The sequence below is a fragment of the Mycobacterium sp. GA-0227b genome, assembly GCF_001499855.1.
Lineage (GTDB): Bacteria > Actinomycetota > Actinomycetes > Mycobacteriales > Mycobacteriaceae > Mycobacterium.
Genome location: NZ_LQIK01000033.1, coordinates 172,086 through 227,528, shown reverse-complemented (window position 1 = coordinate 227,528; position 55,443 = coordinate 172,086). Strand labels below are relative to the sequence as shown.

Below are 55,443 nucleotides of genomic sequence, written 5' to 3'. Positions count from 1 at the left end.
CCGCGTCAGTCGAATCGCTTGAAGCAGCGCTCGGTGTCGCCGAGCACCCCGACCCGGAACGCGTCGATGCGGGAGAAGCCCGACGGCACCGACTCGCCGTTGACGTCGCTGGCCACCAGGCCGTTGACGAGGATGCCCGACACCGCTTCGTCGACGTCGCCCGCGGTCAGCGCCACGGTGTTGCCGTCGGGGGTCTGCACACTCTTCGACAACTTGGTGGTGGCGACGCCGGTCAGGCACGCCGTGCGCAGCGCTGCCTCGGCGTCGTCCAGTCCGACGCCGCCGTGCTCGTTCTGGATCGCCTGCATGTAGCGCGACACCAGCACCGAGTAGGCGGTGTTGTCGCCGGTGGCCAGGCCGATCGGATCCTCAACGTCGGGCGGTGCGCCGATCCGCGCCAGCTCATCGAGATCGACGGCGATGGTGTTCGTGGCGGGACAGTAGGACACCGGCGGGCTGGGTCGCGCGTCCGGGCACTCGGCGGGGCCGAAGGTCAGCTCGGGTGGTGCGGCGGGTTCGAACAGGATGTCCATCGCGTCGACGACCGCGCGCACCGATTCCTCGGAGACGGCCCACTCGCCGGTTTCGTTCTCGTCCAAAAGAACCGGCAGATCGCCTCGGCGCTGGCCGATTTCGCGCATATCGATCGCTGCGCAGGCCGCCGCGCCGTCGGTGAATCCGAACTGGAAGGCCGAAACACGTTCGAACGCCGAGCCGTGTTCGTCGACGCCCGCTTCGGGGTCGTTCTCGCTCAACAGCGGATCGCGGAACGCGACGACGGCCGCCAGCACGTTGTTGAGCCCGTCACCGGTCGACAGTGTGAAGCGCGTCGACTCGTCCTCGGCGACCCAGCGCATGTACGCCCCGGCAAGGCAGTCGGCTTGTTGTTCGGAGACCAGCGTCGGGGTGTCCTCGCCGACCAGGCCCGCCTGCTTCTGCACTGAGTGGCCGTACTCGTGGGCGAGCACCATCGTGACGCCCATGTCGCCGTACGCCTGTCGCAGGCCCGGCAGAAGCTCACCGCGATCCCAGCCGATCGTGTTGTCGGTCTGGCAGAAGCCGGCATTGACCAATCCGTAGGTGTCGGTGTCGCAGAACCCAGTCTCGTCGAATCCGTTGGCGTCCCAGGAGTACACCTGGTCGACCGGCTTGAACCTGCCGTCGAAGGCGTCGCCGTAGGCACCTTCCCAGAACTCTTCGATGTCGCTGATCGCTTGGCGGGCGAGTTCGTCGATATCGCTTCCGTCGGTGCCGCGCACCTCACGCACGGGGTCCTGCGCGTCGGGCCGCAGACCGGTGGGGCCGTCCGTCGCCGGCATCCCGGCGACGCGGAACGGATCGGCGAACACCGAGACCGGTTGGCCTTGCAGCATGCTGGTGCACGCGGTCGCCAGCGAAGCCGCGCCCACCGCGATCGCGACGGCGATCCGGTGTCGTCGACTCATGGACGCCGCCTTTCGGATCGACTGGCGGCCACGCGGCGCGCACTGAACCGTTGCCAGGATAGAAAACAATCAAACGGTGCGGAGACGTTCGAGCGCCTCGCGCACGCGGGTGGAGTCGGTGGTGGCCCAGAACGGCGGCAGCGACGCCCGCAGGTAGCCGCCGTAGCGGGCGGTGGCCATCCGGGAGTCCAGCACGGCGACAACGCCGCGGTCGTCGACGGTGCGCAGCAATCTGCCCGCGCCCTGCGCCAGCAGCAACGCCGCGTGGCTGGCGGCCACGGCCATGAAGCCGTTGCCGCCGCGTGCGGCCACCGCCCGCTGCCGGGCGGTGAGCAGTGGGTCGTCGGGGCGCGGGAACGGAATCCGGTCGATCAGCACCAGCGACAGGGATGGGCCGGGCACGTCGACGCCCTGCCACAGCGAAAGCGTGCCGAACAACGAACTCTCGGGATCGTCGGCGAACCGTTTGACCAGTGCCGACGTGGTGTCCTCGCCCTGGCACAGCACCGGGGTGTCCAGGCGTTCGCGCATGATCTCGGCCGCGGCTTTGGCCGCCCGCATCGAGGAGAACAAGCCCAGCGTGCGGCCGCCCGCGGCGGTGATCAGCGCCGCGATCTCGTCGAGTTGTTCAGCCGACCCGGTGCCGTCGCGCCCGGGCGGGGGCAGATGCGCAGCGACGTAGAGGATGCCCGACTTCGCATGCTCGAACGGGGACCCGACGTCGATACCCTGCCATCTAGTGTCTTCGGCCGTCAGTCCCCATGCGGCCGCCATCGCGTCGAATGTGCCGCCGATGCTCAGCGTCGCCGACGTCAGCACCGTCGTCGAATGCTCAAAGAGCCTGGTGCGCAACAACCCTGACACCGCCAGGGGCGCCACCCGCAGGATCGTGCGCACCGTTCCGCGCGTCTCTTCGCGTTCGATCCACACCACGTCCGTGCGGTCTGCGATGGCGGGCCCGAACGAATCGAGGATGCGCGAGGCGGTGTCGCCGATATCCGTCAACGCGGTGACGGCCTCGGCGCGCGCGGACGCCGCCTTGGGGTCACTCGGCGCGGTGTCGATCGCCGACCGGACCCGATGCGCGGCGTCGCGCACCGCGGTCAGATAGGTCGCCAGTTCGTCGTCGAGCACATCGATGCGGCCCGGTTCGGTGTCGTGGATCGCCGACGACAGCGTCGCGGTCGCGGCCTCCAGCCGGTGTGCCAGTTCCTCGTCGACCAGGCGCGCGGCGCGGCGGTGGGCGGCGCCGAGCGACGTGGCCGACAACTCGCCGGTGGCCACCGAGGTCACCCGGTCGACCAACTCGTGCGCCTCGTCGACGACCAGCAGGTGGTGTTCGGGCAGCACCGCGGCATCGGAGATCGCGTCGATCGCCAGCAGTGCGTGGTTGGTGACGACGACATCCGCTCGGCCGGCTTTCTCCCGCGCCTTCTCCGCGAAGCAGTCGGTTCCGAACGGGCACCGTGCCACGCCGATGCACTCGCGCGCCGACACGCTGACCTGCGACCAGGACCGGTCCGGCACTCCGGGGGTCAACTCATCGCGATCACCGGTGTCGGTGTCCGACGACCAGGCGATGAGCCGCTGCACGTCGCGACCCAGCGCGCTGGCCGCGACCGGTTCGAACAACTCCTCCTGTGGGCGCTCCTCCGATTCCGCAGCCCCGTTGTGAATCTTGTTCAGGCACAGGTAGTTTCCGCGGCCTTTCAACAGCGCGAACTCGGGCGTGCGGGGCAGCACGCCGCTCAGCGACTCGGCCAGTCGGGGCAGGTCACGGTCGACGAGTTGGCGTTGCAGCGCGATGGTGGCCGTGGACACCACGACGGGTTCGTCGGTCTCGACGGCGCGCGAGATCGCAGGAACCAGGTAGGCCAGCGACTTACCGGTGCCCGTTCCGGCCTGCACCGCGAGATGCTCACCGGTGTCGAACGCGCGCGCAACGGCCCGGGTCATCTCGATCTGGCCGGCGCGCTCGCGACCGCCCAGCGCGGTGACCGCCGTGGCCAGGAGTTCGGTGATGTCCGACGTGGCTGCTCCTTACGCCCCGGGAGGGATCAACCGGGTCGGGATCGCCGGCTCGCCGCGGGAGAGCTTCAGCCCGTCCCACGGCAGGCTCGTCAAACCGTCGGCGACCCGCTGACGGGCCGCGTCGAAGGGCAGCTCGTCGACCGGTTCACCGCGCTGGATCAGCGGAACCGTCAACGCTCGCGCGGTGAGGCGGTCGTGGTCCGAGGGCGCGCGGCCGTCGGGGTACACGACTTCCTCGACGATCGTGCCGGTCGGCTTGGCAAGCCGCAGCGCCTGCTTGCGACCTCCGTGAGACTGCTTGTGGCTGCTGCGCTTTTCCACCGGGATGCCATCCACCTCGGCCAGCTTGTAGACCATGCCGGCGGTCGGGGCGCCGGAACCGGTGACGAGAGAAGTGCCCACGCCGTAGGTGTCGACCGGTTCGGCGCGCAACGAGGCGATCGAGAACTCGTCGAGGTCGCCGGACACCACGATCTGGGTTCCGGTGGCGCCGAGGCTGTCGAGTTGAGCGCGGACCTGGCGTGCGAGCACCCCGAGGTCGCCGGAGTCGATGCGCACCGCCCCGAGCCCGGGACCGGCGACCTCGACGGCCGTCGCCACCCCCGCGGTGATGTCGTAGGTGTCGACGAGCAGCGTGGTGCCTACGCCCAGCGCGTCGACCTGCGCCCGGAACGCCGCCCGCTCGTCGGGACCGTCGTGGGTGGTGTGCAGCAGCGTGAAGGCGTGCGCACTGGTGCCCAGCGCCGGGACCCCATAATCGAGTTGCGCCTGCAGGTTCGACGACCCGGCAAAGCCGGCCAGGTACGCGGCGCGGGCGGCGGCGACGGCGGCCCGTTCGTGTGTGCGCCGCGAACCCATCTCGATCAGCGGTCGGCCCTGGGCGGCACTGACCATCCGGGCGGCGGCCGACGCGATCGCGGTGTCGTGGTTGAAGATCGACAACGCCAGCGTCTCCAGTACGACACATTCGCCGAAGGTGCCGTGCACCGAGAGCACAGGCGAACCGGGGAAGTACAGCTCACCTTCGGCGTATCCGTCGACATCGCCGCGGAATCGATAGTCGGCGAGATAGGCAAGCGTCTGCGAGTCGAGGAAGTCGAGGGCAGACAGCGTCGCATCGTCGAATCTGAAGTGCGCCAAAGCATCCACGAATCGCGCGGTGCCGGCGACCACGCCGTAGCGGCGCCCTTCGGGGAGGCGGCGCGCGAAGAGTTCGAAGCTGGTTCGCCGGTGTGCGGTGCCGTCACGCAGCGCGGCCGCGAGCATCGTCAGCTCGTATTTGTCGGTGAGCAGGGCCGGGGATGCGGCGGTCACACCGCCACCGTAGTAGCTCGAAGCGACGGTTCTGCGTTGGCTATCCTGAACCACATGGTTACGCCGGCGAAGGCTCGACCGAAAACTCGCAAGGAGCGGGACGTCAAGTCCGTCGCGGAGGAAGACGCGGCCACCGACACCCCGTGGGTGACCATCGTGTGGGACGACCCGGTGAACCTGATGACGTACGTGACTTATGTCTTCCAGAAGCTGTTCGGCTACCCCGAGCCGCACGCGACCAAGCTGATGCTGCAGGTGCACAACGAGGGCAAGGCCGTGGTTTCGGCGGGCAGTCGCGAGTCGATGGAGGTCGACGTGTCCAAGCTGCACGCAGCCGGGTTGTGGGCGACCATGCAGCAGGACCGCTGACAGACACGTGCGTAAGTGGAAGCGGGTGGAGACCGCCGGCGGCGCGCGCTTCCGGTCGGCCGTGGCGCCGCATGAGGCCGCACTGTTGCGGAGCCTCGCCACCTCGCTGATGGGCATGCTCGATGAACGCGAATCCTCCGCGCCCGCAGACGAACTCGAGGCGATCACCGGTATGCGCACCGGCAACTCGACACCGCCCGACGACGACACGATGAAGCGGCTGCTGCCGGACTTCTACCGACCGCAGAGCGAGCACCCGGCCGGCTCCAGCGCGGCCGAGAGCCTCAACAGCGCGCTGCGCAGCCTGCACGAGCCGGCCATCATCGACGCGAAACGCCAAGCCGCGCAGACAGTTCTGGACACCATGCCGCGCGAGGGCGGCAAGTTCGAGTTGTCCGAGGACGACGCGCACGCCTGGGCCGCCACGGTCAACGACATGCGGCTGGCGCTGGGCACCATGCTGGGCATCTCGCCGGACGGTCCCGACGACCTGCCGCACGACCATCCGATGGCCGGACACCTCGACGTCTACCAGTGGCTCACCGTGCTGCAGGAGTACCTGGTGCTCGCGCTGATGGGCAAGTCCCGATGAGCTCGATCACCGACGTCGCCGGTATCCGGGTGGGCCAGCATCATCGACTCGACCCGGATGTGACGTTGGGTTCAGGTTGGGCCAGTGGCACCACCGTCGTGCTGACCCCGCCGGGGACCGTCGGCGCCGTCGACGGCAGGGGCGGGGCGCCGGGCACCCGCGAGACCGACCTGCTCGACCCGATCAACTCCGTGCAGCACGTCGACGCCGTGGTGTTGTCCGGCGGCAGCGCGTACGGCCTGGCCGCCGCGGACGGGGTGATGCACTGGCTCGAGGAGCAGGGCCGCGGCGTCGCGCTGGAGGGCGGCGTCGTGCCGATCGTGCCCGCCGCGGTGGTCTACGACCTGCCGGTCGGAGGCTGGCAGTGCCGGCCGACTGCGGAGTTCGGTTACGCCGCCGCCGAGAGCGCCGGAGCCGAGTTGGCGATCGGCACGGTGGGTGCGGGCACGGGCGCGCGGGTGGGTGTGCTCAAGGGCGGCGTGGGCACGGCCTCGATGACGCTCGACTGCGGCGCGACGGTCGGGGCGTTGGTGGTGGTCAACGCCGCGGGCGACGCGGTCGATCCGGCGACGGGCCTGCCGTGGCTGGCCTACCAAATCGAGGAGTTCGGGTTGGTGCCGCCGCCCGCCGACCAGATCGCCGCCTACGCCGACCGGCATGTCGAGTACAGCCCGCTCAACACCACCATCGCCGTCGTCGCCACCGACGCCGTGCTGAGCCCCGCAGGCTGTCGACGGGTCGCCGTCGCCGCGCATGACGGGCTGGCGCGCACCATCCGGCCGTGCCACACCCCACTGGACGGCGACACGGTGTTCGCGCTGGCCACGGGTGCCGTGGAGGTCCCACCCGACCCGACGACGCCGGCGTCGATGTCGCCGGAGGTCCCGCTGATCACCCAGGTCGGGGCCGCCGCCGCGGATTGTCTGGCCCGCGCGGTGATGGTCGGGGTGCTGGCCGCGGAATCGGTGGCCGGAATACCCACGTACCGGGACCTGTTGCCGGGAGCATTCGAGTAATCGCGAAACAGCATTCCAGCAGGCGTTTACTCGATATTTCGCTGCTGGAATACAGTTTCGGGCAGAAAGGGGTAGTTGTGCTGGTGATTCGGGCCGATTTGGTCGACGCCATGGTCGCCCACGCCCGGGCCGACCATCCCGACGAGGCCTGCGGCGTGATCGCCGGGCCGGAGGGCTCGGACCGTCCGGAGCGCTTCATCGCGATGGTCAATGCCGAGCGTTCGCCGACGTTCTACCGGTTCGACTCCGGTGAACAGCTGAAGGTGTGGCGGGCCTTAGAGGACGCAGGCGAGGCCCCCGTGATCATCTATCACTCGCACACCGCCACCGAGGCGTATCCCAGCCGCACCGACATCGCCTACGCGTCCGAACCGGATGCCCACTACGTGCTGGTGTCGACCCGCGACCCCGAGGAACACGAGGTGCGGAGCTACCGCATCGTCGACGGCGTCGTCACCGAGGAACCCGTCAAAATCGTCGAGCAGTACGAGGAGCAATCATGACTGTGAACGTGTCGATCCCGACCATCCTGCGTCCCCACACCGGCGGCGAGAAGCGCGTCACCGCGAACGGTGACACGTTGGCCGCGGTGATCGGCGATCTGGAGGCCAACTACTCCGGCATCTCGGAACGACTCATGGACAACGGCAAGCTGAACCGGTTCGTCAACATCTACGTCAACGACGAGGACGTGCGGTTCTCCGGCGGGCTGGACACCACGATCGCCGATGGCGACTCGGTCACCATCTTGCCCGCGGTGGCAGGAGGGTCAGTGGGCGTCTGATGACGCGTTACGACTCGCTGCTCGAAGCGCTGGGCAACACGCCGTTGGTGGGCCTGCGCCGAGTCTCGCCGCGCTGGGACGACGAGCCGCACGTGCGGTTGTGGGCCAAGCTCGAGGACCGCAATCCCACCGGCTCCATCAAGGACCGCCCGGCGTTGCGGATGATCGAGGAGGCCGAACGCCAGGGCCTGCTGCAGCCCGGCGCGACGATCCTGGAGCCGACGAGCGGCAACACCGGCATCTCGCTCGCGATGGCCGCGTTGCTCAAGGGCTATCAGATGATCTGCGTGATGCCGGAGAACACGTCGATCGAACGCCGCCAGCTACTCGAACTGTACGGCGCGCGGATCATCTATTCGCCTGCCGAAGGTGGCTCGAACACCGCGGTCGCGCAGGCGAAAGAGCTTGCGCAGCAGAACCCTTCGTGGGTGATGCTCTACCAGTACGGCAACGAGGCCAACTCGCTGTCGCACTACGAGGGCACCGGACCGGAGTTGCTCGCCGACCTGCCCGAGATCACCCACTTCGTCGCGGGCCTCGGCACCACCGGCACCTTGATGGGCACCGGTCGGTATCTGCGCGAGCACAAGCCGGATGTGAAGATCGTCGCCGCCGAACCGCGGTACGGCGAGGGCGTCTACGCGTTGCGCAACATCGACGAGGGGTTCATCCCCGAGTTGTACGACCCGGACGTGCTGACGACGCGGTACTCGGTCGGCTCATACGACGCGATTCGGCGCACCCGCGATCTGGTCCAGGTGGAAGGGATCTTCGCAGGCATCTCCACCGGTGCGGTACTGCATGCCGCGCTGGGCATGGCGGCCAAGGCGGTCAAGGCGAAAGAGCAGGCCGACATCGCGTTCGTCGTCGCCGACGCGGGGTGGAAGTATCTGTCGACCGGTGCTTACGCCGGTAGCCTGGATGACGCCGAAGACGCGTTGGAAGGTCAGCTATGGGCTTGAGCGGTCCGGGATACCCGGCCACGCCATCGCAGCCGAAGAAGCGGCCCGCGTGGATGGTCGGTGGCCTGACCGTGCTCAGCTTCGTCGTGCTGCTGTGGGTCATCGAGTTGTTCGACTCGCTGTCCGACCACCGCCTGGACGACAACGGGATTCGGCCGCTGGAGAGCGACGGGTTGCTGGGAATCCTGTTCGCGCCGCTGCTGCACTCGAACTGGGATCACCTGATCGCCAACACCGTTCCGGCGCTGGTGCTCGGTTTCCTGATGACGCTGGCGGGCATGTCACGGTTCATCTTCGCCACGGCCATCGTGTGGATCCTCGGAGGCCTCGGCACCTGGTTGATCGGCAACGTCGGCGCGCACTGTCCCTACGTCGGAGTGCGGTGCGAGGCCAACCACATCGGCGCTTCGGGCCTGATCTTCGGTTGGCTGGCGTTTCTGATCGTGTTCGGATTCTTCACGCGTAAGGCGTGGGAGATCGTTGTCGGCGTGATCGTGCTGCTGGTCTACGGCAGCGTCCTGCTCGGTGTGCTGCCCGGTACGCCGGGGGTGTCGTGGCAGGGTCACCTGAGCGGGGCGGTGGCGGGCGTCGTGGCGGCGTATCTGTTGTCCGGACCGGAACGCAAGGCACGCGAACGACGCAGGAGCGCGGCGTCGAACCCGTACCTGACGACGTGAACTCGGCAGTGTCCTCGGAGGCGCCCGTCGGCATCTTCGATTCCGGCGTCGGCGGGCTCACTGTGGCCCGCGCGATCATCGACCAGTTGCCCGACGAGAACATCGTCTACGTGGGCGATACCGAAAACGGGCCGTACGGACCGCTGTCCATCCCGCAGATCCGCGCACACGCCCTGGCGATTGGCGACGACCTGGTTTCGCGCGGAGTCAAGGCGCTCGTCATCGCATGCAACACGGCGTCGTCGGCGTGCCTGCGCGACGCCCGCGAACGCTACGCGCCGGTGCCCGTGGTCGAGGTCATCCTGCCCGCGGTGCGCCGCGCCGTCGCGACCACCCGCAACGGGCGGATCGGCGTCATCGGCACCGCGGCGACGATCGCGTCCGGCACCTATCAGGACGCGTTCGCCGCGGCGCGCGACACCGAGGTGATCGGAGTCGCCTGCCCCCGGTTCGTCGACTTCGTCGAGCGCGGTGTGACCAGCGGACGGCAGGTGCTGGGACTGGCCGAGGGCTACCTGGAACCGCTGCAGCGCGCCGAGGTCGACACGCTCGTACTCGGCTGCACCCACTATCCGATGCTGTCGGGGCTGATCCAGCTGGCGATGGGCGAGAACGTCACCTTGGTGTCCAGCGCCGAGGAGACCGCCAAGGACTTGCTCAGGGTGCTCACCGAACTGGATTTGCTGCGGCCCCACGGAAGTTCACCCGCGCAGCGGATGTTCGAGGCGACCGGTGATCCCGAGGCGTTCACCACACTGGCCGCGCGGTTCCTGGGGCCGACGCTCGACGGTGTTCGACCTGTTCAACGTCACGTCGGTTCCCAAAGATGATTTTCGTCGCTCGAACCGGCCATGTTTTCGTCGCGGGGATACCGGGCATGGCAAGCTAGTGAGCGTGCGAATCACCGTTCTCGGTTGCTCCGGCAGTGTCGTCGGGCCTGATTCGCCAGCGTCGGGATACCTCGTGTCGGCTCCCGATACGCCGCCATTGGTCCTTGATTTCGGCGGTGGTGTGCTCGGCGCGCTGCAGCGCCACGCCGACCCGAACGACGTTCATGTGCTGTTGTCGCACCTGCACGCCGACCACTGCCTCGATCTACCCGGGCTGTTCGTGTGGCGGCGCTACCACCCGTCGCCGGCACAGCAGCGCGGCATCATGTACGGCCCGGCCAATACATGGGCCCGGCTCGGCGCGGCGTCGTCGCCCGAAGGCGGCGAGGTCGACGACTTCTCCGACGTGTTCGAGATCCGCCACTGGGTCGACGACGAGGCGGTCACGATCGGCTCGCTGAACGTGACGCCGAAGCTTGTTTGCCACCCGACGGAGTCCTACGGCATGCGTATCACCGATCCGGACGGCGCCACGCTGGTCTACAGCGGCGACACCGGCTACTGCGACGCGTTGATCGACCTCGCCCGGGGCGCCGACGTGTTCCTGTGTGAGGCGTCGTGGACGCACTCGCCGGACCGGCCGCCCCGACTGCACCTGTCGGGCACCGAGGCGGGCAGGGCCGCGGCCGCAGCGGGCGTCGGCGAACTTCTGCTGACCCACATTCCGCCGTGGACCTCGCGGGAGGACGTCATCAGCGAGGCCAAGGGCGAGTTCGACGGTCCGGTGCACGCGGTGGTGTGCAACGAGACCTTCGACGTCGTGCGCGCGGCGTAGCGGTACGCGGGCGGTGGGGTCACACCGAGCCGATAGGGTTGGCTGGTGTCCCGAAGAGAAGACGGCCGGCTTGACGACGAGCTGAGGCCGGTTCGTATCACCCGTGGGTTCACCACGCATCCCGCCGGTTCGGTGCTGGTCGAATTCGGCCAGACGCGCGTCATGTGCACCGCGAGCGTCACCGAGGGAGTGCCACGCTGGCGTAAGGGCTCCGGGCAGGGCTGGCTGACAGCGGAATACGCGATGCTGCCCGCAGCCACGCACGACCGCTCTGACCGCGAGTCGGTCAAGGGCCGGATCGGCGGCCGCACCCAGGAGATCAGCCGGTTGGTCGGCCGCTCGTTGCGGGCGTGCATCGACCTCGGTGCGCTGGGGGAGAACACCATCGCGATCGACTGCGACGTGCTGCAGGCCGACGGCGGCACCCGAACCGCAGCGATCACCGGCGCCTACGTGGCGCTGGCCGACGCGGTCACCTATTTGTCGGCAGCAGGCAAGCTCTCCGACCCGCGGCCGCTGTCGTGCGCGATCGCCGCGGTCAGCGTCGGCGTCGTCGACGGCCGCATCCGCGTCGACCTGCCCTACACCGAAGACTCGCGCGCTGAGGTCGACATGAACGTCGTCGCCACCGACACCGGGACGCTGGTCGAGATCCAGGGCACCGGGGAAGGTGCGACGTTCCCGCGCTCCACGCTGGACAAGATGCTCGACGCCGCGATGGTCGCGTGCGAGAAGATCTTCGAGATTCAACGTGAGGCGTTGGAGCTGCCGTATCCCGGAACGCTGCCGGAGCCGAAAGAACCGACGAAGAAGGCGTTCGGAAGCTGACCGAGTTGTTGGTGGCCAGCCGCAACCCCAAGAAGCTGGCCGAATTGCGCCGGGTGCTCGAGGCGGCCGGGGTTTCGGGTCTGACGTTGCTGTCGCTCGATGACGTGCCCGCGTTCGACGAGGCGCCGGAGACCGGTGCGACGTTCGAGGACAACGCGGTGGCCAAGGCCCGGGACGCGTATCGCGCGACCGGTCTCGCGACGGTTGCCGACGACTCCGGGCTGCAGGTCGACGCGCTCAACGGGATGCCGGGGGTGCTGTCGGCGCGATGGTCGGGCCGGCACGGTCAAGATGCGGCCAACACCTCTCTGCTCTTGGCGCAACTGGCAGATGTACCCGACGAGCGGCGCGGCGCGGCGTTCGTCTCGGCGTGTGCGCTGGTGTCCGCTGCCGGTGAGACTGTGGTGCGGGGCGAGTGGCCGGGCAGCATCGTCCGCGAGCCCCGGGGGGAGGGCGGATTCGGCTACGACCCGGTGTTCCTACCGGAGGGGTCGGCGCGCACCGCCGCCGAACTCAGTCCGGCGGAGAAGGATGCGGCGTCGCACCGTGGCCGCGCACTGGCCTTGCTGGTGCCCGCGTTGCGCGAGTTGGCCGCTCGAATGTGACGCCAATTTTGTATAGCCAAACTAATCTGTAGCATCCCCGGGGTGCGTCGCTCCTCCGCCCAACCCGCAGTCGGTAGGACGCGACACCCGGCGATCATCGTGGTGGTGCTGGCGGCAGCGGGCATCAGTGTGTCGCTGATGCAGACACTTGTCATCCCGCTCATCCCCGAACTTCCCACGCTGTTGAACACGAGCGCGTCCAACGCGTCGTGGGTGATCACCGCGACGCTGCTCACGGCGGCCGTCGCGACGCCGATGTTCGGCAGGCTCGGCGACATGTACGGCCCCAAACCGATGCTGATCATCTGCGCCGTCGTGCTCACCGCGGGATCGTTGATCGCCGCGACGACGACAGCCCTGATCCCGGTCATCATCGGGCGCGGACTGCAGGGCTTCGGCATGCCGATCATCCCACTGGGGATCAGTGTGCTGCGGGCGTCGGTGCCGGCACATCGGGTCGGCACGGCGATGGGCTTGATGAGCGCATCGCTGGGTGTCGGTGGCGCGCTTGGGCTTCCGTTGTCGGCGATCATCGCCGATCGGTTCGACTGGCATGCGTTGTTCTGGTTCGCCGCCGCGCTCGGCGCGGTTTCCGGCCTGTCGTTCGCCGCCCTGGTGCCGCGCATTCCCGCGGCCTCGGCCGACCGCTTCGACGCGCTGGGGGCGGTCGGTCTGGCGGGCGGGCTGGTGACGCTGCTGCTCGGGATTTCCAAGGGCGGGAGTTGGGGCTGGACGAGTGGCATCACCGTGGGGATGTTCGCGGCGTCGGTGGTGATCTTCGGGTTGTTCGGGTGGTGGCAGTTCCGGACTGCCGCGCCGATCGTGGATTTGCGCACCACGCTGAAGCGGCCGGTGTTGACGACGAATCTGGCGTCGATCGCGGTGGGGTTCTCGTTGTTTGCGATGTCGCTGATCGCGCCGCAGATCCTCGAACTCCCCGCCGGGACGGGTTACGGGCTCGGGCAGTCGATGCTGGAAACCGGGTTGTGGATGGCGCCCGGTGGGCTGGCGATGATGCTGTCGTCGCCGGTGGCGGCGCGGATCGCCGGAGTGCACGGGCCGCGGTTCACATTGTTCGTCGGCTCGGCGGTCGTTGCCGCCGGCTACCTTTCGGGCCTGTTGCTGATGAACAGCGCCTGGCAGCTGTGCGTGTTCAACGTGCTGGTGAGCGTCGGCGTCGGTTTTGCGTTCTCCTCGCTGCCCGCGCTGATCAACGCCGCGGTCCCGGTATCGGAGACCGCGGCCGCCAACGGCATCAATGCGCTGGCGCGTTCGCTCGGCACGTCGATCTCCAGCGCGGTGATCGGTGCGGTGTTGGCGGTGATGACCACTACGGTGGCCGGGCAGCAGGTGCCGTCACTGGCCGGCCTGCGAATAGCGCTGCTGATCGCAGCGGCCGCGGCCGTCGTCGCCGCGATTACCGCGTTGGCCATCCCCAAGGCGGACGAGGCCGACGAGCCCGCACACGAGCTGGCGCTGGCTACAGACCGTAACGGTCCTTGATCTCCTTGGTCTGCACCTGCTCGACGATGATGCCGACCAGCGGGATGGTGCCGGCCAGCAGCACGCCGATGGTCTTGCCGATCGGCCACCGCACTTTGACCGCGAGGTTGGCGGTGAACAGCAGGTAGACGAAGTACACCCAGCCGTGGACGACCGCGATCCAGTTCAGGCCCTCGACGTGGTAGACGTACTTCATCACCATCTCGTAGCAGAGCGCGATGAGCCAGATGCCCGTCGTCCAGGCCAGCACTCGGTAGCCCAGCAGCGCCTTGCGGATGTTGTCGGCAGAGGTGATCGGTGGTTCGGTCATGTGGCCGGGTGTTCCTTGTCTTTTCTCGCGAGCTCGGCCAGGTAGGCGTTGTACTCGCGTAGTGCGGGGTCGTCGGCGTCTTCGTCGAATTGGGTTGTTGTTGAGGGCTTTTGCGGGAGCAGATCCTCGGGGATCTCGGTGATCGCGTCGCGCTTCGTCGGTTCGGGCGGCGCCTCCTCGTAGCGCACGAACTTGTAGTACGCATACACGACGAAACCGGCGAACAACGGCCACTGCAGGGCGTAGCCGAGGTTCTGGAAGCTGCCCGATGCCGACTCGAAGCGGGTCCACTGCCACCAGGCCAACGCCAGGCATCCGGCGGCGCCGACGATCACCAGGACGATGAGCGCCGGCCTCCTACGCCGTGTAGTGGACACCTTCCAACGGTACCGCGATACCCTTGGGGCGCTTAAGCGCGAGTGTCGGAACTGGCAGACGAGATGGATTTAGGTTCCATTGCCTCAGGGCGTGGGGGTTCGAGTCCCCCCTCGCGCACTCAATCCCCCGCCGATTTCTACACCAGGGTCGTGATCTGCCGATATCCACAGCCCTCGTGCAGAAATCGCGGTCACGCCTTGGCGGCGAAGTACTTCTGCCCGTCGGCGGGGATGCGCCCGAGCCCGGCTTCAATAGCGGCGCAAGCACTTTGACCGGCAGACTCACCGCCATCGTCGCGGACGAGGGCCGGCTCAGCCGTCTCTGCTCTGGATTGCGAAACAAACCAGGCTGGCGGCGAAGCTCAGAGTGGCGATGGCCCCGGCCGCTGCGGCCATCGCGGCGTCGGCCGCGCCCCAACTGGCCAGGGACACCGCGACGGCGATCACTGCCGTGATGATCAGGAAGAGGCCCGTGGTGGCGATCGCTTCGGCGGTCGGGTCGTCGGCGGGTGCGATGGCGCGCTCGCGCATCAGGTCTCCTACGGGCTCACGGAATATGGTGCGCAGAGGTTGCCCGTTGTTGACGGTAGTGAAACCCGCCGACCCGAAGTTCCGGCTCAGCCTACTTTTCGGACGGTGAACCCGTTGCGTTCGGCCAGCGAACGAAGTTGCCGCAGCGCGAACTGGCGCGCGCGGCCCTCGTCCGGGATGAAGATCCCGGCCCACACTCCGACCGCCCCCGGTGTCTGGCACGCCTCCTGCGCGCAGAGCCAGCGGCGCGGGCATGCCCGGCACAGTTCCTTGGCGCCTTCATCGGCGACGACGGCCCACCGGTCCGGATCCTGGATGCACGCGCCGAACGGCGTCTCCTGCGGCGTCGAAACGGCCCGCGATACAAGATCGATGGAGCCAGGACGCGTCGTCTGCGGGGTCGGTCGCTCGTTGACTGCCATTCGCGTCTCTCCTCCCGGTCAAGACAAGGGTTCGTCGTCGGCGGTAGCCGACAATACACGCGTATCGGTTGCCTACGATACAGACGTATTGGATACCTTGAGGAGGTGAACAACCCGACCTGCAGGCATTGATGGCATCCACTCGAGCGCGTCAACATGCGCCCGGCGACGATCGACGTTCGAGCATCGAGCGGATCCGGGAGGCGGCGCTCAAGTGCTTCGCGGCCCGGGGCGCGGCGGCCACGTCGCTGCGCCTGGTGGCCGCCGAGGCGGGCGTCTCGCTCGGCCTGGTGCAACACCACTTCGCGACGAAGGCGAACCTGATCAAGGCCGTCGATGACCATGTGGTCGCGGTCATCGAGACGGTGATCGCGAAGCCCATCCCAGAGCCACCGGTCGACACGATCACCGACATCGGAAACAGGGTGACGTCACTGGTGACCGACGAACCGGATGTGATGGCCTACGTCGGACGAGCGCTCACCGACGGCAGTCCGCTCGGCGGGCAGCTGTTCGACTCGCTGGCGGCCATCGGCGCCGAACGCTGGCAAGCGCGTCGGGATCTCGGGTTGACGCGACCGGACCTCGACCCGACATGGGGCACGCTGAACCCGCTGGTGCTGGCCCTCGGCACGTGGATCCTGCGCGGCCATATCGAACGTCACCTCCCGGAGCCGTTCGACAACCCCGTGCAACTGCAGCGATGGCAGGACGCGGTGAATGCGCTACTGCGTGACGGGCAGATGCGTCACGACCCGTGACACGTCGGCCCGATTAGAGCGGTGTGCCACCGACCCGCTTCCGGTAGCTCGTCGGCGTCTCTCCGCAGAACTGGGTGAAGGCCCGGGTGAACGAGCTTAGGCTGTCAAAGCCCACCGCCGACGAGGCTTCCTGTACCGATTGCCCCGGCGCGGCCAGCAGCGCCATGGCCTTGAGCATGCGTGCGTGTAAAAGATATGTGCGCCAGGACAATCCGATCGAATCCTGAAACAGTCGCCGCAATGTGCGCTCCGACACCGAGACCGCCCGGCTCACCTCCTGGGCGCTCACGTCGTCGAGATGTTCCTTTGTGTACGCCATCGCGGCGGCGACGATCGGGTGCTCGGAACTCGGCAGACTCAGCGGCGCCTCGTGGTCGAGGGCCTCGGAGACCAGGTTGGCCAGGGTGCGGAAGAACGCGTCGGACACCTCATCACCGTCGGGGCGGTCGATCGGCCAGCGCAGCGCGTAGATCATCATCTCCCGGATCAACGGTGAGACGCCGAGGATGCGCGCCCGGTCGCCCGCTTGCGAAATCAACTCGGGATCGAACATGACCGCGACGGTCCGGACGTCGGGGTTCATCGTGGCCTGATGTTCGAGGCCGACCGGAATCCACGCCGCCTGCTGCGGCGGCAGCAGGTAGTGTGCCGAATCCGTCTCGACCTCGACCACACCGCCGATCGCGTACTCGATCTGGTGGACGTCGTGTGAGTGCCAGCCGGTGATCAGGGCATCGCCCTCGTAGAGGTAGCTGCCGCCCAAAGCGCGACCACCTCGCCGCAGGTCGATGACGCGCCGAGGGTGTGCCGCGTCGAGCTTGGCCGTTTGGGCCAAATCTCTGTCCGATAGCGCGGAGACGGTCACACCGCTAGACGGTACTACTGGGGTATGGACATCGACGACCTGATCCTGGTGAGCATCGACGACCACGTTGTGGAACCGCCCGACATGTTCCTTCGGCATGTCCCGGCCAGATACAAGGACGAGGCGCCGATCGTGGTCACCGACGACAAGGGCGTCGACCAGTGGATGTATCAAGGTCGGCCGCAGGGCGTCAGCGGGTTGAACGCGGTGGTCTCCTGGCCGGCCGAAGAGTGGGGTCGTGACCCCGCCGGGTTCGCCGAGATGCGTCCCGGCGTGTACGACGTCCACGAACGGGTGCGCGATATGAACCGCAACGGCATCCTGGCCTCGATGTGCTTCCCGACGTTCACCGGCTTCTCCGCGCGGCACCTCAACATGCACCGCGAGGAAACCACATTGGTGATGGTGTCGGCCTACAACGACTGGCACATCGACGAGTGGGCGGGCTCATATCCGGACCGCTTCATCCCGATCGCGATCATGCCGACCTGGAACCCGCAGGCGATGTGCGACGAGATCCGTCGCGTCGCCGCGAAGGGCTGTCGCGCGGTCACCATGCCGGAACTGCCTCACCTGGAAGGGCTTCCGAGTTATCACGACGACGAGTACTGGGGTCCGGTGTTCCGGACGCTGTCGGAGGAGAACGTGGTGATGTGCCTGCACATCGGCACCGGCTTCGGCGCGATCAGCATGGCGCCCAACGCTCCCATCGACAACCTGATCATCCTGGCCACCCAGGTGTCGGCGATGTGCGCCCAGGACCTGTTGTGGGGTCCGGCGATGCGCAACTACCCCGACCTGAAATTCGCGTTCTCCGAAGGCGGTATCGGGTGGATCCCGTTCTACCTCGACCGCAGCGACCGCCACTACACGAACCAGAAGTGGCTGCGGCGTGACTTCGGCGACAAGCTACCCAGCGATGTGTTCCGCGAGCACTCACTGGCCTGCTACGTCACCGACAAGACCTCGCTGAAGCTGCGGCACGAGATAGGCATCGACATCATCGCGTGGGAGTGCGACTACCCGCACTCGGACTGCTTCTGGCCCGACGCGCCCGAGCAGGTGATGGCCGAGCTCACCGCGGCGGGTGCGGACGACACCGACATCAACAAGATCACCTGGCAGAACGCGTGCAACTTCTTCGGCTGGGATCCGTTCGCTCGTACTTCGCGAACGGATGCGACGGTTGGGGCGTTGCGCGCCAAGGCAACCGACGTCGACGTGTCCATCCGCCCACGCAAGGAGTGGGCGCGGCTCTACGAGGAGAAGCAGCTCACCACATCAACCCGCGGATGAGCTCGTTCGCGGGGATCTCCTCGGCAGAGATCAACCCCGACGGGGCGCGGCACACCCAGTCGATCGCGTTGACGACACGCGCGGCGGTGGACAGGCACCCCGCTTCGGTGACGTCGAGCACCGGATGCGACAGCAGCGTGCTCATCTCGATGCGCGGCTCGCCCTCGACGATCACCTTGTGCACACCGGAGTGGCCGTCGGGCGGATACTCCAACTCCGGCGCCGCCGCGGGGGTGAGCCGGGTGGTGTGCTCCACGGTGATGATGACGTCGCTGCCGCGCACGCCTTCGGCAGCGAATCGCACGCCGGCCAACTGGCCGGGTTCGACGGTCATCATCTTGCATTCGATGCGCCGGTCGGTGTACCACGGCTCGTAGCGCTGGCGAACCTCATCGAGTTCGGCGCCGAGATGGTGAGCGAGGTTGCGCACCAGTCCACCGAACATCGCCGTGATGACACCGGGCTGAAACGCCATCGGCAGCTCGTCGTCGGGAGTGGTACCGAAACCCATTGCCGTCCCGGTGTATTCGTAGTCATCGTAGTTGCCGTAGTCGAAGACCTCCTGCACGGTGATCGACTCGACGCGGCTGGACAGGCTCAGCGCGGCGAACACCGCGGTGTCTCCCGAGTAGCCGGGGTCGATGCCGTTGACGTAGAGCGACGAGTTGCCTGCGGCACACGCCTCTTCCAGAGGTACGCGCAACCAGTCGTCGGTCTGCTTCGGCGTCACCAACCACACCATCGACGTGCCGACGACATTGACGCCCGCGGCGAGGAACTGCGACATCTGCTCGATCGCCTCCATGGGCCGCGTCTCACCCAGCGCGGTGTAGACAACGCAGTCCGGCCTCAACGTGATGAGCGCGTCGATGTCATCAGTGGCGACGACACCGGTGGGCTCGCTCAACCCGCACAGTTCGGCTGCGTCCCTGCCGATCTTGTCCGGATTGGCGGCATGCACACCGACGAGTTCCAGATCCGGCCGTCCGATGAGCGCGCGAAGCGAGTGCTGGCCGACGTTGCCGGTGGAAAACTGGACGACTCTGCGCATTTGGGGTCCGTTCTCGATCAGTAGTCGGGGATCGGCAGTGGTGAGTTGTTCGAGTCGATGCCGCCGTCGACGTGAAAGATCGCGTTGGTCGCGTAGCAGTCGCGGGTGGCCAGGTAGACGCACAGCCGCCCGAGATCCTCGACGCTGCCGAGGCGGTGCAGCGGTGTGGCTTCCAACATCTTCTCCAGTGAGCCCGGCATCATGTCCAGACTGCCTTGCAAACCGTCGGTGGCGAAAGAGCCCAGTGCGATCGCATTGACCCGAACCTTCGGCGCGAGTTCCTGTGCCATGGCTCGCGTCAGCGCCTCCAGTGCGCCCTTGGCCGTGCAGTAGGCCGTCAACGCGCGGATGCCGAAACGTGCGGAGCCGGAGGAGATGTTGACGATGGAGCCGTGGCCCGCCTCGAACATGTGGGGCGCGACGAGTTGGCTCATGATGAATGCCGACGTGACGCACCAGTCGAAGGTGAGCCGGAAGTCCTCGTCGGTGATGTCGAGGAACCGGGCGTAGGTCGATCCACCGACGTTGTTCACCAGGATGTCGACTCGGCCGAAGCGCTCGATCGTGGTATCGACGACACGCTCACCGTCGGACCGGCTCATCGCGTCGGCAACAAGCGCCAAGCCGCTGCCACCCGTGTCTTCGATGCCCTTGATCGTTCCGACGATGTCGGATTCGGTCCGCGCCGTGCCGACTACTGTGGCGCCCGCCTCGGCGAGGACTCGTGCAATACCCTGACCGACGCCCTTGCCCGCGCCGGTGACGATCGCCACCTGGCCGTCGAGGTTGAACTGTTCCAACGCCATCCGGACCCCTCCTGAAATTGACTGCAGTCAATCACACATGTCAATACCTGACCAGTGTTGCTATCGTCAGGTCATGGCGGTGGTGGACAAACCCTCAGCACGCGAAGCCAAGCGCTTGCAGACGCGCGAGCGGCTGATGGGGGCGGCGATCGCGGAGTTCAAGCGATCGGGCATCGCGGCGGCCGACGTCGGCGCCATCGTGGCAGCAGCGGGGGTTGCCCACGGCACCTTCTTCTTTCACTTCCCGACCAAGGAACACGTGTTGCTCGAGTTGGAGCACCGCGAGGAGGAGCGCATCGCCAAACAACTGGCTCGCTACATCGATGCGACCCGCGATCTCGAATCGATTCTCACCGAGGCCGTCCGACTTGTGCTGGGCCTCGAGCGCCGTCTCGGGTCGCTGTTGTTCAAGGACTTCCTCGCATTGCACTTCTCGCAGACCCGGCCTGTCGACGAAAGCACCGAGCATCCCGTCATCGTCCGGGTCGCCGACGAGATCGAGCGTGCGCAGCAGCGTGGCGAGGTCGCCGCGGACGTCAATCCGATGAACAGCGCAGTGTTTTTCCTGCTCGGCCTCTATGCGTTGTTGACGACCACTCACAACTGGCCGACGCAGGGAACGATGCTCGAGGACTACGTCGCGAGGACGCTGCGCGGTATCGAGGCGCGCTAGTTGATTGACTGGGGTCAGTCTTCCTGCAATGCTCGGGGAGTTGATTCCCAGGAGGACGCCTTGACTCTGCGGACAATTCCCGCCATCGGCAGCGGTCTGGACGAGCACATGGAGCGCTCGCGGCTGGCGCAGCGCCAGGCCGACAAGTGGCTCATCTGTGGAAGCCTGCTCATCGGAACCGCGGCGCTCGGCGTCTTCGGTCTTCCGCTCTTCCTCCGAGGCGTTTGGCTGCTGCGCAAAGCTCAGCGCGAAGGGCTGTCGGTGCGCCCGATGATCGTCACGCTCATCGGCTACCTGGTCATCATCGACGCGGCGATCAACACCGTGGGCTGGGCGCTCGATCTCGTGGCCAACCACACCATTCTGGCGCGAATCCTGTTGAACGGCTGGGGCGCCATGTTCGACGCCGGCTACTTCTGGCACTACAACGAGCTGTGGCTGGGCGGGGCTGCCGGCCCGGGGGAGAAGGCGATGGAGGTCGGGATGATCCTCACCGTCTTCACGATGCGGATCGCCGCCGGGATCGGCTTCCTGCAGATGAAAAGGTGGGGCCATCAGTGGATGATCGTCACCTGCTGGATGGGGGTGCTCATCTGGTGCCTGTATGTGTTCAACATGACGATGTACGCCGACGTGCGCTACGCGGGCACGATATTCCCCGTCGTCGGTTGGTGGCTGTATGACATCTTCTACATCACGCCGTTCCTGGCGATTCCCTACCTGCACTCGGTGAACCGCGAGATCTTCTCTGACTGACTGAGATCATTGACTAGAGTCAGTATGTACGTTACAAAAGAGCAGACCATGACGGCTCAGGTGAGGCTGTCGGCGTGCTTGAACGCTGGTGGCAATGACCGATAACGCGCCCGCAAGGAGGCCGCACTGGTGGACTGGATCTGGGAGATACTTCGTTATGTCGCGGCCTGGGGCGGTACCGGCCTGATCATCTGGTTCTGGTACTGGATGTTCTCCAACATCGGAACCTTCTGAGCGGCCCGGACGATCGATGGCTGAACTTGCCGATGCGCACGCGATGGCGGTCGAGCGCAGTTGCGCGGTGACTGCCGTTGCCTTGAGCGGGCAACGGCGCGAGGGCGTTCGCCTCGTGACCGGTGAACACCGCGCATTCAGCTTGAGTGCGGCACTGGACTTCGTACATGTGCCGTATCCGATCGCCCGTGACTGGACCCGTAGAACGCTCACATGTGGTGTCGCACTGCAGTGCTCACCGTCGAAGGACCGCCTTGCCGAGTACCGGCTCAACGAACTGTCGGCACGTGAACTGCATGCGGTGACGGTCGTCGAGGCACGCGTCGCCCTTGGCTGGGTCCATGAGCGATGGCCCGGCCTGGCGCCGGAGATCCGGCGAGTGCTCGGTGATATCGACGTGCTCGACGGCGACCTCGACGCGACGGCGATGCTCAACCAGGCAATCGCCCTGGCGCGCACCGGACAGCCGCTTAGTGTCCACCCGCTGCTGGGCCGTCTTCCGCTGGCATACACGGCTCCGCAAGGCATCTCGGACAAGCTGCGGCGCACGCTCGGCAGGATGCCGTGGACCACAACGCAGAAGCGGCTGCCGCGGCCCTATTCCATTCCTGTCGGAGGCGACGGCGGTATCCGCAACCCCAATCTGCCTCCGCCGAGCCGACCGCAGGACAACGATCTCGACATCACTCCCGACCACCGGCCCGGCATCCCCTATCCCGAGTGGAACGCGTGGACCAAGAGTTTCATGCGTGACCACGTCGCGGTGCTCGAAAAGGCTCACGCGTCGCGCGGCCGGGAGCCGGAATCGGCATCGGCCGAGCTACGAAGGTGGTTTGAAGAGCACACCCATCGCGCGATGAGGAACCGGTTGGAGGACGGCTCTGACCTGGACGTCGAACAATACGTCAACCATTACATCGACCTGACGACCGGTGAGGCGATCGAGCCGCGCCTTTTCCGCGAGCTTCTGCCGAGCAACCGTGACGTCACCACCGCGCTGCTCCTGGACGGCAGCTCATCGCTCGGTGTCCACGGCGGCCGGATCTTCAAGCTCGAATTGGCCTGCGCCGACGCGCTATCGCGTGCGATGACGCTCGCTCGCGAGCGGCACGGCATCTTCGTGTTCACCGGGAACACCCGCCACCGCGTCGAGGTGAGTTGCCTCAAGGACTTCGAGGACCGGAGGTTCGTGCCACCCGGCCGGCTCGGGCTGTCCACGGGCGGGTACACCCGGCTGGGAGCGCCGTTGCGCCATCTCACCAGCCGCCTTCTGGCGCAACCGTCCGAGCGTCGGCTGCTCATCGTGATCGGCGACGGCCTCATCTCCGACGAGGGCTATGAGGGGCGCTACGCCTGGGCCGACGCCGCCCACGCTGTCGAGGAGGCCAATGACGCCGGCGTGAGCATCTACTACGTCGGCGTCGGGCCGACCCGCGTCGATCCGCTACCGGAGGTCTTCGGACCCCGTCGCTCACAACGCATCCGACGAGTAGAGGAGCTTCCCCGAGTGCTTGCCCATGTTCATCGGGAACTGGTGGCCGCATGAATTACTACGCGAACGCCAACGAGGTCCGGCTGTTCGAGCAGGCGTATCAGCAGCGCCTGCCCGTGATGCTCACCGGGCCGACGGGCTGCGGCAAAACCCGCCTCGTCGAGCACATGGGCGTCCTGCTCGAACGGCCGGTCGTGACGATCAGCTGCCACGACGACCTGACGAGTTCGGATCTGGTCGGCCGGTTCATGGTCACGGGCGGCGACGTCGTGTGGACTGACGGGCCGCTGACCCGGGCGGTGAAGGCCGGTGCCATCTGCTATCTCGACGAGGTGGTGGAGGCGCGCCACGACTCGCTGGCGATCCTGCACTCGCTGACCGACCACCGCCGCGCCCTGTTTCTCGACCGGGCCGGTGAGGTGGTCCGGGCGCCGGACACCTTCATGCTGGTCTGCTCGTACAATCCCGCCTACCGCAGCTCGCTGAAAGAACTCAAACCGTCGTTCCGCCAACGCTTCGTCACGTTACCCATGAGGTATCTGCCTGCCGACCGCGAGGCCCAGGTGATCGTCGCCGAGACCGGTGTCGACTCCGCGACCGCGACCCGGCTCGTGCAATGCGCCGCCGCGATCCGCACCGCCGACGAGGCGTTCCACTTCGAACCGCCATCCACCCGCGTGCTCGTCACCGCGGGTCAACTGATCGTCGCGGGCGCAACCGAATTGGAGGCGGCCGAGGCCTGCATCCTCGCACCACTGTCCACTGACGGTGCCATCACCGACGGATTGCGTGAAGTCGCCGTGGCCAGCCTGGCCACCGATGCGCCGAACACCTCCGGTTAGGAAGGAGTCCGCCCATGGATCAGAAAGAGCGAAAGCGCAAGAGAGCGCTCATCATCCTGCAGATCGTGATCTACGGCTACTTGCTCGCGATGTTCGGGATCCAGCTCTACATGTCATTCGCCCGCGGATGGTGGGAATTGTGAATCCGCCGCTGTTGAGCCGTCGTTCCAAGGCGCCGGTCTCGCTCGACGGATCGGTCGGCCTCGAGGAGCACCACGAAGAGTCGCGTCTCGCGCAACGCCGGGCGGACAAATGGATGATCGTCGGCGCCGCCCTGATGGGAATGTGGGCGCCCGGTTTGATCGGCTTCCCGATCTTCATGCGCGGGGTGTGGCTGCAACGGCACGCCGCCCGCGCCGGTCTGTCGATGCGGCCGATGATCGTCACGCTGATCGGATATCTGGTGCTGATCGACGGGATGCTCAACAGCCTGGGCTGGGCACTCGACCTCGTCGCCAACCACACGTTGATCAACCGCGTACTGATGGTCGGCTGGGGCGCAATGTTCGACGCCGGTTACTTCTGGCACTACAACGAGTTGTGGGTCGGGGGTGCGGCCGGGCCCGGCGAGAAGTCCATGGTGTTCGGGATGATCCTCACCGTGTTCGCGATGCGGTGCGCAGCGGCGATCGGCTTCCTACAGATGAAGCGCTGGGGTCATCAATGGATGATCGTCACCTGCTGGATGGGGGTGCTCATCTGGTGCCTGTATGTGTTCAACATGACGATGTACGCCGACGTGCGCTACGCCGGGGTCGTCTTCCCGGTCATCGGCTGGTGGCTCTACGACATCTTCTACATCACGCCATTCTTGGCCATTCCGTATCTCCACACGGTCAACCGCGAAATCTTCTCCGACTGAACAGGTTCAAGGAGCCGAGCCATGACATCCTCTTCACCGACCTCAGAAACCACCGAGGAGCAGAGAGACGATCTGCCACCGGGCACCACGCCGTACTACGCGCGGATGCATCGCTACATCAAGCGGGCGGTGCTGGTGTGTCTGGTCGCGCTGGTGATCGAGGGGGCGTTCACGCTGCCGTTCATGGCGGTGTATTACGGCTACCCGACACTGAGCCTCACCGAGATCTGCAGCGAACTGCTCAAAGTCCGCTACTCCGACGACACCTTGGAGTGCAAGGTCCCGTACCCGCCACTGGGCCCACCTGAGGGCGCCGAAGGAAAGGACACCGCGCAAGACGAATGGGGAATTCAACCGGTGCCGAAGTACAACAGAATCGGCTTCCGCGAGCTGGTCCGCATCCACGAGGAAAGAGAGGCGAGGGAGGCAACGGAACAACATCAAGGCGCACCGGCTCCGTGACCAAGCCGATCGAGGAGCACGCACGAAACTGGGACCTTCGCCACGAGGACTTCGGCGACAACGACTTCCTGTACGACGTCTACTCGGTGATGCGGCGCAACGCACCGTTCGCCCACACCGACTCACCGTTCCTGTCCGCCACCCCCGGCGGCGCATGGGTGGCGACCAGGTACGACGAGTGCTACCGCATATTGCAGGACTGGCAACACTTCTCGAGCAATCCAGTACCGGAGGACGCCGAACAAATCCTCGGCGAACTTCTCGTCGTCATGGATCCTCCGCGGCAACAAAAGTTCCGCAAGGTTCTCAATCCCTACTTCTCGCCGGCGCGGATGAAGGCGCTGCGACCGCAGATCCGAGCCGAGACCGACCACTTGATCGACGCGTTCATCGAAGACGGCGTCGGTGACCTCGCCGAGGTCGCGTGGCGACAGCCCGGAACCGTCTTCTTCAAGTACGTCTTCGGAATGCCGGTCGACGATGTTCCGCTGTGCGTCGCGCTGACCGACACTGCGCTCAGTGGCGACACCGAGGAAGCCCGCATGGCCGCCAACGCCGAGCTGTATCAGCATCTTCACCGTGCGATGACCGCACGCGCCGCACAGCCGCAGCGGGACGACATGATCGACGTCCTTCTTTCGGCTGAGATCGACGGCGAGAAGTTGCCGTTCCAAGACGCAGTCGCCAACGCGATGCTGCTGGTGCAGGCCGGTCTCGAGACCACCTCGAGCGCGATGTCGTTCGCGCTGCACTACCTCGCAACGCATCCCGATGACCGTGGCCGGCTCATCGAAGAACCGGAGCTTCTGCCGAGAGCCGTCGAGGAGTTCATCCGGTACGCAGGGTCGATCCACGGGATCCCTCGCACCGTCGTCAAAGATGTCGAGATCAGCGGCCATACCTTCTGTCCGGGCGAATCGGTGATCGTCAACTACGCTTCGGCCAACCGCGACCCGCAGCAGTTCCCCGATCCCGACCGCTGCGTCCTCGATCGACAAGCGAACCGGCACCTCGGATTCGGCGCAGGCGTACACCGCTGCCTGGGTTCGAATCTCGCTCGGCTGGAGTTCACGGTCGCCCTCGAGCAGGTGCTGTCGAGGATGCCCGACTACCGTCTGGCGCCCGACGCCGATCCGGTTTTCCACGGCAACTCCGTCACCCGCGGATACCGCGCCATTCCAGTGGTATTCAGCCCGAAGGAGCGCCACTCGTGACATATCGCGTCGTGCAGTGGACGACGGGCAACGTCGGCAAGAAGTCTGTGCATGCGATCACCGCAAACACCGATCTGGAGCTCGTCGGATGTTACGCCTGGTCGCCGGACAAGGTCGGCAAGGACGTCGGCACCCTGTGCGGCATCGAGCCGCTGGGAGTGACGGCGACCGACGACGTCGATGCGCTGTTGGCGTTGAAACCGGACTGCGTGGTGTACAACCCGATGTTCGCCGACGTCGACGAGGTGGAGCGCATCCTCGCCGCGGGCGTCAACGTGGTGACCACGTCGGAGTTCATCACCGGCCACCAACTGGGAGAGGGCCGTGACCGCATCACGGAGGCCTGTAACCGTGGTGGTGCCACGATCTTCGGCAGCGGCATCAACCCCGGATTCATCCAACTGTTCGCCGTGGTGACGGCCGGCCTCTCCGATCGCGTCGACCGGATCTCGATCCTGGAGTCCTTCGACACCACCATCTACAACTCGCCCGCCACCGAAATTCCCATGGGATTCGGCCGTCTCGTCGACGACCCGGACCTGCCGGCGATCACCGCGAACGGATCGGGCATCTTCCGCGAGGCCGTGTTGTTGGTCGCCGATGCGCTCGGCGCCGTACTCGACGACGTCCGGTGCGAGGTCGAATATGCCCAGACCACCGACGATCTCGAACTTCCCGGCGACTGGACGATAGCGGCCGGCTGCGTCGCAGGCATCGACGTCCGGTGGAAGGGCTACCTCGGCGGTCGGGACATCATCGAGGTCCGTGGCGTGTGGACGAAAGGACAGTCGCTGCAACCGGCGTGGCCGACGACGTTCGGTTACACCGTCACCGTCGAAGGCAGGCCGACGATCAAGAGCACGTTGAGTTTCGAACCGCCTTCGGACTTTCATGCCGAAACCCTCGACGACTTCGTCATGCTCGGCCTCACCATCACCGCCATGCCGGCGATCACCGCGATCCCGGCCGTCGTCGCCGCCGATCCCGGCATCGCGACATACAACGATCTGCCGCTGTTGCTGCCGCGCGGCGTGCTCGCACAGTGAAGGAGGGCATACGATGCCCGATCGCACCTACCGGGTGATCCAGTGGATGACGGGCGATGTCGGCCAGGTCGGCGTCCGGCACTTCGCCGACAGCCCAGTTTTCGACCTGATCGGAGTTCTGGTCCACACGCCGGAGAAAGTGGGTAAGGACGCGGGCGAGATCGCGGGTATCGCCCCGATCGGGCTGCCCGCCACCGACGACATCGAAGCCATCATCGCCATGGATGCCGACTGCCTGTTCTACACACCGGTGATCATGGACACCGAAACCGTGTGCCGACTGTTGCGATCGGGGAAGAACGTCGTCACCACAAGCGGCTTCTTCTACCCCTCACCGGATTTCGCCGCGGACGGCGACAAGATCCGCACCGCGTGCCGGGACGGAGGATCGTCGTTCCACGCGGGCGGAATCCATCCCGGCTACGCCGGCGACATCCTTCCACTCACGCTGGCCCGGATCGTCAGCAGAGTCGACAAGATCTCGGTGTATGAAGTCGTCAACGTCCTCACCGACGCACCGCTCGACCACATCGACTGGATGGGCTTCGGAAAGGAGCGCGACGCCTTCCTCACCGAACCGACCATTCTGGGCCTCGGCGTCCCGTTCTTCGCCCAATCGATGCACATGATCGCCGACGGACTCGGCGTACACATCGACGAAGTCACCGCCGACCTGGCGGCCGCCACCGCCACCGAGGACATTCCACACGAACTCGGCGCGATACCACGCGGAACGGTGGCCGCACAGCATCACGAATGGACGGCGATGGTCGAGGGCCGGCCACTCATCGTTTTCCACGCGATCTACACGACGGCGCCCGCGGACAAGCTCGATCCGCCGTGGGATTGGGGCAAGACCCGGTACCGAATCGTGATCGACGGCGACCCGCCGACGGAGATGACGCTCCAGGGCGTCGACCGGCCCGACGGCACCATGGCGCACCCGGGCTACAACTGGACCGCGATGGGTGCGATCAACGCGATCCCCGCGGTCTGTGACGCCGCGCCCGGTTGGATCACCCATCTCGACCTCGGTCTCGTACAACCCCGCGGACTGGTACGCAAATGACCGAGGAACGCTCGCGGCTGCACCACGTCGTTCTCGCGGTTGCTAGAGAACACCAGGCGACGGTCGCGCAGATGTTCACCGAACTCGGCTTCCGATTCGACGGCACCGATCTCACCGATCTCGGTGTGTCCGTGCATCTGGACTGGAACGGAGGGCTGGAGTTGATCAGTCCCATTCCCGGCTCGACCGCTGAGGTGGCCAGATCGGTGACCGACTTTCTCGATCGCAACGGCGACGGCGTCTACACGGTCGTGCTGCGGGTGCCCGAGGCGTCGGCGGCCGAGTCCCTGACCGAGCGGTATGGATCGACGACGCGCTTCCGGCAGAGCTTCTCGGGCGAGGGCTCATACCTCGACGAGGTCGATCTGTCCGTGTTCGGCATGCCGCTGACCTTTTTGTCCACCAACGTCTGATGACCAAACCGGCGGCTATATGAGCATCGAAACCACCAAACCCAGTGTCTTCGAAGCCGATCTGCCGACGCTGGCCTACGACATCACCGCCACACCGCAGGACATCTACCCGCAGTTCCGCGCCGCCCAGGACGTGGCGCCGATCGCGCTGGGCCCGATCGGACCGGAAGTGCTGTCCTACGACCTGGCCAGGGCGATCTTGGGGGATCCACGATTCGGCATTCCACCGGGCATCCATCTCACCGCGCACGGGGTGACATCGGGGGAGCTGTGGGACCGGGTGACGCGCAGCATCCTGTGCATGGAGGGTGCCGAGCACCGGCGACTGCGCAGCCTCGTTTCCAGAGCCTTCACTCCCCGCGCGACCGCTCGCATGGACGTCACCATCCACGCCGTCATCAACGACCTCATCGACGCCGTCGAGGCTGACGGCCGGTGTGAATTCGTGGAAGCGGTCGCCCGCCCTTACCCGATTCCGGTCATCTGCGCGTTGCTCGGCGCGCCGTCGGAGGACTGGAAGTTGTTCTCCAAGTGGGCTGAAGACATCTTCAAGGTCGTCAGCTTCGACATCGACCTCGCCGCCGAGGAACCGGCCGTCTTGCGGGCCTGGGACGCATTCGACGAGTACATCGACGACATGATCGCCCACCGGCGCACCGAGTTGACGCACGACCTGCTCTCCGAGCTGATCCGCGCCGAGCATGACGGAGACCGGCTCGACGCGGCCGAGGTACGCATGCTCGCCTTCAGCATCCTGCTGGCCGGAACCGACACCACCCGAACCCAATTGGGTGCTTCCATGCAGGTGCTGTGCGATCACCCGGAGCAGTTGGTGCTGCTGAGGGACCGACCCGAACTCGCGATGAACGCCGTCGAGGAGACGATGCGGCATTCGCCGTCGATGTGCAGCACGCTTCGCAGCGCGACCGAGGATGCCAGCATCGGCGAGTACACGATCCCGGCAGGCACCTTCATCCTCGTCAACACCTTTGCGGCCAACCGCGATCCGGCGATCTACGACGAGCCGACCCGCTTCGACATCACCCGTGGTGATCCGCCGCCCATTCTCACCTTCGGTGGCGGTGCCCACTACTGCCTCGGCGCCAACCTCGCCCGGCGCGAACTGGCCGAGGCGCTGAAGATCCTTGCGGTGCGAATGCCGAACCCGCGAGTCACCGGTCCGGCGCCGTGGCGTCCGCTGCTCGGGATGAGTGGACCGACCCGCCTGCCGATCGAGTTCGGCTGATGGCGTACAGGATTGACCCAGCGGTACTACACAACGTCGCGCAGCCGCCACTCAGCGAGGGGCCCAGATCTCCGTCGGCGTGGATCGTCCCCTCAGGGTTTCCGAGCCCCGCGCGGTCCAGCAGCGGCGCTCGGCGTCGTCGGCGCGCTCGAGCGCGGCACCTGAGCACAGCACCCGTACGTCGAATTCCTTGGCCCGGTCGGCCAACCGGGCCGCCTCGTTGACCGCGTCTCCGACGACGGTGTACTCGTATCGGTTCTCCGCGCCGATGTTGCCGGCGAACACCGGGCCGGCCGAGACCCCGATGCCGAAGTCGAGGCGCAGGCGTCGCAACTCCGTGACGAGCATCCGGGCGGTCGCCAGCGCCGCGGTCGCGGGATCGTCGCTGCGCAGCGGCGCGCCGAACACGGCGAGCGCCGCGTCACCTTGGAACTTGTTGACCAGACCGTGTTTGTCGTCCACGGCGGCCACGACGATGCGAAAGAAGTCGTTGAGCAGTTCGGCGACCTCGTGAGGTTCGTGTGATGCGGCCAGTCGCGTCGACCCGACCAGATCGATGAACAGGACCGCGACATCGCGTTCGTCACCCGAGAGCGACTCGTTCTCCTCGACCGCGCGGCGCACCACCTCTTCTCCGACGTGGCGGCCGAAAAGGTCACGGAGGCGGTCGCGTTCGCGCAGGCCGGAGACCATGCTGTTGAAACCCCTCTGCAGGAGCCCGATCTCCGACCACTCGTACACCTCGACTCGGGCGTCGATCTGTCCGCGTTCGACCTTCGCCATGCCGTCGATGACCTCGTGGACGGGGTCGGAGATCGACATCGACACCAGGATCATGGCCCGCAAGCCGAGGACCACGGCGACGAGCGCCAGCACGAGAAGGGCCAACTCGATCGGGGCGGCCCTGTCGATGATCCAACCGCGTGCACGCATGATGAGCAGCACCGCGATCGCCAGTCCCGGCAGCGCGGTACACGTGGTCCACATGAGCAACAGCCGGGCACGCACTCCGGGCGCGGTGAGCCGGGTGAAATCGGTTGTGACGCCGGCCAAGACCGGTCGCAGCGGTCGCAATGTGAACAGGAACCCGGTGGACACCGTCGCGATCGTGCCGAAGAGCATGGCCGAGCCGATGACAGCCTGAGCCTCGACTCCCGCGTCGAGATCCCAGAAGATCAGCACCGCCCCCGTGAGCAACCACGGTGCGACCGTCAGCGCCGCCTGGCGGCGAAGGATTTTGAGCGTTTCCTGCCGTTCGGCGTCGGTGGGCTCGCGGGACCCGAGCCATTGCAACGAGGGCCGGATGATCAGCACACCGCCGACGGTCACGATCGCGGTACCGACAACGATCAATGACGCCGACACGAGGACGGTTTCAGCGGTCATCCCCGCCCAGCCGGTCATCGACATGACGATCGCGATGACTTCACCGACCGTCAGGACATAGGCGAACGCCAAGCCCGCTGCGTATCGAACGAGCAGGCCCCGTTGCCTCACATCGCTGAAAGTATCAGTCGCTGGCGGGTAGCGGCTTGGCTTCTTTGAGCGACAGGGGAGTGTTTCCGATGCTCAACGTGCCCGCACCGGCCTTGGTCACGAGGACTTCTGCGCCGTTGTCGTCGACGTAGCGCTTGCCCATCGCGTTACCGTCGGCGAAGTCTGGATCGATCGTGAGGTCGGCTGCCTTCTGCGCGTCGATCGGCACCATCGGTGCACCGCCGGCGCGCAGATCGTCGAGACTCTCGGCGCTGCGCACCACGATCACCTGGGTGTCACACACCTGGCTCTGAAGTCGTGTGCCGTTCTTGAACATGTTGAGCTCCTTGTTAGTTGGTGGCTGTCAACTCGGCGATCAGTTCTCGACGGAGCACCTTGCCGGTCGCGTTGGTCGGCAACTCGTCGCGGAAGACCACTCGGTCGGGGGTCCGCGATCCGCGCAGCTGGCGTCGGACGTGCTCGCGCAACTCGTCGGCGTCCGGGGTGGCCGGGCCGTCCGGATTGTCGGCGGGAACCACCACCGCGACGATGATCTGGCCCCACTGCGGATCCTCCGGCCCCACCACGGCGCAATCGCGTACCGCGGGATGCTCGACGAGCACATCCTCGATCTCGGCCGGCGCGATGTTCTCGCCCCCGCGGATGATCGTGTCGTCGGAACGGCCGCCGATGAAGAGATAGCCGGCCTCGTCGAGCATCGCGATGTCCTTGGTGGGGAACCACCCGTCGGCATCGAGCACCGAGCCGATCTCGGCGTAGCGGCCGGAAACCTGGTCGCCGCGGACGAACAGTTCACCCGTTTCGCCGGGGCCGAGTACCGCGCCGTCGGCGTTGCGGATCTGCACCTCGATCCCGGGCACGGGCTGGCCCACCGAACCGAGCCTTCGCAGCACCGCATCGTCGGATGAGGCCAGCGCCGCGCGGTGGTCGTCGGGGCCGAGCACCGCAATGGTCGAACTGGTTTCGGTGAGGCCGTACGCGTTGACGAAACCGACGTCGGGAAGCAGTTCGAGCGCCTTGCGCACCAGAGGCAACGCCACCTTGGATCCGCCATAGGCGAGATTGCGCAGCGTGGGCAAGTCGACGGACTCCGTCTCGAGAACCGTGACGATGCGGTCCAACATGGTCGGCACCACGGTGGCCGTCGTGACACCCTCTGCCCGCACCAGGCGCACCCACTCGTGCGGGTCGAACTGGCGCAGGTACACCATCTTCCGGCCCGCGTAGAGGTTGGACAACGCGGCACCGACGCCGGCGATGTGGTACGGCGGTACGCAGATCAGCGCGGCGTCCTCGGGGGCCGCGGAGTCGAACTCCACGGTGCCGGTGATGTAACTGGTCAGGTTGTTGTGGGTCAGCTCAACGGCTTTGGGCCGTGACGTGGTGCCGGAGGTGAACAGGACCACGCCGACATCCTCGGGGTCGGCGAACTCGGCTACCGGTTCGGCAGTGCGGGCAGCCGCCACGAATTCCTCGGACCCGATCACCTCCTTGCCCGTTCCGGCGACGAGGTCGCAGTACTCGGAGTCGGCCACGATCAGCGGGGCCGGCAGGCGGTCGATCAGCTCACGCAGTCCGTCGGCACTGAGCCGGTAGTTCAACGGGGTGACCGGCACGCCGGCCCTGGCCGCGGCGAACAACAGCAGCGGCAGCATGGCGCCGCCGGTTCCCACGTAGGCGACGTGGGACGCGCCCGAAGCGGCGATGACGCCCGCCCCGCCGTCCGCGAGCGCGCTCAATTCTCCTGTGGTCAGCCGCATTTCGCCGGACACCACGGCGGTCCGGTCCGGATTGCTCGAGGAGGCCATCTCGAGCAGCAGCGAGATGCTCATGACTTGTCGACGAAGATATCAAGGATGGGGTCGTCGCCACCGCCGTAGCGAGACAGGTCCGTCACGCCGGATTGCCTCAGCAGTTCGGAGTCGATGAAGCATTTGCCGTTGACCTCGGCCGCGGGGCGGGACAGGATCACCGCCGCCGCATCGCCCATGATCTGCGGATCGCGGGACCTGTCGATCATCTCCTGGAAGTTGGGCGCATTGGCGACCGCGGCGGTGGCGATGTAGGTCTGCGGCCACAGGCAGCTGAATCCGATGCCCGCATCCGCGTACTCCTGCGCCCATCCCAGCGAAAGCAGGGTCATCCCGTACTTGGACAGCGTGTAGGACGGGTGCGCGCCCAGCCAGTGCGGGTTCATGTTCAGCGGCGGCGCCAGCGTGATGACGTGCGCGTCGGGGCTCTTGCGTAGGTAGGGCAGCGCGGCCTTGGTGAGCAGGAACGTACCGCGTACGTTGATGTCCATCATCAGGTCGAACTTCTTGGCCGCCAACTGCTCGGTCGGTTCGGTGGCGATGGCGCTGGCGTTGTTGACCACGATGTCCACGCCGCCGAAGTGCTCGACGGCCGCGTCGACCGCGCGCTGCACGTCTTCTTCCTTGCGCACGTCGCCCACCACCGCCACGCCCTTGCCGCCGGCGGCCTCGACCTCCGCGACGGCGGTGTGCACGGTGCCGGGCAGCTTCGGATGTGGTTCGGCCGTCTTGGCCAGCAGCACGACGTTGGCGCCGCGTGCGGCCGCGGCGAGCGCGATCGCCAGACCTATGCCGCGGCTACCGCCGGAGACGACCAGCGTGCGGTCAGTGAAGGCGGACATGGACCTCCTTAGCCAGGCGACCTGCGTCGTCCCACGATGCTAGCTGACAACCTCAAGACAGCGGTATTGACGTTCTCATTTTACGCAAGTGCCATAATCGCTGTGTACCGCGTCTTCGCGTGCTCTCGACCCGGGAGTGCACCGCTTCCTCCGTGCGCGTTTGCGGCGAGCGGTATTGGCATTCTCATTTTTTGCAAGTACGTTATCCAGTGATGAGCGAGCCAGTACAGACCCCGTCGGGGATCCCGCTCGAGCCGGTCTACGGGCCGTCAGAACGGGCGACCGAACCGCCACCGCCGGGCACCTATCCGTTCACCCGCGGCAACTTCGCGTCCGGGTACCGCGGTAAGACTTGGACGTTTCGTCAGTATTCGGGATTCGGGACAGCCGAGGAATCGAACCGCCGCTACCGCTACCTGCTCGACCAGGGCGGGACCGGATTGTCGGTGGCATTGGACCTGCCCACGCAGTGCGGCTACGACTCCGATGACCCCGAGTACGGCGAGGAGGTCGGTCGCGTCGGCGTCGCGGTCGACACGCTCGCCGACGCCGAGATCCTGTTCGACGGCATCCCGCTGGACAAGATCAGCACCAGCTTCACCATCAACGGCACCGCCGCGATCCTGCTGGCGTTCTATGTCGCCGCGGCAGAGAAGAAGGGGGTGCCGCGAGCGAAGCTGACCGGCACCATCCAGAACGACATCCTCAAGGAGTACGCCTCACGCGGTACCTGGATCTGGCCGCCGGAACCGTCGCTGCGGCTGATCGCCGACACGATCGAGTTCTGCGCGGCCGAGGTGCCCAGGTTCAACGCGATCTCCGTCGCCGGTGCGCACTTCCGCGATGCCGGCGCGAATGCCGTTCAGGAGATGGCGTTCACCCTGGCCGACGGCGTCACTTATTGCGACACCGTCGTCGAGCGCGGCCGCATGACCATCGATCAGTTCGCCCCGCAGATCTCCTTCTTCTTCTACACCCACGGCGACTTCTTCGAGGAGATCGCCAAGTACCGGGCTGGGCGCCGCCGGTGGGCGACGATCGTGCGGGAACGCTACGGCGCCACCACCGACAAGGCGTCGATGTTCCGGTTCGGCTGTGTGGCGGGCGGCGCATCGCTGTACGCGCCGCAGGCCCAGAACAACCTCGTCAGGGTCGCCTACGAGGCGATGGCCGCGGTGCTCGGCGGCGTGCAGTCGATGTTCACCGCGGCGTGGGACGAACCGTTCGCACTGCCGAGCGAGGAGTCTGCGACGCTGGCGCTGCGGACCCAGCAGATCCTCGCTTACGAGACCGGCGTGACCAAGGTTGCCGACCCGCTCGGCGGCTCGTACTTCGTCGAGGCGCTCACCGACGCGACCGAAGAGAAGATCATCGAGATCATGCACGACTTGGAGCGGCACGGCGGGATGGTCGCAGCCATCGAGGACGGCTACCTGCAGGGCCTGATCGCCGACGAGGCCTTCAAGATCCACCAGGACGTGGAATCGGGTATCAGGCCCGTTATCGGAGTCAACAAGTTCGTCTCCGAAGAACCACCGCCGGAGATCGCGACATACGAACTCGACGCCGAGGGCCGCGATATGCAGCTCAAGCGGCTGTCCAAGGTCAAGGCCGAGCGCGATGCCGCGGCGGTCAAGGAGTCGTTGGCGGCCCTGGCTCGCGCCGCCGAGGGTGACGACAACCTGATGCACAAGCTCATCGACTGCGCCAACACGTACTGCACTGTGGGCGAGATGGTTTCGACGCTCAAAGCCGTCTGGGGCGAATTCCAGCAGCCGGTGGTGTTCTGATGGCCGACTCCGCTCCCGCCCAGACCCGTCCGGCCCGCGTGTTGGTCGCCAAACCCGGCCTCGACGGTCATGACCGCGGCGCCAAGATCGTCGCACGCACGCTGCGCGACGCCGGGTTCGAAGTGATCTACACGGGTATCCGGCAACGCATCGAGGACATCGTCTCGATCGCGTTGCAGGAAGATGTTGCGCTGGTGGGCCTTTCGATCCTATCGGGCGCACACGTGGCGCTCACCACGCGCACCGTGGAAGCCCTGCGCTCGGCCGACGCCGGCGATATCGCGGTCGTCGTGGGCGGCACGATTCCGCAGAGCGATGTTCAGAAGCTGCTGGACGCCGGAGCCGCGGCGGTGTTCCCGACCGGCACACCGCTCGACACGCTGGTCGACGAGGTGCGCAAATTGACGGTGAGCGAACAGTGACTTGCCGGCCGAATGTGCGTTCGGCGCTGAACTCTCGGAGGAAGAGCTGACATGCGGCTTGGCGTGATGATCGGGGCCGAGCGCGGCGACATGGCCCGCAAGGTCAACAAGCTGGTCTCCGATATCCAATGGGCCGAATCCGCAGGCATGGACACGGCATGGATGCCGCAGGTGCCCAACGACTTCGACTGCCTGACGATGGTAGCGCTGATGGCGGCGCACACGTCGAAGATCGAGCTGGGCACCGCGGTGGTCCCGCTGCAGGCGCAGCACCCGATCGCGCTCGCGCGGCAGGCTCTGTCGGTGCACGCGATGGCCGGTGGACGGCTCGCGCTCGGGGTCGGCCCGTCGCACCATTGGATCGTTCGGGACATGCTCGGCATCCCCTATGAGAAGCCGGCCGCGTACACCCGCGACTACCTCGAGGTGCTCAACACCGCGCTCGCAGGACCCGGCGATGTCGATGTCGAGAACGACACCTTTTCGGTGCACAATCCGACGGTGCTGGGCGCGCAGAGCCCGCTGCCGGTCCTGGTGGCCGCGCTGGGTCCGGTCATGCTGCAGATCGCCGGGGAGCGCGCCGACGGCACGGTGCTGTGGATGGCTGACGAGAAGGCGATCGGTGATCACATCGCGCCCAAGATCAACAAGGCCGCCGCGGAAGCCGGTCGGCCCGCGCCGCGCATCGTCGCGGGAATTCCGGTGTGCCTGTGCGCGAACTCGGAGATCGAGACGGCGAAGGAGCGGGCGAATCGCATCCTCGCCGAGGCCGAGACGTCGCCGAACTATCAGCGCCTACTCGATCGCGGGGATGCGCGCGATGTCGGCGATCTGTGTGCGGCCGGCGACAGTGAACAGATTCTGCGGCGATTCCAGAATTTCGCCGACGCCGGAGTCACCGACTTGTCGGTTCGGCTGTTGCCGATCGGCGAGAACCGTGACGAACTGATCGCGTCGAAATACCGCACGCGCGAGGTGATCGCCGAACTTGCCAAGGCGGTACGGTGACCGACTCGGGTCCGCTGGCGGGCATCCGGATCATCGAGGTCGGCGTCATGCTGGCCGGCCCGTACGCGACCATGCTGCTGGCCGACCTGGGGGCGGAGGTCATCAAGATCGAACCGCCCGGCGGCGAGATCTCGCGTCAGGTCGGCGACAGCTACTTCGCCAGTCTTAACCGAAACAAGAAGAGTGTGGTGCTCGATCTGCGCTCGGATGACGGTCGTGGGCACCTGGCCGAGCTCGTCGCGGAATCCCATGCGCTGCTGGTGAACATGAAGCCGTCGGCAATCAAGAAGCTGGGCCTGACATACGAATCGCTTCGACAGTTCAACGAACGCATCGTCTGTGTGGCGATGACCGGCTTCGGGCTGGAGGGCGGCGACGACCCCGCGTTCGACTACGTGATCCAGGCCGCGACCGGCGTCGCCGCGATGACGGGACATCCGGACGGGCCGCCGACCTTGCCGGGGTATTCGTCTGCCGACAACTCCACCGGCCTTGCCGCGGCACTCGGACTGCTGGCCCAGATCGTGTCCGGCCGCGGTGGTCAGGTCGACGTGTCTCTGCGCGACGTGATGCTCTCGCAGTTGAACTATCGAGCCTCGGCCTACCTCAACGATGGTGCGGCGCCGCTGCGCTATCCATATGGGGCGCACTCGTACTACGTTCCGGCGCAGCTGTTCGCAACAGCGGAGGGCTATCTGGCGCTGTTCATCACCCATGACGCCTTCTGGCGGGCGTTCTCGGCCGAAGCGGGCATTGACGGCTTCGAGACGATGGCGGAAAGGGCCGCCAAACGCGACGAGGTGCTCGCCGTGGTCGCGACCGCGTTGGCCGCCGACACGGCCGCGGGCTGGGAGTCGCGGCTCCGGCCGCTCGGGATCCCCGTCGCCGCGGTGCGCACGCTGCCGGAGGCGTTGGAGCAGACACCGGAGGTGATCGTCACCGCCGGCGAATTCCGTTTGGTGCGCAGTCCCATCCAGATCGCCGGCTATCAACCGGAATACCGGCCCGCGCCACGCGTCGACGAGCACGGCGCGCCCGGTCCGGCTTGTCGTTGCTGACGCAATGTCGCGCTGAGAGCACCGTCGCGGCTATATATGCACGGCGACGCTCTCAGAGTGACATTGTGATCGGGCCTGTGCGAAGCGAGCTAGTCGTCGTAAGTGACGCTGATCGTGTCGGTTTCCGGAACCGCCTGGCAGGTGAGGATGTATCCCTCCTCCACCTCATCGTCTTCGAGAGCGTCGTTGACCCGCATGGTCGCTCGACCCTCGATGAGCTTGCCCATGCAGGTGCCGCAGTTGCCGGCTTCGCAGGAGAACGGCGGTGACAACCCGGCACGTCGGGCGCTCTCGAGAAGCGTCTCGTTGGCGACCCGCGCCACCGACACCTTCTTGCGGTCGAGCACGATCGTCACCTGTCCGCCGCTCTGCGCGGGATGGTCAGGCATCGGATCCGCCGTCATCAAACCTCTCCTGGCATGTCGATTCTAGCTGGACGAGAATACCATTCTCGTTAAATGATACGCTATTCTCAACACAGTCGTGCACGCCGGAGACGCTAGTGAGGACAGGGTGTGAGTGAGGCGATCGCGCTCGCCTTCGAGCAGCGTGAGTACACGCTGTCCCAACTCGATGCGCTGACCCGCGGCATGGCCGACAATCTGCAACGCCGCGGTGTGCGGGCCGGGGACCGGGTCGCATTGATGTCGTCCAATCGTCCCGAATTCGTCGTCGCGCTGCGCGCGGTCTGGCAACTGGGGGCATCCGCCGTCCTGCTGAGTCCCGCCTGGAAGCGCGCCGAGGCAGAGCACGCACTTGCGCTCACCCGGCCGGCGCATGCCGTGGGGGACCAGGGTGTGCTCGCCGAGCTCATGCCGATGCTTTCGCTGGACGAGCCGATCGACCCGGCTCGACGGGAGTTCGACCCACCGCCGCCGGACGCCGACGCCCTGTTCGTATTCAGTTCCGGTACCACGGGTATGCCGAAGGCCGTGCGTCACACGCACGCTTCGTTCGCCGTCGCGGTGCGGCACTGGCGAGACGCGCTGCAGCTGTCCTCGTCGGACCGCATGCAGATCATGATGCCGCCGTCGCACATCCTGGGACTGCTCAACATCGTGATGGCGCTCGAGACGGGCACATGGATCCGGTTGCATCGGCGGTTCGACATCGAGCTGATGCTGCGACATATCGAGCGGGACGGGATCACGATCGAGATGGCAGTGGCCCCAATTGCTCTGGCGCTCGCCAGCCATCCGGATCTCGAGTCCTATGACCTGTCATCGCTGCGGTACATCATGTGGTGCGCGACTCCCGTCGCCGAAAGCGTCGCCGAGACGGTCACCCGCAGAACCGGCGTGATGTGGGCGACGGCGTATGGTGCGAGCGAACTTCCGGTCATCTCGTGCAACGACATCGACGGCAGGCATCTGGACACGGTGGGCCGGTCCGTTCCCGGCGTGCTCGTGCGGGTCGTGTCACTGGACAGCGGAGCGGTCCTGGGTGCGGGCGAGGTGGGCGAGATCCAGGTGCGTTCGGAATCGGTGATGGTGGGTTACCTGCCGGAGTCGGCGACACCAGACGCATTCGACGACGGGTGGTATCGCACAGGCGATGTCGGGTTCCTCGACGACGACGGCTGGCTGCGAATCACCGACCGGTCGAAGGAGATGATCAAGGTGCGTGGCTTTCAAGTCGCGCCCGCGGAGATCGAAGCGGTGCTGCACGGGCATCCGGCGGTCGACGACTGCGCGGTATTCGGAGTGTCCGATACGGTCAACGGTGAGGCGGTTGTCGCCGCGGTGAAGACGAACACCGCCGTGGAGCCGGGTGAGCTGGTGACGTTCGTGGGCGAGCGGTTGGCGTCGTACAAGCGACCGAGCCGGGTGGTCGTCGTGCCCGAGATACCGCGGCTGCCATCGGGGAAGGTTTTGCGTCGAGTGTTGAAGGAGCGTCTGTGGACGTCCGTCTGACGAGTGAACAACAGCAGTTGCGGGAGGCCGCAGCCAGTTTGGCCGACGACCTGGGCCCGGGCTCGGTCGCCGACCTCGACGACGCGAGCCGTGTCGCCAGGCTCGAAAAGGCGGTTGACGCCACGGGGTTTCACACGCTGCGTTCCGATGGCGCCTCGGGTGTGGAGGTGGCGATCGTGGCCGAGGAGTTCGCCCGCGGTCTGGTCGACGTGCCGTTCATCGGGCCGGTGCTCGCCGATGACCTTCGGGCGCGCTGTGGGCGTGACGTCGCGCCCGGCGCGCAGTCCGAGTCGGTCGACCTGACCAACAGCCTTGCCGGAGTTGTGGAGTCGCCGGCTGAGCTCGGTGACCTTTCGGAAGAGGATGCGCAGCGGTGGCGTGCGTTGGCGCTGACGGCCACATGCGCTGACCTCGTCGGGTCGGCTCGTGGCGCGCACGCACTTGCGGTCGACTACGCCAAAGTGCGCGAGCAGTACGGCGCGACGATCGGGTCGTATCAGGCCGTCGCGCATCTGCTGGCCGAGAGCTTGGCGCTGATCGAGGGCGCGGTGAGTGTGTCGCGGCACGCCGCCTGGGCGGTGGATGAACTGCCGGCGGCCGAAGCGATCGAGGCGGCGCGGGTGGCCAAGATCTACTGTGCGCGAGCCGCTCTGACCGTCTGTGAGACCTCGATTCAGGTGCACGGCGGCATCGGCAACACGTGGGAGTGCCTGGCGCACGTGTATCTGCGCCGGGTGCTCGCCGCCTCCGAGACGTGGCCCGTGAAGCTGGAGGAGCTGACCATTGGACTTTCGTGATTCGCCGGAGGAAGCCGCGTTCCGTGATCGGCTGCGCGGCTGGCTGACCGAACAGAAGGGCAAGTTCCCGACGTCGGGCGACGAGTACTGGGCCGCCCAGGGCGCGTGGCACCAGGCGCTCTACGAGGCCGGGTTCTTCGGCACGTCGTGGCCGAAACAATATGGTGGGCAGGAGCTGCCGCCCGTCTACGACGTGATCGTCGACGAGGAGATCGCCAAGGCCGGCGCCCCGGCGCGGCCCAGCCTGGGCTATCTCGTGGTCGGTTTGTCGCACCACGGCAGCGAGGAACTGCGGCAGCGGTTCCTGCCCGGGATGATCAACGGCACCGAGCGGTGGTGCCAGGGCTTCTCCGAACCCGGTGCGGGATCGGACCTCGCATCGCTCACCACGACCGCGGTGCGCGAAGACGACGAGTACGTCATTCACGGCCACAAGATCTGGACCAGTTACTCCGACGTCGCCGACTGGTGTCTGCTGCTGGCGCGCACCGACAAGAATGTCCCGAGGCACAAGGGCATTTCGGCGTTCATCGTGCCGATGCACCAAGACGGTATCGAGCAGCGCCCGCTGAAGATGATCAGCGGTGTCACCAAGGAGTTCGGCCAGGTCCTGTTCGACGGGGCACGGGTGCCGGCCGAGAACATGGTCGGAGCGCCTGGCGAGGGCTGGAAGCTCGCGATGACCGTCGTCAGCCATGAGCGGGAACCCTCGACCCTCGGCTTCTCGGCCCGGTACGGAAAGCTGGTGCGCCAGTTGGCCTCACGTGTCGAAGGCTCTACGCCCGAGGAGTTGGCCTGGGCGTGGGTGCAGACCGAGATGCTGCGGCTGCATGTGCGCAGGAGGCTGTCCGAACAACTCGACGGCATCACGCACGGGCCGCAGGGGTCACTGGACAAACTGTTGATGACGTGGGTTGAGCAGTCCGTGGGACACGCCGCGCTGGCGACCGTCGGCACCAGCGATGCCGAACTGTTCGGTGCTTACATGTACAGCCGCGCGCAGAGCGTCATGGGCGGCACCTCGCAGATCCAGAAGAACATCATCGCGTCGCGCATTCTCGGATTAGGAGTCTAAGTTGTACGACCTGCCACCAGAGATCGACGTTCAGGCCGACGGCGCCTTGCGCATCATCACGCTGAACCGACCGGACTCGTTGAACTCCGTCAATGACGACCTGCACTGCGGCCTAGCGTGGGTGTGGTCGCGGTTGGCCGAGGATCGCGAGGCCCGCGCCGCGGTGATCACCGGTGCGGGACGGGCGTTTTCGGCCGGCGGCGACTTCGGCTACCTGGAGGAATTGCGGCAGGACGCCGATCTGCGCGCGAAGACGATTCTGCACGGCCGCGAGATCGTGCTGGGAATGGCGCGCTGCCGGATCCCGGTGGTGGCGGCCGTCAACGGTCCGGCGGTCGGGCTGGGCTGCAGCCTGGTCGCGCTGTCCGACATCGTCTACATCAAACCCGATGCCTACCTTGCCGATCCGCATGTGCAGGTCGGGCTGGTCGCCGCCGACGGCGGGCCGCTGGTGTGGCCGCTGCAGATGAGCCTGCTGCACGCCAAGGAGTTCGCGCTCACCGGAACCCGGATCTCGGCGCAGCGCGCCGCCGAGCTGGGCTTGGCCAATCACGTCGTGGAAGACCCGCTCAGTGAAGCGATCGCCTGCGCGAAGAAGATCATGGAGTTGCCGCGCCAAGCCGTCGAAAGCACCAAGCGGCTGTTGAACATTCACCTCGAGCGTTCTGTGCTGGCGGTGCTGGACTACGCCAACACGGCTGAGCACCAGTCCTTCGAGACAGACGACTTCCGCGAGATCGTCACGCGCCTGAACGCCAAGAAGAAGTAGCCCTCACCAGCCACCGCGAGTGACCGTGTCCGTACGCCGACACGCCGCTGTCTGCGTGCATTATGCGGTCGCTCGCGGGGATCAGAACGTCAGCGATTCGCTGCGTTGGATGGTGCCGGTGACGCCGGTGCCGTTCTGCTGGGCCAAGCGCACTGCGGCGTTCGCCATCGCCTCGGGTGGTTCGACCATCTCCGGCGGGATCTCCATGCCTGCGCCGCCGGTCTGCCAACCCTCGGTGAGCACGACTCGCGACGGGCTCAAACAGTTCACGGCGATGTTGTCGGCCCGGAGATCAGACGCCAGGCCGAGATACATCCGCTCGACTGCCGCCTTCGACACCCAGTAGGCGTTCGAACCGTGGTCGATCATCTCGACACCCGTCGTGGTGATCACGATCAGCGACCCGCCACCCCGGGCGCGCACATGGGGGATGACTGCCTTGGTCACGAGGAACACGCCGGTCAGGTTGACGTTGAGGCACAACTGCCAACGCTTGAGCGGCGTCGACTCGATGGGACCCAGCCACAGCACGCCCGCGTTGGCGACCAGGACATCGATGCCTCCGAACTCCGAAACCGTTACAGCGACCGCGGTTTCGACGGACTCCTCGCTGGTGACGTCGCACGGTACCGTCAATGCGCGTCCACCCGCGGACCCGATCCGGTCGGCGACGGAATGAATGGTGCCCGGAACCTTGCCCTCGTGTTCGGAACGGGCGGCGACCGCCACCGCCGCCCCCTCACGCGCCAGTGCCGCCGCGACCGTTGCGCCGATGCCGCGGCTGGCCCCGGCGACGAACGCGACGCGGCCGTCGAGCGAACCCGCCGAAGTCATTTCGGTGGGAACCGCAGCGCCCCGTCCAGGCGGATGATCTCGCCGTTGAGGTAGTCGTTCTCGACGATGCTCTGCGCCAGTTGCGCGTATTCCGTCGACCGGCCCATCCGCTTGGGGAACGGCACCTGCGGGCCCCAGTACTGCTCGAGCTGGTCGGCCGCCTTGCCGTAGGCCGGGGTGTTGATGGTGCCCGGCGCGATGGTGACCACGCGGATGCCGAGCGGGGACAGATCGCGTGCGGCGACGAGCGTCATACCGAGCACGCCACCCTTGGCGGCCGAATAGGGGAGCTGGCCGATCTGGCCCTCCACGCCGGCGATCGAAGCGGTGTTGATGATGACGCCGCGGGCGCCCTCGTCGAGCGGCTCGGTCTTCGCGATCTCCGCGGCCGACAGCCTCATCACGTTGAACACCGCGGTCAGGTAGAACTCGATGGTCGTCTTGAAGCCGTCGAGGTCCAGCGGTGAACCGTCCTTGCCGATGAGCCGGCCCCCGCTCGCCGGGCCGCCGTGGGTGTCCACCGAAATCCGCACGGGCGCCAACGACGCGGCCTCGGCGATCGCCGCGTTGACCGAATCCTCGGACGTCGCGTCGGTGCGGACGTAGCGCACACCGAGTTCGCTCTCGAGCTTCTTGCCCTTGTCGTCGGCCATGTCCGCGACGACGACCTTGGCCCCCGCACCGTGCAGGCGCCGGACCGTCGCCTCGCCGAGGCCGCCGGCGCCGCCAACGACGATCGCCGAGCTACCTGCGATTTGCATATGGTTCCCCTTCTTGCAACTGGCACTCTCAGCCTGAGAGAATAGCATTCTCATACCGGTCGAGACGGAGACACCTATGCCTGAAGCCGTGATCGTTTCTGCGCTTCGCACCCCCATCGGCACCGCGATGAAGGGCTCGCTGCGCGACACCGACGCCTATCAGTTGGCCGAACACGTCATCGGAGCGGCGGTCGGGGACCTCGACTCGCATCCGGTCGACGACGTGGTGCTCGGCGAGGGCCTCTACGGAGGCGGAGTTGTCGCACGACATGCGGCGCTCACCGCGGGCCTGACCTCGGTGCCCGGTCTCGCCATGAACCGGCACTGCGCCGCGGGACAGGCAGCTGTGCAGGGCGCGGCGGCGAGCATCCGCGCCGGCATGGACCAGGTGATCCTCGCCGGCGGCGTGAACTCCGCGTCGACGTCGCCCCGGTTCAAGCGCCGCGCCGGTAGCGACAAGGATGCCGAGCTGGTCGACTGGTTCCCGCCCAGGCATCCCGACCGGCCCGACGCCCCGAACATGGACATGTCGATCACCGTCGGCTGGAACGCCGCCGTCAAGGCCGGGATCTCGCGCGAGGAGATGGACGAGTGGGCGCTGGGGTCACACCGCAAGGCGATCCAGGCCATCGACGAAGGCCGCTTCAAGCACGAGATCGTGCCGATCGACACGCCGCACGGGCTGTTCGACGTCGACGAGCATCCGCGCCGAGACACCACCATCGAGAAGTTGGCGGCCCTCAAACCGCTGCATCCCGAAATCGAGGGATTCTCGATCACCGCCGGAAATGCGTGCGGCGCCAACGACGGAGCCGCGATCCTCGGTATCGCCAGTGACCGCCTCGGGTTGCCCGCACTGGCGACCATCCGCTCGTGGGCTTCGGTGGGCGTGGACCCCGCGTCGACCGGCCTGGCTCCCGTCGAGGCGATTCCGAAGGCGCTCAATCGGGCACGGCTCTCACTTGCCGACGTCGACCTGTTCGAGATCAACGAAGCGTTCGCCTCGATGTGCGTGGCGACGATCAAGCTTCTCGACATCGACCCAGGCCGTGTCAACGTGAGTGGGAGTGGATGCTCACTGGGCCATCCGGTGGCGGCCACCGGCGCTCGGATGCTCGTCACGCTCGTGCACGAACTCCGAAGGCGCGGAGGCGGTATCGGCGTGGCCGCGATGTGTGCGGGCGGCGGCATGGGATCGGCCACGGTCATCGAGGTCGGCTGAGCCGCCCGGCGGCGACGTCGGGCCCGCCATCCGTAGACTGCGGAATCGATGACCAGCTCAGACAATGTCGCGGAACTCCTCGACGCGGCGCGCAACGGTTCGGCGCGGGCGGCCGGCCGGCTGCTCAGCCTTGTCGAAAGTCCGCGGCGCAGCGAGGTTCTCGACGCGCTCGGGGCCGTTCGCGCGCCCCGTGTCGTCGGTGTGACAGGGCCGCCGGGGGCGGGGAAGTCGACGACTGTCGGCACCCTGGTCGGGGCATATCGGGAGCGCGGCGAGCGGGTCGCGGTGCTGGCGGTCGACCCGTCGTCGCCCTATAGCGGCGGAGCGCTGCTCGGTGACCGGATCCGGATGGCCGCCCATATCAACGATCCCGAGGTGCTGATCCGGTCCGTGGCGGCGCGGGGGCATCTCGGTGGGCTCGCCGCGGCGGTTCCCGCGGCGATCCGGGTGCTCGCCGCGCTGTCCTACGGGCTGGTGGTGCTGGAGACCGTCGGGGTCGGGCAGTCCGAGATCGAGATCGCGGCGGTCGCCGACCCGACCATCGTCATCCTCAATCCCGGCGCCGGCGACGCCGTGCAGGCCGCCAAAGCGGGTCTGCTGGAGGTCGCCGACATCGTCGTGGTCAACAAGGCCGACCGCGACGGCGCCGACCAGACCGTGCGCGACCTGCGCGCGGAGACCGCGGCGCCGATCCTGAAACTCGTTGCCGCCCAGGGCGAAGGGGTCGCCGAGTTGGTGGGGGCCATCGAGGCCCATGTCCGCAGTGACAGCCCGCAACGCCGCGCCGCGCGGGCTCGGTCGCAGATCCTGTCACTGGCGCAGACCCTGCTGCGCACTCATCCAGAGCTGGACCGGCTGGCGGCCGCGGTCGCCGCCGGCAGCGACGACGCCTACAGCGCGGCCGAGCGGTTGTTCTCCGTGCGTGCGGAGCGCTGACCACTCGACATAGTCGAGTCCTGACGCTCTAGTCGGCAAGCCCGAGCATTCGACGCATCATTTCCTTCAGATGCCCGCGCAGTGTTTCGCCGTCGACATCGGCGACCAGGGGATGCATCACCGCAACACTGATCGCGCTCGACAGCATCGCCGCGTGCAAGCGCGCCTCCACCCCGGCCTCGGTACCGAGCAGGGCCGCGTAGAGGCGTTCGATGAATCGTTGAAAAGGTTCATACTCGGCCTGCAGCCGGATGATCACGGGATCGAACTGCAATGCGCTGACCACACCGCGCCGGGAGATGGCCTGGTCGATCATCCGATCTAGCAACACCTCGCGCGCTCGCGGGCCGTGCCCCTCGGCTTCGGCGGCTTCGAGTGCATCCTCGAGCCGGCTCATCTCCCGCTCGGTGATGGCGATGACCATCTCGTCCTTGGTCTTGAACTGTCGGTACACCGCAGCCTTGGTCACGCCCAATTCGTCGGCGATCATCTGCAGCGAGGTTCCGCTGACGCCGTGCTCGGCGATCAGTTTCAACGCCGCGTCGAGGACACGGGTCTGAGCCGCGGTTCTCGTGATCGCGCCGAACTTGTGGCGTTCTCGAGTGGTCACAGCGACGAGGGTAGACGAGCATTGACCGTCAAGTTGCCGATCGGCTACCGTGCAAGTTGCCGATCGGCTACCAACGTTACGCGAAGAGGGTTCGACGATGAGACGAACTGATGGCGAGTTGCTCATGTTGTGGGCATTGCCCGTGATCGGAATCATCTGGGTGTCAGCGTTTTTCCTGTTTCCCGGCTTCATGCATCCCATGTCGCCGACCATGTCCGCGGAGGAGGTTGCGGGCTTCTACCGCGACGAGACCGCACGGATCCGGTACAGCATGATCTTGTTCAACTGGTTCGGCGTGGGGTTGATCCCCACCGTCATCCTGTTGGCGATGCAGGTACGCCGAATGGCGCACCGCACGCCGATTCTGTCCTACTGCCTGATCGCCTGCGCGGGTGGACCGCCGACGCTTTTCCTCATCGCCAACATGTTCTGGCTGCTCGGTTCGTTCCGCCCCGAGCGCGCCCCGGAACTCACCCTGTTGCTCAACGATCTGGCCTGGGTCACCTTCACAGTGCTGGTTCCTTACCTCATCGCTCAGTGCCTGGTGCTGGCGCTGGCGATCTACTGGGATCGCCAGGACCAACCGGTGTTCCGACCGTGGGTGGCGCACTTCAATCTGCTCGTCGCGGTCGCTCTGGCGCCGGCAGCTTTCGGCGCGGTGACGTTCACCGGACCGATCGCCTGGGACGGTTTCTTGTCGTTCTGGGTAAAGAACGTCGCCATCGCGGCGTGGATCGTCGTCATGGGAGTTGTTCTCACCCAGACCATCCGGCGCCAGCGGGCCGAGACTGCGGTCGCCGCATGAGTACTTCGGCAGCGGAAGCGGTGACTGTGCCGGAGCCGCCCGACGGTTCACGGCTGGGTCGTTTCGTCTGGAATTTTCGAAACCATCCCAAGCGCGAGTTGTGGTTCGCGTGGTGGGTGATGGTCGTCTTCTACCAACTGTACGGTGTGTTGTTCTTCCTCGTCACCCGTGTGCAGCCGCCGCCGAGCCCGGACTGGGAGACGGCGTTGGTCGTACAGTGGTTCGACGACCGCCACCACGGCATCCTCACCGGGTTCGGCATCGTCTTCCTCATCTCGGGCATGTGTGCGCCGATGAACGCCCTTCTCGCGTACTCGATGCGACGGATGTCGGTGAGCCGCGTCTTTGGATATTCGTACCTGATCATGTATTCGTTGAGCGCGCTCCCCGGCATGCTGGTGATGGCCATCGCAATGACCGTCGCGGCTCTGCGGCCGGACCGCGATCCCGAACTGATCTACTGGCTCTACGATTTCGCGTTCTTGTCGTTCAGCGGCACCATGGGGGTCTTCCTGGTCGGCTCCGTGGTGTGGCTGGTGGCGATCTTGCTCGACAAGAACGGCGTGTTCCCGAAGTGGTTCGCGTATCTGGGGTTGTGTAACGCGCTGACCGAAGTCGTCGTCGCACCGGCGTGGATCTTTCAACGCGGGGCGTTCGCATGGAACGGTGCGATCGCGTGGTGGATCAACATGGTCGTGTTCGTCACCTACACCGCCGCATTCATCATGCTGCTGCGAAAGATGATCGAACGAGAGGATTTCGGCACTGGTCCGCTGCCAGATCTTCCGGGCAAAAGTGAAGCCGCGCAGGCGGCTTCAGTGGAGGCGGTTCGATGACCAATCTCACTGGCGCCGAGCGGCAACAACTCGAGGCCACGCCGAAACGGTCAGTGCCGGGACAGCCGGACATGTGGCTGTTCGTGCTGTTCGAAGCGCTTCTGTTCACCGGGTACTTCTCGGTTTATCTGGCCTTGCGCACTCAAAACGAAGATCTTTTCCTGCAGTCGCAAGCCGACCTGGATCTTCGAATCGGGGTCTTCAATACCATTGTGTTGCTGTCGAGTTCGTGGGCGATCGCCCGATGCGTGCGCGCGTCACGGGAGGGTGCGTACCGGTCGGCGATGACGTACGCGCTCGTGACGGTAGGCTTCGGCGCGCTGTTCGTGACCTCCAAGGTGCTGGAGTGGGTTCAGGAGATCCGCATCGGTAACACATTCACCAGCGACGAGTTCCTCCAGCACTACTACTTCTTGACATCACTGCACTGCATCCACGTGTTGATCGGCTTCATCGTGTTGGGTGTGGTCATCTATCAGTTGCGCAGTCCGGCCCGGCGATCCCAGCAGCTCGTCGAAACGGGTGCCACGTATTGGCACACAGTCGATTTCCTGTGGGTCATGATCTTCGCAATGCTCTACGTCGTGAGGTGACCGGGTGAGCAACATATTCAACAAGAGGCTGCTGATCGCCTGGTCGATCCTCACATTGTTGACGCTGGTGTACGTCTGGATGGACGAGGCGGTCGATCAGAACGGCACGCTCAAGGCCAGCACAGTGGTCACCGTGAGTGCGATCGCGATCGCGCTCATCAAGGTACGCATCATCTTCCGCGAGTTCATGGAGGTACGCCACGCCCCCGTATGGCTGTGCCGCCTCACCGACAGCTGGGTTGTGCTCGTCGCAGCATGCCTACTGGGCAGCTATTTCGTCGGCTCCGCGGTAGCCGGCTAGGGCTTTGCGGTCCCCTGACTTCGTCGTGGGCCCCTGCTCGTGCTAGGACCGGGCGCAGACGGCCAGCCCCGCGCGGTAGCCGAACACCATTGCCGGGCCGAGGGTTCCGCCGGCGCCGCCGTACGCCTTGCCCGTCGCGCCCGCCATTGCGTTGCCGGCGGCGAACAACCCCGGGATCGCCGAGCCGTTGACGTGCAGCACCCGGCCGTCGCGGTCGGTGCGGGGTCCACCCTTGGTCCCCATCGCACCGATCGACACCGGCACCGCGTAGTACGGCGGTGTGTCGATCGGGCCGAGCGTCCGAGCTGCAGCAGTCGGCGCCTTGTCGTCGCCCCAGTAGCCGTCGTAGGCGCTCGAACCGCGGGCGAAGTCGGGATCGGTCTCCCGGGCGACGCCGTCGTTCCACGAAGCCAGCGTGCGGGCCAGGCCGTCCGGGTCGATACCGGTCTTCTCGCCCAGTTCGGCCAGATCCTTCGACGGCGAAAACCAGTCCGGCGCCGGGCCATCCGGGTCGACGCCGAGGAAGCCGTACTTCTTCAGGTGCAGCGAATCGAACACGATCCACGCCGGATCGTTGGCGTAGCCGTGCTGCGGGTCGAGATAGTGGAACGGCCCCGCCATCGAGTTGTACTCGCCGGCCTCGTTGAGGAACCGTTTGCCCGCCCGGTTGACGATGATGCTCCGCGGACGGGTGCGTTCTAGTCGCACGCTTCGGCTGCGCGGCTGACCCTGAAACGTATCGCCCTGCAGTTGAACGATCGGCACCCACCAGGCTTCGCCCATGTTGGCCAGGTCGGCGCCGTGCGCCATCGCCATCCGCAGGCCGTCGCCGGTGTTGTTGGGCGGCGAGACCGGCCCGCGCATCGGCCCCCGCAGATAAGCCTCGACCAGCTTGCGGTCCCACTCGAATCCACCGGTACCGAGGACGACGCCGCGACGGGCGCGAACGTTGAAGTCGTTGCCGTCCTGTGAGATTCGCACGCCGGTGATGCCCAGCGGATCGGCGAGCAACTCGACGGCTCGCGCGCCGGTCCGAGGCGCGATGCCGAGGTCCAACAGGCCCTTCAGCAATCCGGCGATCAGGGCGGTGCCCGCGACGCAGTAGTCACCGGATTCGTCGTCCACCGAGGCGTGGATGCGTGCGCGGGTCTCCGCATCGATGCCGACATTGCTGAAGTCCGCCGGGAACGACGTGATGTGGTCGCGCCACTCGCCGAGCCTGCCGAGGTCGAACGGCTTGGCGTTGAGCGAGCGCCCGCCCGCCGGTCGCCCGCCGGGCAGCTCGGGTTTGTAATCCGGGAACCCCTCGGCGACCTCGAACCGCAGATCACTGTGCGCTTCAACGAAATCGAGCATCTCGGGTCCGGTGCACACGAAAGTCTCGACGAGATCGTCATCCATGTAACCCAGTGACTGCGCGCGCAGATAGGCCATCGCGGCCTCGACGGTCAGTTCGCCGTCGGCGGCCCGGTCGTGCGCGGGAATCCAGATGATGCCGCCCGACACCGCCGTCGTGCCGCCGACGGTCGCGGCCTTTTCGTAGATCTCCACCGAAGCGCCGTTGGCCGCCGCGGTGAGCGCCGAGGTCAAACCGGCTCCGCCGCTGCCGAGGACGACCACGTCGACGTCGTGGTCCCAATCGGTCATGTGCTGCTCCTTCCGGCTCACTGACCCTCTAGCTGAGGATCGCGGCTAATTCGTTGGCCGCCTTGACGACCGCGTCCCGGCCTTCCATCACGACGTCCTCGCGGTGTGAGATGAGGTTGATGCAGGTCGGCGGCGCCGGTGGCTGCCGACGCACGGGCACTGCGAGGCCATAGGTGTTCGGCTCGACCTCACCGTGGGTGATCACCCAACCCCGCTCCCGGGTCAGGGGAACCAAATCGCGTTCCCCTGGGCGCGGCGGCATGCTCGCCAGCAGCGCAATTCCGGCGGCACCTCGGTCCAGCGGGTAGCGGCTCCCTTCGTGAAATGACAGTTGGTAGAAGACGTTCGTCGGCACGATGACGGCGATCGCGACCTGCTGATCACCTTCGGCGACGAGAAGCGACACCGTGCTTGCGAGTTCGTCGGCCAGCCGCCGCAGGGTGGCCAAGCTCAGCTGACGCACGTTGTTGTCGAACGACGCCCCGAGCACCGCCAGCGCCGCGGCCGAGCGGTAGCGGCCGTCCTCACCCTTGGCCACCAACCGGAACTGGGACAGCGTCGACAACAACCGGTAGGCGATGGTCCGGTGCACGCCGATGTCGTCGGCGACCTGCTGAGCGGTGAGCCCGGTGCGCGAGCCGGCGACCAGCTGCAGCGCGGCCAGGCCCCTGGCCAATGTCTGAGAACCGGGCGCGCCGTTGGGCGCAGCGCCGATCAGCTCCGCTCCCTGCCGGGCCCGACCCTGAGACGGCATGGCGCCCCCTTCCTCCACTTCCCTTGACATTGGCCAGTCGGGAGAGTGATGCTCTGACTATAGTGCACGTAGATGTGCGATAAATGAGCAGAGTGCTTACAAAATACGAGAATTCGGTTCTCGCAGTCAAGAGAGGGTAAGCGTGTCTGAAGCCGAGTTCGAGAGCGTCTGGAGCGACCTTCAGGGCGTCCCGTTCTCGCAGGGCTACCTCGATGCCGGCGGAGTTCGCACCCGCTATCTGCACGCCGGTGAGACCGACAAGCCGGTGCTCGTTTTCTTGCACGGCTCCGGTGGGCACGCCGAGGCCTATGTGCGCAACCTCGAAGCGCATGCCGAACACTTCTCCGTCTGGTCCATCGACATGCTCGGCCACGGCTACACGGACAAGCCTGGTCACCCGCTGGAAGTCGGTCACTACGTGGACCATCTGATCGCGTTCCTCGACGCGGTCGGGGCGCAGCGCGCCCACATCAGCGGCGAGTCGCTGGGCGGTTGGGTCGCTGCCCGGGCGGCGGTCGACCACCCGGATCGACTGGACCGGTTGGTGCTCAACACCGCCGGTGGTTCGCAGGCCGATCCCGAGGTCATGAAGCGGATCATCACCTTGTCGATGGCCGCTGCCGAAGACCCGGCGTGGGAGACCGTCCAGGCCCGCATCAAATGGCTGATGGCCGACAAGTCAAAGGATTACGACGACATTGTGGCCAGCCGCCAACGCGTGTACCGGCAACCGGGATTCGTGTCGGCGATGCGCGACATCATGGCGCTGCAGGATCCGGAGATCCGTGCGCGCAATCTTCTGGGACCGGACGAGTACGGGTCCATCGCCGCGCCGACATTGGTGGTGTGGACCAGTGACGATCCCACCGCAGACGTCGCCGAGGGCCGGCGGATCGCCTCGATGATCCCGGGCGCCCGCTTCGAGGTGATGCCGGGCTGCGGTCACTGGCCGCAGTACGAGGACCCGAAGACGTTCAATCGCCTGCACCTCGACTTCCTGTTGGGGAAGTGATGGCCGAGCGGGTTGATGTCCTCATCGTCGGCGCCGGCCCGTCCGGCCTGACGCTGGCCAATATTCTTGGGCTGCGCGGTGTTCGGACGCTGGTCGTCGAGGAGCGCGACACACTGATCGACTACCCGCGCGGCGTCGGTCTCGACGACGAGGCGCTGCGCACCTTCCAGTCCATCGGCCTTGTCGAGCGGGTGTTGCCGCACACCGTGCCCAACCAGATCCTGCGGTTCTTCGACGCCAAGCGGCGGCTGCTGGCCGAGATGGCGCCACCGGATGCCCGGTTCGGCTGGCCCAAACGCAACGGCTTCGTACAACCGATGGTCGACGCCGAGTTGTACGGCGGCCTGGACCGTTTCGACCATGTCGAGGTCCGCTTCGGGCACCGCATGGAGTCGTGTGTCGAGACCGATGACGCGGTGACGGTTCGGTTCGCCGGCGGACAGGCGCCCGTCACTGCCCGGTACGTCGTCGGTTGCGACGGGGGCCGCAGCGCGACCCGGCGCTTGATGGGCGTCTCGTTCGACGGCACCACGTCGTCGACGCGCTGGCTGGTGGTCGACGTCGCCAACGACCCGCTGGGACATCCGAACAGCGAAGTCGGCGCGGATCCGGTGCGGCCCTATGTGTCGATCTCGATCGCCCACGGCATCCGCCGCTTCGAGTTCATGATCCACTCCCACGAGACCGACGAACAGGCCGATGATCCGGCATTCGTCAAAAAGATGCTGGCGCAACGGGTTCCGTATCCCGATCGGGTGGACATGATCCGGCACCGCGTGTACACCCATCATTCGCGGATTGCCGGTTCCTTCCGCAAGGGCCGACTGTTGTTGGCCGGCGACGCCGCCCACCTGATGCCGGTGTGGCAGGGGCAGGGGTACAACAGCGGCATCCGGGATGCGGCCAACCTCGGTTGGAAACTCGCCGCGGTGGTGACCGGGCAGGCCGACGACGCCCTGTTGGACACCTACGACGTCGAGCGCCGCAAGCACGCCAGGGCGATGATCGACCTCTCAACGCTGGTGGGCCGGGTCATCTCGCCGACGAACCGGCGAGTCGCCGCCCTGCGTGACCGTGTCATCCATGCCGCGTCGGTCGTGCCCACATTGAAGCGCTACATCCTGGAGATGCGGTTCAAGCCGATGCCGCGCTACAGAGAAGGCGCGGTCGTCCATGCCGGCGAGGACAATTCGCCCGCCGGCACGCTGTTCATCCAGCCTCGTGTGGACACGCGCGCCGAGCAGAACGTGCTGCTCGACGATGTGCTCGGGCCCGGCTTCGCGGTGCTGTGCTGGAGCAACAATCTGCGGGCGGTCCTCGGCGACAAGGCTTTCAACAGGTGGAAGGCGCTGGGCGCGGCATTCATCGAGGCGCGGCCGATGACGCAGCTGCACTGGCCGGGGCACGACGACGCCGATGTGACGGTGGTCGGCGACAAGACCGGCGCCTTGAAATCGTGGTTCGACATCTACACCGACTCCGTGCTGTTCCTGCGTCCCGACCGCTGTATCGCCGGTGCCTGCATCGCCCAGCGCGCCGCCGAAGTCAGCGAGTCGATCTTCGACGTCCTTTGCCTGACCCAGGAAGGAGGCTCTGGTTCTCATGGGCACACTGGCCCTGTGCTGCATGTC

At 66.4% G+C, this 55,443-nt stretch carries 63 protein-coding genes and 1 tRNA gene (2 of these 64 running past the window's edge); 44 read left to right on the top strand and 20 right to left on the bottom strand.

What is annotated here, in order from left to right; all coding sequences use genetic code 11:
• Positions 1-5: 5 nt before the first annotated feature.
• From AU185_RS23125 to AU185_RS23115, 3 genes are all read right to left on the bottom strand, one after another.
• Positions 6-1,445, bottom strand: a complete 1,440-nt coding sequence (locus AU185_RS23125) for a neutral zinc metallopeptidase (protein WP_059102068.1) — start codon at positions 1,443-1,445, stop codon at positions 6-8.
• 69 nt (positions 1,446-1,514) lie between these two features.
• Complete coding sequence (locus AU185_RS23120) at positions 1,515-3,467, bottom strand: ATP-dependent DNA helicase (protein ID WP_059102067.1); 1,953 nt, start codon at positions 3,465-3,467, stop codon at positions 1,515-1,517.
• A gap of 18 nt (positions 3,468-3,485) precedes the next feature.
• Positions 3,486-4,742, bottom strand: coding sequence for a nicotinate phosphoribosyltransferase (locus AU185_RS23115; RefSeq protein WP_231740457.1), 1,257 nt, complete (start codon positions 4,740-4,742; stop codon positions 3,486-3,488).
• Between the two features lie 102 nt (positions 4,743-4,844).
• On the opposite strand from AU185_RS23115, the gene clpS reads away from it, so the two are divergent.
• Genes clpS through AU185_RS23055 form a run of 12 tightly spaced genes read left to right on the top strand, consistent with a single transcriptional unit; the run spans position 4,845 to position 13,791 of the window.
• Positions 4,845-5,159, top strand: coding sequence for an ATP-dependent Clp protease adapter ClpS (clpS, locus tag AU185_RS23110; protein WP_059102066.1), 315 nt, complete (start codon positions 4,845-4,847; stop codon positions 5,157-5,159).
• Between the two features lie 7 nt (positions 5,160-5,166).
• Positions 5,167-5,751 (top strand): oxidative stress transcriptional regulator AosR, encoded by a 585-nt coding sequence (gene aosR, locus AU185_RS23105; RefSeq protein WP_059102065.1) that lies wholly within the window; start codon positions 5,167-5,169, stop codon positions 5,749-5,751.
• The gene (locus AU185_RS23100) at positions 5,748-6,767 is read left to right on the top strand and encodes a P1 family peptidase (protein ID WP_059102064.1); all 1,020 of its coding nucleotides are present in this window, start codon (positions 5,748-5,750) and stop codon (positions 6,765-6,767) included. The genes aosR and AU185_RS23100 overlap by 4 nt, the downstream gene beginning before the upstream one ends.
• 44 nt (positions 6,768-6,811) lie before the next feature.
• The gene (locus AU185_RS23095; RefSeq protein WP_286143338.1) at positions 6,812-7,270 is read left to right on the top strand and encodes a M67 family metallopeptidase; all 459 of its coding nucleotides are present in this window, start codon (positions 6,812-6,814) and stop codon (positions 7,268-7,270) included.
• Complete coding sequence (locus AU185_RS23090) at positions 7,267-7,551, top strand: MoaD/ThiS family protein (protein WP_059102062.1); 285 nt, start codon at positions 7,267-7,269, stop codon at positions 7,549-7,551. Before AU185_RS23095 ends, AU185_RS23090 begins: the two co-directional genes overlap by 4 nt.
• A complete protein-coding gene (locus AU185_RS23085) occupies positions 7,551-8,513 on the top strand; it encodes a cysteine synthase (RefSeq protein ID WP_059102061.1) in 963 nt (320 codons plus the stop codon). Before AU185_RS23090 ends, AU185_RS23085 begins: the two co-directional genes overlap by 1 nt.
• Positions 8,504-9,190 carry a rhomboid family intramembrane serine protease gene (locus tag AU185_RS23080; RefSeq protein ID WP_059102060.1) on the top strand — a complete coding sequence of 229 codons (687 nt, stop codon included), beginning with the start codon at positions 8,504-8,506 and terminating at the stop codon, positions 9,188-9,190. The genes AU185_RS23085 and AU185_RS23080 overlap by 10 nt, the downstream gene beginning before the upstream one ends.
• A gap of 8 nt (positions 9,191-9,198) precedes the next feature.
• The gene (gene murI, locus AU185_RS23075; protein ID WP_059102117.1) at positions 9,199-10,020 is read left to right on the top strand and encodes a glutamate racemase; all 822 of its coding nucleotides are present in this window, start codon (positions 9,199-9,201) and stop codon (positions 10,018-10,020) included.
• A gap of 58 nt (positions 10,021-10,078) precedes the next feature.
• Positions 10,079-10,855, top strand: a complete 777-nt coding sequence (locus AU185_RS23070) for a cyclic nucleotide-degrading phosphodiesterase (protein ID WP_059102059.1) — start codon at positions 10,079-10,081, stop codon at positions 10,853-10,855.
• Positions 10,856-10,900: 45 nt separating this feature from the next.
• Positions 10,901-11,683, top strand: coding sequence for a ribonuclease PH (gene rph, locus AU185_RS23065; protein ID WP_059102058.1), 783 nt, complete (start codon positions 10,901-10,903; stop codon positions 11,681-11,683).
• Positions 11,680-12,288: an RdgB/HAM1 family non-canonical purine NTP pyrophosphatase gene (gene rdgB / locus AU185_RS23060; RefSeq protein WP_059102057.1), complete on the top strand. Its 609-nt coding sequence runs from the start codon at positions 11,680-11,682 to the stop codon at positions 12,286-12,288. The genes rph and rdgB overlap by 4 nt, the downstream gene beginning before the upstream one ends.
• A gap of 42 nt (positions 12,289-12,330) precedes the next feature.
• A complete protein-coding gene (locus tag AU185_RS23055; RefSeq protein ID WP_286143333.1) occupies positions 12,331-13,791 on the top strand; it encodes an MFS transporter in 1,461 nt (486 codons plus the stop codon).
• Here the strand turns inward: AU185_RS23055 and AU185_RS23050 are convergent.
• Both AU185_RS23050 and AU185_RS23045 read right to left on the bottom strand, forming a co-directional pair.
• Positions 13,769-14,101, bottom strand: a complete 333-nt coding sequence (locus AU185_RS23050; protein WP_059102055.1) for a DUF3817 domain-containing protein — start codon at positions 14,099-14,101, stop codon at positions 13,769-13,771. The genes AU185_RS23055 and AU185_RS23050 overlap by 23 nt on opposite strands.
• Complete coding sequence (locus tag AU185_RS23045) at positions 14,098-14,478, bottom strand: hypothetical protein (RefSeq protein WP_082684044.1); 381 nt, start codon at positions 14,476-14,478, stop codon at positions 14,098-14,100. Before AU185_RS23045 ends, AU185_RS23050 begins: the two co-directional genes overlap by 4 nt.
• Positions 14,479-14,514: 36 nt before the next feature.
• On the opposite strand from AU185_RS23045, the gene AU185_RS23040 reads away from it, so the two are divergent.
• A tRNA-Leu gene (locus AU185_RS23040) sits at positions 14,515-14,596 on the top strand.
• 194 nt (positions 14,597-14,790) lie between these two features.
• On the opposite strand, the gene AU185_RS23035 is transcribed toward AU185_RS23040, so the two are convergent.
• Both AU185_RS23035 and AU185_RS23030 read right to left on the bottom strand, forming a co-directional pair.
• Positions 14,791-15,009 (bottom strand): hypothetical protein, encoded by a 219-nt coding sequence (locus AU185_RS23035; protein WP_059102053.1) that lies wholly within the window; start codon positions 15,007-15,009, stop codon positions 14,791-14,793.
• 86 nt (positions 15,010-15,095) lie between these two features.
• A complete protein-coding gene (locus AU185_RS23030) occupies positions 15,096-15,431 on the bottom strand; it encodes a WhiB family transcriptional regulator (RefSeq protein ID WP_082684043.1) in 336 nt (111 codons plus the stop codon).
• A 131-nt stretch (positions 15,432-15,562) separates the two neighbouring features.
• On the opposite strand from AU185_RS23030, the gene AU185_RS23025 reads away from it, so the two are divergent.
• Entirely contained in the window at positions 15,563-16,192 is a 630-nt protein-coding gene (locus tag AU185_RS23025; protein WP_059102052.1) for a TetR/AcrR family transcriptional regulator, read from the top strand.
• 13 nt (positions 16,193-16,205) lie between these two features.
• Here AU185_RS23025 and AU185_RS23020 read toward each other — a convergent pair whose 3' ends face one another.
• On the bottom strand, positions 16,206-17,057 hold the full coding sequence (locus tag AU185_RS23020) for an AraC family transcriptional regulator (RefSeq protein WP_059102051.1): 852 nt from the start codon (positions 17,055-17,057) through the stop codon (positions 16,206-16,208).
• 24 nt (positions 17,058-17,081) lie between these two features.
• On the opposite strand from AU185_RS23020, the gene AU185_RS23015 reads away from it, so the two are divergent.
• Positions 17,082-18,353 (top strand): amidohydrolase family protein, encoded by a 1,272-nt coding sequence (locus AU185_RS23015; protein ID WP_059102050.1) that lies wholly within the window; start codon positions 17,082-17,084, stop codon positions 18,351-18,353.
• Here AU185_RS23015 and AU185_RS23010 read toward each other — a convergent pair.
• Together AU185_RS23010 and AU185_RS23005 are read right to left on the bottom strand one after the other, a co-directional pair.
• Positions 18,331-19,404, bottom strand: coding sequence for an NAD(P)H-dependent amine dehydrogenase family protein (locus AU185_RS23010; RefSeq protein WP_059102049.1), 1,074 nt, complete (start codon positions 19,402-19,404; stop codon positions 18,331-18,333). The two genes, AU185_RS23015 and AU185_RS23010, sit on opposite strands and share 23 nt — an antisense overlap.
• A 17-nt stretch (positions 19,405-19,421) precedes the next feature.
• Positions 19,422-20,210, bottom strand: a complete 789-nt coding sequence (locus AU185_RS23005) for an SDR family NAD(P)-dependent oxidoreductase (RefSeq protein WP_059102048.1) — start codon at positions 20,208-20,210, stop codon at positions 19,422-19,424.
• A 73-nt stretch (positions 20,211-20,283) separates the two neighbouring features.
• Here AU185_RS23005 and AU185_RS23000 point away from each other — a divergent pair, with 73 nt between their 5' ends.
• From AU185_RS23000 to AU185_RS22950, 12 genes are all read left to right on the top strand, one after another.
• Positions 20,284-20,883, top strand: coding sequence for a TetR family transcriptional regulator (locus tag AU185_RS23000; protein WP_059102047.1), 600 nt, complete (start codon positions 20,284-20,286; stop codon positions 20,881-20,883).
• A 108-nt stretch (positions 20,884-20,991) separates the two neighbouring features.
• A complete protein-coding gene (locus AU185_RS22995) occupies positions 20,992-21,639 on the top strand; it encodes a hypothetical protein (RefSeq protein WP_156425644.1) in 648 nt (215 codons plus the stop codon).
• Positions 21,640-21,889: 250 nt separating this feature from the next.
• Positions 21,890-23,419 (top strand): nitric oxide reductase activation protein NorD, encoded by a 1,530-nt coding sequence (locus AU185_RS22990; RefSeq protein ID WP_059102045.1) that lies wholly within the window; start codon positions 21,890-21,892, stop codon positions 23,417-23,419.
• Positions 23,416-24,207 carry a CbbQ/NirQ/NorQ/GpvN family protein gene (locus AU185_RS22985; RefSeq protein WP_059102044.1) on the top strand — a complete coding sequence of 264 codons (792 nt, stop codon included), beginning with the start codon at positions 23,416-23,418 and terminating at the stop codon, positions 24,205-24,207. The genes AU185_RS22990 and AU185_RS22985 overlap by 4 nt, the downstream gene beginning before the upstream one ends.
• Before the next feature lie 14 nt (positions 24,208-24,221).
• The gene (locus AU185_RS25735; RefSeq protein WP_286131870.1) at positions 24,222-24,350 is read left to right on the top strand and encodes a hypothetical protein; all 129 of its coding nucleotides are present in this window, start codon (positions 24,222-24,224) and stop codon (positions 24,348-24,350) included.
• The gene (locus AU185_RS22980) at positions 24,347-25,069 is read left to right on the top strand and encodes a hypothetical protein (protein ID WP_082684042.1); all 723 of its coding nucleotides are present in this window, start codon (positions 24,347-24,349) and stop codon (positions 25,067-25,069) included. The genes AU185_RS25735 and AU185_RS22980 overlap by 4 nt, the downstream gene beginning before the upstream one ends.
• A 21-nt stretch (positions 25,070-25,090) precedes the next feature.
• Positions 25,091-25,531: a hypothetical protein gene (locus AU185_RS22975; protein ID WP_059102042.1), complete on the top strand. Its 441-nt coding sequence runs from the start codon at positions 25,091-25,093 to the stop codon at positions 25,529-25,531.
• Positions 25,528-26,745, top strand: a complete 1,218-nt coding sequence (locus tag AU185_RS22970) for a cytochrome P450 (protein WP_059102041.1) — start codon at positions 25,528-25,530, stop codon at positions 26,743-26,745. Before AU185_RS22975 ends, AU185_RS22970 begins: the two co-directional genes overlap by 4 nt.
• A complete protein-coding gene (locus tag AU185_RS22965; RefSeq protein WP_059102040.1) occupies positions 26,742-27,791 on the top strand; it encodes an NAD(P)H-dependent amine dehydrogenase family protein in 1,050 nt (349 codons plus the stop codon). The genes AU185_RS22970 and AU185_RS22965 overlap by 4 nt, the downstream gene beginning before the upstream one ends.
• 13 nt (positions 27,792-27,804) lie before the next feature.
• The gene (locus tag AU185_RS22960; protein ID WP_059102039.1) at positions 27,805-28,860 is read left to right on the top strand and encodes an NAD(P)H-dependent amine dehydrogenase family protein; all 1,056 of its coding nucleotides are present in this window, start codon (positions 27,805-27,807) and stop codon (positions 28,858-28,860) included.
• Complete coding sequence (locus AU185_RS22955; protein ID WP_059102038.1) at positions 28,857-29,273, top strand: VOC family protein; 417 nt, start codon at positions 28,857-28,859, stop codon at positions 29,271-29,273. The genes AU185_RS22960 and AU185_RS22955 overlap by 4 nt, the downstream gene beginning before the upstream one ends.
• A 19-nt stretch (positions 29,274-29,292) precedes the next feature.
• Positions 29,293-30,519: a cytochrome P450 gene (locus AU185_RS22950; RefSeq protein ID WP_059102037.1), complete on the top strand. Its 1,227-nt coding sequence runs from the start codon at positions 29,293-29,295 to the stop codon at positions 30,517-30,519.
• A gap of 51 nt (positions 30,520-30,570) precedes the next feature.
• Here the strand turns inward: AU185_RS22950 and AU185_RS22945 are convergent, their stop codons facing one another.
• From AU185_RS22945 to AU185_RS22930, 4 genes are read right to left on the bottom strand one after another with little or no spacing between them, the layout of a single operon-like run.
• Positions 30,571-32,016 (bottom strand): adenylate/guanylate cyclase domain-containing protein, encoded by a 1,446-nt coding sequence (locus tag AU185_RS22945; protein ID WP_059102036.1) that lies wholly within the window; start codon positions 32,014-32,016, stop codon positions 30,571-30,573.
• A gap of 13 nt (positions 32,017-32,029) precedes the next feature.
• Positions 32,030-32,332, bottom strand: a complete 303-nt coding sequence (locus AU185_RS22940; protein ID WP_059102035.1) for a hypothetical protein — start codon at positions 32,330-32,332, stop codon at positions 32,030-32,032.
• 13 nt (positions 32,333-32,345) lie between these two features.
• Positions 32,346-33,848, bottom strand: a complete 1,503-nt coding sequence (locus tag AU185_RS22935; protein ID WP_059102034.1) for a class I adenylate-forming enzyme family protein — start codon at positions 33,846-33,848, stop codon at positions 32,346-32,348.
• Positions 33,845-34,669, bottom strand: coding sequence for an SDR family oxidoreductase (locus tag AU185_RS22930; RefSeq protein ID WP_059102033.1), 825 nt, complete (start codon positions 34,667-34,669; stop codon positions 33,845-33,847). The genes AU185_RS22935 and AU185_RS22930 overlap by 4 nt, the downstream gene beginning before the upstream one ends.
• A 212-nt stretch (positions 34,670-34,881) precedes the next feature.
• Here AU185_RS22930 and AU185_RS22925 point away from each other — a divergent pair, with 212 nt between their 5' ends.
• The 4 genes from AU185_RS22925 to AU185_RS22910 are packed head-to-tail and all read left to right on the top strand — an operon-like array spanning position 34,882 to position 38,947.
• On the top strand, positions 34,882-36,459 hold the full coding sequence (locus AU185_RS22925) for a methylmalonyl-CoA mutase family protein (protein ID WP_059102032.1): 1,578 nt from the start codon (positions 34,882-34,884) through the stop codon (positions 36,457-36,459).
• Positions 36,459-36,881 (top strand): cobalamin B12-binding domain-containing protein, encoded by a 423-nt coding sequence (locus AU185_RS22920; RefSeq protein WP_059102031.1) that lies wholly within the window; start codon positions 36,459-36,461, stop codon positions 36,879-36,881. The genes AU185_RS22925 and AU185_RS22920 overlap by 1 nt, the downstream gene beginning before the upstream one ends.
• A gap of 51 nt (positions 36,882-36,932) precedes the next feature.
• Positions 36,933-37,889 carry an LLM class F420-dependent oxidoreductase gene (locus AU185_RS22915; RefSeq protein ID WP_059102030.1) on the top strand — a complete coding sequence of 319 codons (957 nt, stop codon included), beginning with the start codon at positions 36,933-36,935 and terminating at the stop codon, positions 37,887-37,889.
• Positions 37,886-38,947 carry a CaiB/BaiF CoA transferase family protein gene (locus AU185_RS22910; protein WP_059102029.1) on the top strand — a complete coding sequence of 354 codons (1,062 nt, stop codon included), beginning with the start codon at positions 37,886-37,888 and terminating at the stop codon, positions 38,945-38,947. The genes AU185_RS22915 and AU185_RS22910 overlap by 4 nt, the downstream gene beginning before the upstream one ends.
• Positions 38,948-39,036: 89 nt before the next feature.
• Here AU185_RS22910 and AU185_RS22905 read toward each other — a convergent pair whose 3' ends face one another.
• Positions 39,037-39,351 (bottom strand): 2Fe-2S iron-sulfur cluster-binding protein, encoded by a 315-nt coding sequence (locus AU185_RS22905; RefSeq protein WP_059102028.1) that lies wholly within the window; start codon positions 39,349-39,351, stop codon positions 39,037-39,039.
• Between the two features lie 111 nt (positions 39,352-39,462).
• Between AU185_RS22905 and AU185_RS22900 the strand changes: the two genes are divergently transcribed.
• The 4 genes from AU185_RS22900 to AU185_RS22885 are packed head-to-tail and all read left to right on the top strand — an operon-like array spanning position 39,463 to position 43,501.
• Positions 39,463-40,860 (top strand): class I adenylate-forming enzyme family protein, encoded by a 1,398-nt coding sequence (locus AU185_RS22900; protein WP_059102027.1) that lies wholly within the window; start codon positions 39,463-39,465, stop codon positions 40,858-40,860.
• Positions 40,845-41,657 (top strand): acyl-CoA dehydrogenase family protein, encoded by an 813-nt coding sequence (locus AU185_RS22895; protein WP_059102026.1) that lies wholly within the window; start codon positions 40,845-40,847, stop codon positions 41,655-41,657. Before AU185_RS22900 ends, AU185_RS22895 begins: the two co-directional genes overlap by 16 nt.
• A complete protein-coding gene (locus AU185_RS22890; RefSeq protein WP_059102025.1) occupies positions 41,644-42,732 on the top strand; it encodes an acyl-CoA dehydrogenase family protein in 1,089 nt (362 codons plus the stop codon). The genes AU185_RS22895 and AU185_RS22890 overlap by 14 nt, the downstream gene beginning before the upstream one ends.
• 1 nt (position 42,733) lies before the next feature.
• Entirely contained in the window at positions 42,734-43,501 is a 768-nt protein-coding gene (locus AU185_RS22885; RefSeq protein WP_059102024.1) for an enoyl-CoA hydratase/isomerase family protein, read from the top strand.
• An 81-nt stretch (positions 43,502-43,582) separates the two neighbouring features.
• Here AU185_RS22885 and AU185_RS22880 read toward each other — a convergent pair whose 3' ends face one another.
• Together AU185_RS22880 and AU185_RS22875 are read right to left on the bottom strand one after the other, a co-directional pair.
• Entirely contained in the window at positions 43,583-44,335 is a 753-nt protein-coding gene (locus AU185_RS22880; RefSeq protein WP_059102023.1) for an SDR family NAD(P)-dependent oxidoreductase, read from the bottom strand.
• The gene (locus tag AU185_RS22875) at positions 44,332-45,096 is read right to left on the bottom strand and encodes an SDR family NAD(P)-dependent oxidoreductase (protein WP_059102022.1); all 765 of its coding nucleotides are present in this window, start codon (positions 45,094-45,096) and stop codon (positions 44,332-44,334) included. Before AU185_RS22875 ends, AU185_RS22880 begins: the two co-directional genes overlap by 4 nt.
• 76 nt (positions 45,097-45,172) lie before the next feature.
• Between AU185_RS22875 and AU185_RS22870 the strand changes: the two genes are divergently transcribed.
• Together AU185_RS22870 and AU185_RS22865 are read left to right on the top strand one after the other, a co-directional pair.
• Positions 45,173-46,318 carry a thiolase family protein gene (locus tag AU185_RS22870; RefSeq protein ID WP_059102021.1) on the top strand — a complete coding sequence of 382 codons (1,146 nt, stop codon included), beginning with the start codon at positions 45,173-45,175 and terminating at the stop codon, positions 46,316-46,318.
• 48 nt (positions 46,319-46,366) lie between these two features.
• Positions 46,367-47,254 carry an ArgK/MeaB family GTPase gene (locus tag AU185_RS22865; protein ID WP_059102020.1) on the top strand — a complete coding sequence of 296 codons (888 nt, stop codon included), beginning with the start codon at positions 46,367-46,369 and terminating at the stop codon, positions 47,252-47,254.
• 28 nt (positions 47,255-47,282) lie between these two features.
• On the opposite strand, the gene AU185_RS22860 is transcribed toward AU185_RS22865, so the two are convergent.
• Positions 47,283-47,864 carry a TetR/AcrR family transcriptional regulator gene (locus tag AU185_RS22860; RefSeq protein WP_059102019.1) on the bottom strand — a complete coding sequence of 194 codons (582 nt, stop codon included), beginning with the start codon at positions 47,862-47,864 and terminating at the stop codon, positions 47,283-47,285.
• Positions 47,865-47,961: 97 nt separating this feature from the next.
• Between AU185_RS22860 and AU185_RS22855 the strand changes: the two genes are divergently transcribed.
• Genes AU185_RS22855 through AU185_RS22840 form a run of 4 tightly spaced genes read left to right on the top strand, consistent with a single transcriptional unit; the run spans position 47,962 to position 50,399 of the window.
• Positions 47,962-48,669 carry a hypothetical protein gene (locus AU185_RS22855; protein ID WP_059102018.1) on the top strand — a complete coding sequence of 236 codons (708 nt, stop codon included), beginning with the start codon at positions 47,962-47,964 and terminating at the stop codon, positions 48,667-48,669.
• Positions 48,666-49,505 carry a hypothetical protein gene (locus AU185_RS22850; protein WP_059102017.1) on the top strand — a complete coding sequence of 280 codons (840 nt, stop codon included), beginning with the start codon at positions 48,666-48,668 and terminating at the stop codon, positions 49,503-49,505. The genes AU185_RS22855 and AU185_RS22850 overlap by 4 nt, the downstream gene beginning before the upstream one ends.
• Entirely contained in the window at positions 49,502-50,098 is a 597-nt protein-coding gene (locus AU185_RS22845) for a cytochrome c oxidase subunit 3 (protein ID WP_059102016.1), read from the top strand. The genes AU185_RS22850 and AU185_RS22845 overlap by 4 nt, the downstream gene beginning before the upstream one ends.
• A 4-nt stretch (positions 50,099-50,102) precedes the next feature.
• Positions 50,103-50,399: a cytochrome C oxidase subunit IV family protein gene (locus AU185_RS22840; RefSeq protein ID WP_059102015.1), complete on the top strand. Its 297-nt coding sequence runs from the start codon at positions 50,103-50,105 to the stop codon at positions 50,397-50,399.
• A 42-nt stretch (positions 50,400-50,441) separates the two neighbouring features.
• On the opposite strand, the gene AU185_RS22835 is transcribed toward AU185_RS22840, so the two are convergent.
• Together AU185_RS22835 and AU185_RS22830 are read right to left on the bottom strand one after the other, a co-directional pair.
• Positions 50,442-52,046, bottom strand: coding sequence for an FAD-dependent oxidoreductase (locus AU185_RS22835; protein WP_059102115.1), 1,605 nt, complete (start codon positions 52,044-52,046; stop codon positions 50,442-50,444).
• Positions 52,047-52,074: 28 nt separating this feature from the next.
• Entirely contained in the window at positions 52,075-52,800 is a 726-nt protein-coding gene (locus AU185_RS22830; protein WP_059102114.1) for an IclR family transcriptional regulator, read from the bottom strand.
• Positions 52,801-52,942: 142 nt separating this feature from the next.
• Between AU185_RS22830 and AU185_RS22825 the strand changes: the two genes are divergently transcribed.
• Complete coding sequence (locus AU185_RS22825) at positions 52,943-53,812, top strand: alpha/beta fold hydrolase (protein ID WP_059102014.1); 870 nt, start codon at positions 52,943-52,945, stop codon at positions 53,810-53,812.
• A protein-coding gene (locus AU185_RS22820; protein ID WP_059102013.1) for a bifunctional 3-(3-hydroxy-phenyl)propionate/3-hydroxycinnamic acid hydroxylase crosses the window boundary here: on the top strand, positions 53,812-55,443 show its 5' portion. Its footprint extends 48 nt past the window's final position; 1,632 of the gene's 1,680 nt are visible here — the first part of the coding sequence; the start codon lies at positions 53,812-53,814; the stop codon falls past the right edge of the window. The genes AU185_RS22825 and AU185_RS22820 overlap by 1 nt, the downstream gene beginning before the upstream one ends.
• Positions 55,415-55,443: the 5' portion of a 3-carboxyethylcatechol 2,3-dioxygenase gene (locus AU185_RS22815; protein ID WP_082684040.1), read on the top strand. The gene runs 916 nt beyond the window's last position; only the first 29 of its 945 coding nucleotides appear in the window; the start codon lies at positions 55,415-55,417; the stop codon falls past the right edge of the window. Before AU185_RS22820 ends, AU185_RS22815 begins: the two co-directional genes overlap by 77 nt.

Coding starts and splice junctions, on each gene's coding strand:
- AU185_RS23125 (WP_059102068.1), bottom strand. CDS start 1,445: ATGAGTCGACGACACCGGATCGCCGTCGCGATCGCGGTGGGCGCGGCT.
- AU185_RS23115 (WP_231740457.1), bottom strand. CDS start 4,742: ATGCTCGCGGCCGCGCTGCGTGACGGCACCGCACACCGGCGAACCAGC.
- clpS (WP_059102066.1), top strand. CDS start 4,845: ATGGTTACGCCGGCGAAGGCTCGACCGAAAACTCGCAAGGAGCGGGAC.
- AU185_RS23100 (WP_059102064.1), top strand. CDS start 5,748: ATGAGCTCGATCACCGACGTCGCCGGTATCCGGGTGGGCCAGCATCAT.
- AU185_RS23090 (WP_059102062.1), top strand. CDS start 7,267: ATGACTGTGAACGTGTCGATCCCGACCATCCTGCGTCCCCACACCGGC.
- AU185_RS23085 (WP_059102061.1), top strand. CDS start 7,551: ATGACGCGTTACGACTCGCTGCTCGAAGCGCTGGGCAACACGCCGTTG.
- AU185_RS23080 (WP_059102060.1), top strand. CDS start 8,504: ATGGGCTTGAGCGGTCCGGGATACCCGGCCACGCCATCGCAGCCGAAG.
- AU185_RS23050 (WP_059102055.1), bottom strand. CDS start 14,101: ATGACCGAACCACCGATCACCTCTGCCGACAACATCCGCAAGGCGCTG.
- AU185_RS23035 (WP_059102053.1), bottom strand. CDS start 15,009: ATGCGCGAGCGCGCCATCGCACCCGCCGACGACCCGACCGCCGAAGCG.
- AU185_RS23030 (WP_082684043.1), bottom strand. CDS start 15,431: ATGGCAGTCAACGAGCGACCGACCCCGCAGACGACGCGTCCTGGCTCC.
- AU185_RS23025 (WP_059102052.1), top strand. CDS start 15,563: ATGGCATCCACTCGAGCGCGTCAACATGCGCCCGGCGACGATCGACGT.
- AU185_RS23015 (WP_059102050.1), top strand. CDS start 17,082: ATGGACATCGACGACCTGATCCTGGTGAGCATCGACGACCACGTTGTG.
- AU185_RS23010 (WP_059102049.1), bottom strand. CDS start 19,404: ATGCGCAGAGTCGTCCAGTTTTCCACCGGCAACGTCGGCCAGCACTCG.
- AU185_RS23005 (WP_059102048.1), bottom strand. CDS start 20,210: ATGGCGTTGGAACAGTTCAACCTCGACGGCCAGGTGGCGATCGTCACC.
- AU185_RS23000 (WP_059102047.1), top strand. CDS start 20,284: ATGGCGGTGGTGGACAAACCCTCAGCACGCGAAGCCAAGCGCTTGCAG.
- AU185_RS22995 (WP_156425644.1), top strand. CDS start 20,992: ATGGAGCGCTCGCGGCTGGCGCAGCGCCAGGCCGACAAGTGGCTCATC.
- AU185_RS22990 (WP_059102045.1), top strand. CDS start 21,890: ATGGCTGAACTTGCCGATGCGCACGCGATGGCGGTCGAGCGCAGTTGC.
- AU185_RS22985 (WP_059102044.1), top strand. CDS start 23,416: ATGAATTACTACGCGAACGCCAACGAGGTCCGGCTGTTCGAGCAGGCG.
- AU185_RS25735 (WP_286131870.1), top strand. CDS start 24,222: ATGGATCAGAAAGAGCGAAAGCGCAAGAGAGCGCTCATCATCCTGCAG.
- AU185_RS22975 (WP_059102042.1), top strand. CDS start 25,091: ATGACATCCTCTTCACCGACCTCAGAAACCACCGAGGAGCAGAGAGAC.
- AU185_RS22960 (WP_059102039.1), top strand. CDS start 27,805: ATGCCCGATCGCACCTACCGGGTGATCCAGTGGATGACGGGCGATGTC.
- AU185_RS22955 (WP_059102038.1), top strand. CDS start 28,857: ATGACCGAGGAACGCTCGCGGCTGCACCACGTCGTTCTCGCGGTTGCT.
- AU185_RS22950 (WP_059102037.1), top strand. CDS start 29,293: ATGAGCATCGAAACCACCAAACCCAGTGTCTTCGAAGCCGATCTGCCG.
- AU185_RS22940 (WP_059102035.1), bottom strand. CDS start 32,332: ATGTTCAAGAACGGCACACGACTTCAGAGCCAGGTGTGTGACACCCAG.
- AU185_RS22935 (WP_059102034.1), bottom strand. CDS start 33,848: ATGAGCATCTCGCTGCTGCTCGAGATGGCCTCCTCGAGCAATCCGGAC.
- AU185_RS22930 (WP_059102033.1), bottom strand. CDS start 34,669: ATGTCCGCCTTCACTGACCGCACGCTGGTCGTCTCCGGCGGTAGCCGC.
- AU185_RS22925 (WP_059102032.1), top strand. CDS start 34,882: ATGAGCGAGCCAGTACAGACCCCGTCGGGGATCCCGCTCGAGCCGGTC.
- AU185_RS22920 (WP_059102031.1), top strand. CDS start 36,459: ATGGCCGACTCCGCTCCCGCCCAGACCCGTCCGGCCCGCGTGTTGGTC.
- AU185_RS22915 (WP_059102030.1), top strand. CDS start 36,933: ATGCGGCTTGGCGTGATGATCGGGGCCGAGCGCGGCGACATGGCCCGC.
- AU185_RS22905 (WP_059102028.1), bottom strand. CDS start 39,351: ATGACGGCGGATCCGATGCCTGACCATCCCGCGCAGAGCGGCGGACAG.
- AU185_RS22880 (WP_059102023.1), bottom strand. CDS start 44,335: ATGACTTCGGCGGGTTCGCTCGACGGCCGCGTCGCGTTCGTCGCCGGG.
- AU185_RS22875 (WP_059102022.1), bottom strand. CDS start 45,096: ATGCAAATCGCAGGTAGCTCGGCGATCGTCGTTGGCGGCGCCGGCGGC.
- AU185_RS22870 (WP_059102021.1), top strand. CDS start 45,173: ATGCCTGAAGCCGTGATCGTTTCTGCGCTTCGCACCCCCATCGGCACC.
- AU185_RS22865 (WP_059102020.1), top strand. CDS start 46,367: ATGACCAGCTCAGACAATGTCGCGGAACTCCTCGACGCGGCGCGCAAC.
- AU185_RS22855 (WP_059102018.1), top strand. CDS start 47,962: ATGAGACGAACTGATGGCGAGTTGCTCATGTTGTGGGCATTGCCCGTG.
- AU185_RS22850 (WP_059102017.1), top strand. CDS start 48,666: ATGAGTACTTCGGCAGCGGAAGCGGTGACTGTGCCGGAGCCGCCCGAC.
- AU185_RS22845 (WP_059102016.1), top strand. CDS start 49,502: ATGACCAATCTCACTGGCGCCGAGCGGCAACAACTCGAGGCCACGCCG.
- AU185_RS22835 (WP_059102115.1), bottom strand. CDS start 52,046: ATGACCGATTGGGACCACGACGTCGACGTGGTCGTCCTCGGCAGCGGC.
- AU185_RS22830 (WP_059102114.1), bottom strand. CDS start 52,800: ATGCCGTCTCAGGGTCGGGCCCGGCAGGGAGCGGAGCTGATCGGCGCT.